The organism is Levilactobacillus koreensis JCM 16448, from assembly GCF_001435525.1.
GTDB classification, from domain to species: Bacteria; Bacillota; Bacilli; order Lactobacillales; family Lactobacillaceae; genus Levilactobacillus; species Levilactobacillus koreensis.
Genome location: NZ_AZDP01000112.1, coordinates 1 through 57,671 on the forward strand (window position 1 = coordinate 1; position 57,671 = coordinate 57,671).

Annotated in this window: 43 protein-coding genes; 34 read left to right on the forward strand and 9 right to left on the reverse strand. The window is 48.4% G+C overall.

The window, feature by feature from the left end; genetic code table 11:
• Positions 1–264: 264 nt before the first annotated feature.
• Together FC99_RS10235 and FC99_RS10240 are read left to right on the forward strand one after the other, a co-directional pair.
• A complete protein-coding gene (locus FC99_RS10235; protein ID WP_048732631.1) occupies positions 265–516 on the forward strand; it encodes a hypothetical protein in 252 nt (83 codons plus the stop codon).
• The gene (locus tag FC99_RS10240; RefSeq protein ID WP_048732630.1) at positions 513–887 is read left to right on the forward strand and encodes a type II toxin-antitoxin system PemK/MazF family toxin; all 375 of its coding nucleotides are present in this window, start codon (positions 513–515) and stop codon (positions 885–887) included. The genes FC99_RS10235 and FC99_RS10240 overlap by 4 nt, the downstream gene beginning before the upstream one ends.
• Positions 888–1,015: 128 nt before the next feature.
• Here the strand turns inward: FC99_RS10240 and yidA are convergent, their stop codons facing one another.
• From yidA to FC99_RS10255, 3 genes are read right to left on the reverse strand one after another with little or no spacing between them, the layout of a single operon-like run.
• On the reverse strand, positions 1,016–1,825 hold the full coding sequence (yidA, locus tag FC99_RS10245) for a sugar-phosphatase (protein WP_048732628.1): 810 nt from the start codon (positions 1,823–1,825) through the stop codon (positions 1,016–1,018).
• 4 nt (positions 1,826–1,829) lie between these two features.
• The gene (locus tag FC99_RS10250) at positions 1,830–3,194 is read right to left on the reverse strand and encodes an HD domain-containing protein (RefSeq protein WP_048732626.1); all 1,365 of its coding nucleotides are present in this window, start codon (positions 3,192–3,194) and stop codon (positions 1,830–1,832) included.
• A gap of 19 nt (positions 3,195–3,213) precedes the next feature.
• Positions 3,214–4,041, reverse strand: coding sequence for a lipoate--protein ligase family protein (locus tag FC99_RS10255; RefSeq protein WP_048732624.1), 828 nt, complete (start codon positions 4,039–4,041; stop codon positions 3,214–3,216).
• A 1,154-nt stretch (positions 4,042–5,195) separates the two neighbouring features.
• On the opposite strand from FC99_RS10255, the gene FC99_RS10260 reads away from it, so the two are divergent.
• The 3 genes from FC99_RS10260 to FC99_RS10270 all read left to right on the forward strand — a co-directional run bounded on the left by FC99_RS10260 (position 5,196) and on the right by FC99_RS10270 (position 8,116).
• Positions 5,196–5,636, forward strand: coding sequence for a YwiB family protein (locus FC99_RS10260; protein WP_048732622.1), 441 nt, complete (start codon positions 5,196–5,198; stop codon positions 5,634–5,636).
• Positions 5,637–5,680: 44 nt separating this feature from the next.
• On the forward strand, positions 5,681–6,340 hold the full coding sequence (gene rpoE, locus FC99_RS10265; protein ID WP_048732620.1) for a DNA-directed RNA polymerase subunit delta: 660 nt from the start codon (positions 5,681–5,683) through the stop codon (positions 6,338–6,340).
• Positions 6,341–6,508: 168 nt separating this feature from the next.
• Positions 6,509–8,116, forward strand: coding sequence for a CTP synthase (locus FC99_RS10270; protein WP_048732618.1), 1,608 nt, complete (start codon positions 6,509–6,511; stop codon positions 8,114–8,116).
• A 759-nt stretch (positions 8,117–8,875) separates the two neighbouring features.
• Here FC99_RS10270 and FC99_RS10280 read toward each other — a convergent pair.
• Complete coding sequence (locus tag FC99_RS10280) at positions 8,876–9,295, reverse strand: MarR family winged helix-turn-helix transcriptional regulator (protein ID WP_048732614.1); 420 nt, start codon at positions 9,293–9,295, stop codon at positions 8,876–8,878.
• 138 nt (positions 9,296–9,433) lie between these two features.
• Between FC99_RS10280 and alsS the strand changes: the two genes are divergently transcribed.
• The 5 genes from alsS (at position 9,434) to FC99_RS10310 (ending at position 14,219) form a co-directional block, all read left to right on the forward strand.
• On the forward strand, positions 9,434–11,110 hold the full coding sequence (gene alsS, locus FC99_RS10285; RefSeq protein ID WP_048732612.1) for an acetolactate synthase AlsS: 1,677 nt from the start codon (positions 9,434–9,436) through the stop codon (positions 11,108–11,110).
• A 13-nt stretch (positions 11,111–11,123) separates the two neighbouring features.
• Positions 11,124–11,834, forward strand: coding sequence for an acetolactate decarboxylase (gene budA, locus FC99_RS10290; protein WP_048732611.1), 711 nt, complete (start codon positions 11,124–11,126; stop codon positions 11,832–11,834).
• Positions 11,835–12,035: 201 nt separating this feature from the next.
• Positions 12,036–12,617 (forward strand): hypothetical protein, encoded by a 582-nt coding sequence (locus tag FC99_RS10295; RefSeq protein ID WP_048732609.1) that lies wholly within the window; start codon positions 12,036–12,038, stop codon positions 12,615–12,617.
• Positions 12,601–12,786 (forward strand): hypothetical protein, encoded by a 186-nt coding sequence (locus FC99_RS10300; protein WP_048732607.1) that lies wholly within the window; start codon positions 12,601–12,603, stop codon positions 12,784–12,786. Before FC99_RS10295 ends, FC99_RS10300 begins: the two co-directional genes overlap by 17 nt.
• A gap of 686 nt (positions 12,787–13,472) precedes the next feature.
• The gene (locus tag FC99_RS10310; RefSeq protein ID WP_048732603.1) at positions 13,473–14,219 is read left to right on the forward strand and encodes an HAD-IIB family hydrolase; all 747 of its coding nucleotides are present in this window, start codon (positions 13,473–13,475) and stop codon (positions 14,217–14,219) included.
• 385 nt (positions 14,220–14,604) lie between these two features.
• On the opposite strand, the gene FC99_RS10315 is transcribed toward FC99_RS10310, so the two are convergent.
• A complete protein-coding gene (locus FC99_RS10315; protein ID WP_048732602.1) occupies positions 14,605–16,941 on the reverse strand; it encodes an ABC transporter ATP-binding protein/permease in 2,337 nt (778 codons plus the stop codon).
• Between the two features lie 190 nt (positions 16,942–17,131).
• Here FC99_RS10315 and FC99_RS10320 point away from each other — a divergent pair, with 190 nt between their 5' ends.
• The 14 genes from FC99_RS10320 to FC99_RS10385 all read left to right on the forward strand — a co-directional run bounded on the left by FC99_RS10320 (position 17,132) and on the right by FC99_RS10385 (position 42,441).
• The gene (locus FC99_RS10320; RefSeq protein WP_048732599.1) at positions 17,132–17,668 is read left to right on the forward strand and encodes a TetR/AcrR family transcriptional regulator; all 537 of its coding nucleotides are present in this window, start codon (positions 17,132–17,134) and stop codon (positions 17,666–17,668) included.
• Between the two features lie 185 nt (positions 17,669–17,853).
• Positions 17,854–19,140, forward strand: a complete 1,287-nt coding sequence (locus FC99_RS10325) for a UDP-N-acetylglucosamine 1-carboxyvinyltransferase (RefSeq protein ID WP_048732597.1) — start codon at positions 17,854–17,856, stop codon at positions 19,138–19,140.
• A gap of 101 nt (positions 19,141–19,241) precedes the next feature.
• Complete coding sequence (locus tag FC99_RS10330) at positions 19,242–19,493, forward strand: type B 50S ribosomal protein L31 (protein ID WP_048732595.1); 252 nt, start codon at positions 19,242–19,244, stop codon at positions 19,491–19,493.
• Between the two features lie 273 nt (positions 19,494–19,766).
• On the forward strand, positions 19,767–21,020 hold the full coding sequence (locus FC99_RS10335) for an AAA family ATPase (protein WP_048732593.1): 1,254 nt from the start codon (positions 19,767–19,769) through the stop codon (positions 21,018–21,020).
• A complete protein-coding gene (locus FC99_RS10340) occupies positions 21,013–21,699 on the forward strand; it encodes an RloB family protein (protein WP_048732591.1) in 687 nt (228 codons plus the stop codon). Before FC99_RS10335 ends, FC99_RS10340 begins: the two co-directional genes overlap by 8 nt.
• A gap of 485 nt (positions 21,700–22,184) precedes the next feature.
• A complete protein-coding gene (locus FC99_RS10345; RefSeq protein ID WP_048732589.1) occupies positions 22,185–22,895 on the forward strand; it encodes a class A sortase in 711 nt (236 codons plus the stop codon).
• Between the two features lie 971 nt (positions 22,896–23,866).
• On the forward strand, positions 23,867–26,089 hold the full coding sequence (locus tag FC99_RS10350; RefSeq protein WP_048732587.1) for an L-type lectin family protein: 2,223 nt from the start codon (positions 23,867–23,869) through the stop codon (positions 26,087–26,089).
• Positions 26,090–26,438: 349 nt separating this feature from the next.
• Positions 26,439–27,950, forward strand: coding sequence for an L-type lectin family protein (locus tag FC99_RS10355; RefSeq protein WP_048732585.1), 1,512 nt, complete (start codon positions 26,439–26,441; stop codon positions 27,948–27,950).
• A 2-nt stretch (positions 27,951–27,952) separates the two neighbouring features.
• A complete protein-coding gene (locus FC99_RS10360) occupies positions 27,953–28,669 on the forward strand; it encodes a hypothetical protein (protein ID WP_156166885.1) in 717 nt (238 codons plus the stop codon).
• Positions 28,670–29,246: 577 nt separating this feature from the next.
• Positions 29,247–31,526, forward strand: coding sequence for an L-type lectin family protein (locus FC99_RS10365; protein WP_048732582.1), 2,280 nt, complete (start codon positions 29,247–29,249; stop codon positions 31,524–31,526).
• A gap of 582 nt (positions 31,527–32,108) precedes the next feature.
• On the forward strand, positions 32,109–34,217 hold the full coding sequence (locus tag FC99_RS10370; protein WP_048732580.1) for an L-type lectin family protein: 2,109 nt from the start codon (positions 32,109–32,111) through the stop codon (positions 34,215–34,217).
• A gap of 683 nt (positions 34,218–34,900) precedes the next feature.
• Entirely contained in the window at positions 34,901–37,228 is a 2,328-nt protein-coding gene (locus FC99_RS10375) for an L-type lectin family protein (protein WP_156166884.1), read from the forward strand.
• Positions 37,229–37,735: 507 nt separating this feature from the next.
• Entirely contained in the window at positions 37,736–39,904 is a 2,169-nt protein-coding gene (locus tag FC99_RS10380; protein WP_048732576.1) for a lectin-like domain-containing protein, read from the forward strand.
• 392 nt (positions 39,905–40,296) lie between these two features.
• Positions 40,297–42,441 carry an L-type lectin family protein gene (locus FC99_RS10385; RefSeq protein ID WP_162258582.1) on the forward strand — a complete coding sequence of 715 codons (2,145 nt, stop codon included), beginning with the start codon at positions 40,297–40,299 and terminating at the stop codon, positions 42,439–42,441.
• 105 nt (positions 42,442–42,546) lie between these two features.
• Here the strand turns inward: FC99_RS10385 and FC99_RS10390 are convergent, their stop codons facing one another.
• Complete coding sequence (locus FC99_RS10390; RefSeq protein WP_048732572.1) at positions 42,547–43,008, reverse strand: low molecular weight protein-tyrosine-phosphatase; 462 nt, start codon at positions 43,006–43,008, stop codon at positions 42,547–42,549.
• A 104-nt stretch (positions 43,009–43,112) separates the two neighbouring features.
• Between FC99_RS10390 and FC99_RS10395 the strand changes: the two genes are divergently transcribed.
• The 10 genes from FC99_RS10395 (at position 43,113) to FC99_RS10440 (ending at position 53,198) form a co-directional block, all read left to right on the forward strand.
• Positions 43,113–43,688 (forward strand): LemA family protein, encoded by a 576-nt coding sequence (locus FC99_RS10395; protein WP_048732571.1) that lies wholly within the window; start codon positions 43,113–43,115, stop codon positions 43,686–43,688.
• A gap of 8 nt (positions 43,689–43,696) precedes the next feature.
• The gene (gene htpX / locus FC99_RS10400) at positions 43,697–44,590 is read left to right on the forward strand and encodes a zinc metalloprotease HtpX (RefSeq protein WP_048732569.1); all 894 of its coding nucleotides are present in this window, start codon (positions 43,697–43,699) and stop codon (positions 44,588–44,590) included.
• A 72-nt stretch (positions 44,591–44,662) separates the two neighbouring features.
• Positions 44,663–45,448: a hypothetical protein gene (locus tag FC99_RS10405; RefSeq protein WP_048732567.1), complete on the forward strand. Its 786-nt coding sequence runs from the start codon at positions 44,663–44,665 to the stop codon at positions 45,446–45,448.
• Between the two features lie 242 nt (positions 45,449–45,690).
• The gene (locus FC99_RS10410) at positions 45,691–47,076 is read left to right on the forward strand and encodes a UDP-N-acetylmuramoyl-tripeptide--D-alanyl-D-alanine ligase (protein WP_048732566.1); all 1,386 of its coding nucleotides are present in this window, start codon (positions 45,691–45,693) and stop codon (positions 47,074–47,076) included.
• A gap of 193 nt (positions 47,077–47,269) precedes the next feature.
• Positions 47,270–48,859 carry a degradosome RNA helicase CshA gene (gene cshA, locus FC99_RS10415; protein WP_048732564.1) on the forward strand — a complete coding sequence of 530 codons (1,590 nt, stop codon included), beginning with the start codon at positions 47,270–47,272 and terminating at the stop codon, positions 48,857–48,859.
• Positions 48,860–49,630: 771 nt separating this feature from the next.
• On the forward strand, positions 49,631–50,776 hold the full coding sequence (locus FC99_RS10420) for a baeRF6 domain-containing protein (protein WP_048732562.1): 1,146 nt from the start codon (positions 49,631–49,633) through the stop codon (positions 50,774–50,776).
• A gap of 195 nt (positions 50,777–50,971) precedes the next feature.
• Entirely contained in the window at positions 50,972–51,334 is a 363-nt protein-coding gene (gene acpS / locus FC99_RS10425) for a holo-ACP synthase (RefSeq protein WP_048732560.1), read from the forward strand.
• Positions 51,334–52,458 carry an alanine racemase gene (alr, locus tag FC99_RS10430; RefSeq protein WP_048732558.1) on the forward strand — a complete coding sequence of 375 codons (1,125 nt, stop codon included), beginning with the start codon at positions 51,334–51,336 and terminating at the stop codon, positions 52,456–52,458. Before acpS ends, alr begins: the two co-directional genes overlap by 1 nt.
• Positions 52,459–52,544: 86 nt before the next feature.
• A complete protein-coding gene (locus tag FC99_RS10435) occupies positions 52,545–52,772 on the forward strand; it encodes a hypothetical protein (protein WP_048732556.1) in 228 nt (75 codons plus the stop codon).
• 39 nt (positions 52,773–52,811) lie between these two features.
• Positions 52,812–53,198 (forward strand): type II toxin-antitoxin system PemK/MazF family toxin, encoded by a 387-nt coding sequence (locus FC99_RS10440; RefSeq protein WP_048732554.1) that lies wholly within the window; start codon positions 52,812–52,814, stop codon positions 53,196–53,198.
• Positions 53,199–53,468: 270 nt separating this feature from the next.
• Here FC99_RS10440 and cbpA read toward each other — a convergent pair whose 3' ends face one another.
• The 3 genes from cbpA to FC99_RS10455 form a co-directional block, all read right to left on the reverse strand.
• Entirely contained in the window at positions 53,469–54,110 is a 642-nt protein-coding gene (cbpA, locus tag FC99_RS10445) for a cyclic di-AMP binding protein CbpA (protein WP_048732552.1), read from the reverse strand.
• 313 nt (positions 54,111–54,423) lie between these two features.
• Entirely contained in the window at positions 54,424–55,812 is a 1,389-nt protein-coding gene (locus FC99_RS10450) for a L,D-transpeptidase family protein (protein WP_048732550.1), read from the reverse strand.
• Between the two features lie 672 nt (positions 55,813–56,484).
• Entirely contained in the window at positions 56,485–57,447 is a 963-nt protein-coding gene (locus tag FC99_RS10455; RefSeq protein WP_048732548.1) for an L-lactate dehydrogenase, read from the reverse strand.
• Positions 57,448–57,671 lie beyond the last annotated feature (224 nt).

Sequence of the window (57,671 nt, forward strand, 5' to 3'; positions counted from 1 at the left end):
AATCCTTTGGTATTAGTATTTGGCTCTAGTGACTAACTTGTTCTTGCAATTTGCGAAAATACTTTGTTGAAGTGAGAGCATCTTTTTTTATTTGATTGACTAACTTAACTGAAAGATACTGTAAAACGATAATAGTAGTAAATTTTAGTTGATTTGAGCGTAAAAAGGAAGGGAAGTCTAGACCTTCTTCCATGTAATACAAATGTATTTACTTACGTATGCCCGTAGTATATACTTTGGCTAAATTGAATGGAGGAATTTCTTATGGGAAAAACAGTAACTTTAAGAAAATCTGGAAATAGTAAAGTTTTAACAGCACCTACAAATCTTGATGCAAGTCTGGGTACGAAGTATGAAGTTGAGGAGTTGCCGGATGGTGTAATAGTATATCGGCCCATTGAACGTCAGAATATTTTTTCTACGAAAGATTGGCAAGATTATGATTACCAGAAGGATTTTTGGAATGATGCCGAGTTGGGACCGGAAGACCTAGTTGGTAAGGAGCACTTAGAATGAGATTTCCTAAGCAAAGAGATGTCATCGTGTTAGATGCGGAGCCACATTCAGGCAAAGAATATGGAGGTCACGGTTCCCAAGAAGGAAATATTCGACGTCATATGGTCGTTATGAGTAGCTCTGAATATTCACGAGCCACTGGATTAGTATTAGTTATGCCCATAACAACGAGTGATATAGGTGCAGGTAATCCACGGTACCTTCCAGTTTTAATTACTGGTGGCCAGCGTGATGGCGTAAAAGGATATATTGCTTTATGGCAATTACAGAATTTTGATTTTAATTCTCGGCATGGAGTCATCGTTAACCAGGTTTCTAGTCGGACTTATAACGAATTGCTGCCATATGTAAAAGACATGTTGGGTATTTGAAATTCGCCAAAATAAAATCAGAAAATTTTCCCTTACGAAGTAATTAAGAGAAAATTTCCTGATTTTTTTTACTATTTAAAATGGTTTTTCAACTGAAATTTCGTAGCGCACTCATCATTCATAACCAGTTATTTCAGTGCATACTTCCGAATGGCCGCGGCCACACCGTCTTCGGCGTTAGTCAACGTCACGGCTTGAGCCGCTTCCTTGACCTCGTCGATGGCATTGCCCATGGCAACCCCGAGGCCGGCGTATTTGATCATGGTCAGGTCGTTTCCTTGGTCGCCCAGCGTCATGACCTCGTCGGCTGTAATGCCGAGTTGAGCCGCGAGTTCGCCGAGGGTGCCACCCTTGCTGGCATGACTGTTCATGACCTCGATGAAGTACGGCGCACTCTGAACGACGCTGAACCGTTGCTTGAAACTTTCGGGCATGTTGTCTTTGACGCGAGTAATGACTGCCGGGTCGTCGACAAACATGGCCTTGGAGATGGTCAGGTCGCGGGAAGTCTCGCCAACTTCGCGGTACCGAATCAACATCCGGACCAGGTAGCTTTCGGCAATCGTGTAGGCACTGATGTTCTTGTTGGCCGTGTAGATGTAGTCCGGCGTTTCGATTTGAAAGTGGGATTGCAGTTTCCGGGACAGGGCTTCGAGGTCGATGAAGTCGTCGTAGGTCAACGAGTGGTTGGTCAGCACCTTGCCGGCCACCGTCTGGGCGACCGAGCCGTTGAACGTAATGGCGTACTGGTCGTCACCGGCAATGTCCATGGCATCCAGGTAAGGTTGCACGCCAGTCAAGGGCCGACCGGTACATAGCACGACCTTGATGCCCTGAGCGCTGGCCGCTTTTGCGGCGGCAATCGTGGCCGGAGCGAGTTCGTTCTTTTCATTGAGTAGCGTGCCGTCGATGTCGATTGCAATCAGTTTGATCGTCATGAAATTAGTTCTCCTTTGGGTGAATGAGTTGGTTGTTTTGAATGTAACGGCCGAAGTCGTCGTAAATGGGTTGGAAGATTTCGGGGGCATCATCGCCTGGATTCAACATTTCCTTCGGGAAGAAGAAGCGTTGGTCGCCGGTGAATTTTCCGCGAATGGCATTGACCAAATCGGAGACCGTCGAAAGTTCCTGTAGGGTGCCATCCGGTTCTTGCAGTTCGATCTGCGTCAACGGGTGGGTCACCTTGGGGTCGTAAGCATCGTCGTATGGCAAGTCGTAGCTGTTGTCGGTCGCCGTGTAGTAGTCGGTGTTGAAACCCACAGAACGGATCATGTCCTGTAACCGGGGCAACAACGCGGCGGTATCTTCGGTGACCACGGCGCTCTTTAGCGGCTTGCGGTCCAAGAAACGGTGGGCCATGTCGGCTAAAATATCGTCCGGTGACTGGCGCCAGTGGATGAAGTAGGTGGTCAAGACACCATCGTCTAAATTCAGGTAGTCTTGCAGATTGAACTCGTGGTTGAAGAATGGGAGCAACAGATGAGGGATGAAACTTTCATCGCTTTGTCCCGTTTGGTAGAGCTCATTGGCCCGGCCGAGCAGGTGGTCCAAAATGACTTCCATCGAGCGGGATACCGGGTGAAAATAAACCTGCTGGTACATTTGAAACCGGCTGACGATGTAGTCTTCGACCGCGTGCATCCCGTTCATGGCAAAAGCGATGCCGTCCTTGTAGGGCCGCATCACCCGCAGAATTCGGGTCAGGTCAAACGTCCCGTACTGCGTACCGGTGTAGTAGGCGTCGCGTAACAGGTAGTCCATCCGGTCGGCGTCGATTTGACTGGAGATCATCTGAACGACTTGCGGATTCGGGTAGGTCTTTTGAATGACACTGGCCACCTCGGCAGGGAAGGTCGCGCTGACCCGCCGCAGGACCTGATTGACTTCGGTTTCCGGTGACGTCAGGATCTCGGCCGTGATGGCTTCGTGGTCGGTGTGGAAGATGTGTTCAAACGTATGCGAGTAGGGGCCATGGCCGATGTCGTGAAGCAGGGCCGCACACAGCGCCGTTAAACGTTCGTGGTCGTCCCAGCCGCCATCACCAGGGACCTTCGTCGGGTAGTTGCGCTGAAAGTTGTCGCAGATCTGCCGCGTGATTTCGTAAACACCCAGTGAGTGGGTGAACCGCGAATGTTCGGCACCGTGGAAGATCAAAGAGGCGGTTCCCAGCTGTTTGATGCGCCGGAGCCGTTGGAATTCCCGGGTGTTGATCAGGTCTAAAATAATCTGGTGTTGCACGTAAATATAGTTGTGCACGGGATCCCGAAAGACTTTCTCCCGGGGCAAACGTGCTTGGGCGTAGTTCACAGTGATTCCTCCTTGTAGGTTAGTCTAGTCGCGGTTGTCGACGGGCCATCTGAGCGGTGGCATGGTCGAGCGCCGTGGTAAATGTGGGGGCGGCCATTAAAGTCGCCAATTTTTCACGTTCGATGTTGAGCCCGGCCGTTTGACAGGCCGTGATGAAACGGTTCTGTGCATCGGTAACGGTCACGTCTTGCTGGAGCAGATTGGCCGTCGTGGTCATGACGGCGGGGTCAACGTCCGGAAAGTCCCAGTCGTTGGTGTGGTCGCCTAAGCCCGCCTGGTAGAAATCACGTACGATTTCGCCACGCGCAGTTTGGTTCCCGGTCACGCCCAGGTAGAGCATGGTCACCAGCGCGTGGGGACTCCGTCGTTGGGCGATGCCAGCGATCTTTAGGCCGTTTACGCTGAGGTCGTAGTCGCCAGGACAGTAAGAACGCGTGATTTCGTAGTGTTCCAGTGTCAGTTCCGGCCAAGCGGTGGCCACCAGCTGCATCATCTGCTCGTAGGCCGCGTCAACACTGATGGGTGGCGTGGTCAGCGGTGTAAATAGGGAGACGTTAAGCACGCCACCATCGCTGACAACGGCCAAACCGCCGGAATTACGCAGCACGGTATCGTAGCCGTGACCCTGAACGGCCCTAATTGCCGCTTTAAGGTCTGGTAGCCGTTTATCCTTCAGTCCCATGATAACGGTCGGTTGCATGGTCCAGAAGTGCAGAATGGGCTGCTGAAGGGTCACCACGAGGTCGAGCAGGGCATTGGTATACCCAAACGCCTGATTTTTTTGTGCGGCCGGAATGGGCGTGGTTACGGTTTGAATAGTTTTCGTCGGTAAAGCAAAGGGGCCCATAGTCCCACCTTCCTTTTTATGTAGGTTTGAGTCGTGAAATGGTCATATCCAGCGCCTTACGGCTGACATGGTGGTCACTGACAATCTTATTGGCAGTGGGATAGGTCCGTTCGCTGTGTGCGTAAAGTGACGTTGGATATGGTGTGTGGTGGTCGTCACAGGCTGACAGAGACTCCACCCGGTGAGGCAGACCTGGAGCCGAAGAGCGGTCTCCAGGGCGCCTTTGAGCCTAAAGAGCAAGTCTCAAAGGTCGGCCACTCCTCTAAGGCTGAGAAGGTCGCTCAACCTAAGAGAACCGACACGGGGTTACGTCCCTGTCAGCCTGTGACTACAATTACGTGGTCATCGGGTAGAACACTGATGTCACCGATGTCACGTCAATATCATGGAAAGTTTAAAATAAACAAGTTGGCTATAAGATTAAGCCGACGTTTAAGCCGCATTCCGTAGATATTCTTCAACGTTTCATTATACTAGAAAACGCTTGCCACGTCATTGTTTGGACAATGTGTGGTCCCTGTACGCCTCTATATTAAACTTTTTAGTTAAAGGGCGTTGTCATCGACTATAGCCGACGGATTATATTCTTTTTAAGCACAGAGTTGGAATAACATCTAGCAGACCATAGTACACGTTTGAAGGAGACCGTCCTTTTTGTAATTGGAGAGTCACTATGTCAGTCGAAGGCCAGCGGGTACAGAACTCCGTGTCGGTCCTCTTAGGTCGGATAGTCTTGCCGTTCTAGTTATGGTGGATATTGAGAATGAGTGATCGCGAGTTAATTTGAATTATCTTAATAGTATTTATGCCGAAACTAACGATTTGTGGGGATAAACACACTTCGTCGTAGATCAATCGTGGCCGTAGGAGGCCAGAGATGGAGCCAGCTGTGACGATGGCGTTTGTCGGGGTTCTTACCCGACTTACGCCATGGGACGTCTTGGAGACCCGTGGTTTTTGCGGGGCTTCAAGGCGAGCCCCCAGCCCGTGCTTTGGCTGGAGGCGTTCCCCATAGCAGGCGGAATCTCTGGCAGCCGGAGGCGTACCCGCTGGTCGAAGACGGTAAGTGGAAATCCAATTACACAATATGGTAGGTTTTCCGTGGGAAATGAACTATAATTAACCCAGACAATTCGCGGAAAGGAAGGGTGTAAATGGATCAATTATCTACGGGGGTGCCCGTGATGATTCACCTGGAAACGCACATCAAGCAAGACGAAGACGTTTCCGATTACCGCTTGGATGTGGATGGTCAGCTGGTCCAGATGGGCAGCAACCTCTATCTGCGGTACTTGGAACCGAATAAGGAGACGGGTGAACAGACACCGGTGACTATGAAATTTACGCCGGATGGTGAAGTCCACCTGACTCGAAATGCCGAGGCCGAATTGCGGCTCCATTTTGTCAGTGGCAAACGGGTCACGGCCCGGTATAACACGCCTTATGGCATCATGCCAATTGAAACGGTCACACCGTACTTGGAGACCAGCTTTAAGGAAAAGCCGTTTAGTGGCAACGTTAAAATTGACTACCTCCTTTATGCTAATGACGATTTAGTCGGGAACTATAAGATTAGATTGCAATTTACGGCATAAACGAGTATCATATTTCGTAGACTGTGGAAAGGACGTGCACCAGTTTGGAATTAAAAGTCTTTGAGGGCCAGAATAAAAAGGAATTATCAATGATCGAAGTTGCTCACGCCATTTTGTCTCAACACGGCGACGTGATGGGGTTTGCCGACTTAGCCAACGCCGTCCAATCGTATTTGGGCGACAGCGACGAAGAGATTCGTGACCGGCTGTCCCAATTCTATACGGATTTAAATGTCGATGGTAGTTTCATTTCTCTGGGTGATAACCTTTGGGGACTGCGAACTTGGTATCCGTTTGAATCCATCGATGAAGCGACGGTTCACGCTGAGGAAGATGAAGATCAACCTAAGCGTAAGAAGCGTAAGAAGGTTAACGCCTTCTTGGCCGACACGACCGACGACGATGACGTGATCGATTACGACGATGACGATCCAGAAGACGACGACACCAGTTATGCAACTGATGACGACGATGACGACGATGGTACTGGTTCAACGACCCCTGATTTGGGCAAGTTGCAGACCGGTTTAGGCATCGACGACGATGATGAAGAAGACGATTCGGAAGATATTCCGGACGGTATCGAAGACCAGCTTTCTCAAATGGAAACGCCGGACGACGATGCAGATGACAATCTTGACTTCTCAGCCGACGATGACGAATCTGACGATGATGATGAAGAGGACGACGAGCAACAAAAATAAATGGCGTCGTTCGCTTGACCTCCTCCTAAAAAGCAGGTATTATGTTTTTTGGGCTCCCTGCTACTTGTAGCAAGGACAACTGGACGGTAAAGCTCCCTATTCGCAATGGATAGGGAGCTTTTTTTATAATTTTTTCCGACCCTAAATAATCTTACGAGGAGTTTGCACATGACCAAATATATTTTTGTTACTGGCGGCGTGGTTTCATCACTAGGTAAGGGGATTGTGGCCGCTTCTTTAGGACGACTATTGAAGAACCGTGGTCTAAACGTAACCATTCAAAAATTTGATCCGTACATCAACGTGGATCCCGGCACGATGAATCCTTATCAACATGGGGAAGTCTTCGTCACCGACGATGGTACCGAAACGGACCTGGACTTGGGTCACTATGAACGGTTTATTGACAACAATTTGAATAAATATTCGAACGTCACGACTGGTAAGATTTACTCTGAAGTTTTGGAAAAGGAACGCCGTGGGGACTACTTGGGTGCCACGGTTCAGGTTATTCCGCACATCACCGGAATGATCAAGGAAAAGATTATGCGGGCCGGCAAGACGCTCGGCGCCGACTTTGTGATTACCGAAATTGGGGGGACCGTTGGGGACATCGAATCTCAACCTTTCCTGGAAGCTATTCGGCAAATGAAGTCGGAAGTTGGCGACGAAAACGTGGTCTACATTCACACGACGTTGGTGCCAACGCTGCACGCGGCTCACGAAATGAAGACGAAGCCCACACAACACTCTGTGCGTGAGCTCCGGAGTATTGGGATTCAACCAAACATTTTGGTTGTGCGGACGGAAAATCCAATCACCGATGAGATGCGCCAAAAGATTGCGTTGTTCTGTGACGTGAAGCCGGAAGCCGTAATTGAGTCGATGGACGTTTCCACGATTTACTCGATTCCGCTACGCTTACAAGATCAAGGTTTAGACCAAATCGTCTTGGACCACTTCAAGGTCGACGCACCGAAGTCGGACATGAAGCAGTGGGCAGCCATGGTCGATCACATGCAGAACTTAACGCGGACCATCAAGATTGCCTTGGTCGGGAAATACGTGGCGTTACACGATGCTTACATTTCCGTGGCCGAAGCCTTACAACACGCCGGTTACCCGGTTGACGCCAACATTGATCTGAATATGATCGATGCCGAAAAGATCACCAGCGACAACGTCAAGGATATCCTGGGCGACGCCGATGGGATCATCGTTCCTGGTGGGTTCGGTGACCGGGGGATCGAAGGCATGATCACCGCTATCAAGTATGCGCGGGAAGAAGACGTGCCATTCTTGGGAATCTGCTTGGGGATGCAGGTGGCCAGCATTGAATTTGCCCGCGACGTCTTGGGTTACCAGGACGCCAACTCGACGGAAATGAATTCGGGGACCACGCACAAGATCATTGACCTGATGGCTGACCAAACCGACGTCCACGAAATGGGTGGGACCCAACGGTTGGGCTTGTACCCTTGCAAGTTGAAGCCGGGTAGCAAGGCCGCCGCCGCTTACGACAACCAAGCCATGGTTGAAGAACGGCACCGTCACCGCTACGAATTCAATAACCAGTACCGTGCCGAAATGGCTGCTAAGGGGCTGGTCTTCTCCGGGACGTCACCTGACGACCACTTGGTAGAAGTGATCGAGCTACCAAAGAAGAAGTTTTTCGTGGCTGCTCAATATCATCCAGAATTCCTCTCCCGGCCAAACCGGCCAGAGGGCTTGTTCCGCGACTTTGTGGCTGCGGCTAGCAAGGAAGTTAAGGACTAAATTTGTGTTGAAAGGACTACTCGATTGGGGTGGTCCTTTTTTAGTCAACGAGTTAAAGTCAGGATTACTTAAAAACGTTGCCATCCCCTTAGTAGGAGTGACAACGTTTTTGAATAGTTATATCTAAAGATTGAAAGATGAAATACCTGTCTCGTACCAGTATTGGCAAGGATTCGCGCCGTTAAATTAGTGTAAATTTGTTGCACTACGGTTGACAGGGATTCCGCCTGCTGTGGGGACGTTTCAGACTGGAAAGCCACCAATCTTCTCGCTCGCTTTGAAGCCACGAAGACCGCGTGCCTTAAAAGTCGTCCGTGCTGTAGGCTGGCTGATGAACCGCCAGCCAACACCACATCCACGGCTGGCTGCATCCCTGTCTTCCTCCGGCTCTGATTGTGTTTTATCATGACAACGATTGGAAGATGTGGAGACCTAGTGCGTTAGTCCAATCGATAACGACTATTCCAGTCATTATCTCCGTCGTCTATGCACACCGTGTAAGCCGAGAGGTCGCCAGATATGGGCTCAGGCGCGTCGTTCTACTTAGTTGGCGGTGAGTTTCCGTCAGCTTAGCAGAAGACCAACCTTGTAGACTCGCGGTCTTCGAGGCTTCAAGTTGTGTCCGCACCGTTCCAGCCCATATCTGGCGGCCGGTAAGGCGAAGGATGGACTAGGTTGCCTAATTTTCACAGTAGTGTTGCTGTTATACCAGGCTTAAACAGTATTTATTTGACGTTGTCTCATTGGAAATTAACCAACCTAGTCATCAATAATACTAGCCACAGCGGCTTCAATGGCGGGAATCAGCGGGCTCTGGGCGTTGATACCAGTCTCGTCGAAGCGCGCCTGCCACCAACTGCGGCGGATGGTCTGGACTTGGTCGACGACGGCCTCACCAGTTTTCGTGAGCGTCAGGAGTTGGGCCTTACCACTGCCGGCGACTTTCACTAAGTAGTCGAGGCTTTGGAGCTTGTTGACCTCGCGGGTAGTCAGTCCCTTGTCGATGACGAGTGACTTGGCCACCTGATTTTGGTTGACCTGGGGGTACTCATGGACGGTCAGTAAAACACAGGCCGCCGTAGGGTTAAGCCCCAATTCTTTGAAGGATTCACGGGTGTCCTTGTAGTATTTTCGGTGAAGAATCGAGATATCTTGCGCTAAGTAACCGAGATCTTTCATTGGGAAAACTCCTTTCACAAACTTTCATGGATTTTCATGTTGACAAAACAACTTACAGCTATTATGATGAACTCATGTTGATTTGTCAACACAACTAAATCTAATTTCAAAATCAAATCTAAGAATGGGGTATTGCTAATGACAACTTCAAAAACAGGTGCACAAGCATTGATCCAAAGCATGATCAATCAGGGAATCAAGTACGTTTTTGGGATTCCTGGTGCTAAGGTTGACCAATTGTTTGAAGGCTTACAGTATAGCAAAGATCCACGCGCACCAAAACTAATTGTGACTCGCCACGAACAAAACGCGGCCTTGATGGCTTCCGGAATCGGCCGGGTTACCGGTAAGCCTGGGGTCGTTGCGACGACTTCTGGCCCTGGTGTTTCCAACATGACGACCAGCTTGATTACGGCCACCGCTGAAGGGGACCCCGTTATTGCCTTGGGTGGCCAAGTGCCTCAAGACGACCTCGGCCGGTTGACCCATCAGAGTATTCCTAGTAAGGAACTGATGGATTCCGCTACTAAGTCCAGCGTTGAAGTTCAAAACGCCAACAACTTATCCGAAGCCTTTGCCAACGCTTATCAGACGGCGCAATCCGCTAAGGCCGGTGCCACCTTTATCTCCTTACCACAGAACGTGTTGAACGGTGACGTTGACCGTCCAGAAATTGGTGCGGTCCCGACGATCAATCAAGGTGTCGCTGACGACGCAACGATCACCAGCATCGTTGATAAGATCAAGGCTGCTAAATTACCCGTCATCTTAGCCGGTATGCGGGCCTCCGCACCAGCCGAAACGGCTGCGATTCGGGCCTTACTCAAGCAGGCTGATTTACCCGTTGTCGAAACGTTCCAAGGTGCCGGGGTGGTTGCCCACGACCTAGTGCGTGACTACTTTGGCCGGGTTGGCTTGTTCCGTAACCAAATCGGGGACAGCTTACTGAAGCGTAGTGACCTCGTCATCGCCGTCGGTTACGATCCCGTGGAATACGAAGCACGGATCTGGAACACCGACCGTAACGGTGAAGTCATCAACATCGACAGCATCGTTCCCGAAATTTCGACCGATTACCAACCAGAAATGGTGGTCAAGGCCGACATCGCCAAGACGGTGACCGCCATCGCTGACAAGTTGCCAGCCGGCTGGGCATTAGCCGATGACGTACAAAAGGAATTGAGCGAACACCGCCAAGCCTTTGACGACCAGGCTCAAGTGCCTGCCGCCGATGATGCTAACGGGATTCACCCACTGGCTATCATTCAAGCGCTACAGGCAAAAGTCAACGATGACACGACCGTGGCCGTTGATGTGGGTAGTTTCTACATTTGGATGGCGCGGTACTTCCGGAGCTACCAACCACGGCACTTGCTATTCAGTAACGGGATGCAGACGTTAGGGGTCGCCTTACCTTGGGCGATTGCCGCTGCTCTCGAACGGCCAGGCCAACCAGTAGTTTCCGTAGCTGGGGATGGGGGCTTCCTGTTCTCCGGACAAGATCTGGAAACGGCTGTCCGCTTGCATTTGCCAATCGTTCAACTGATTTGGGATGATGGTTACTACGACATGGTCAAGTTCCAGGAATTGGCGAAGTACGGGCAAGATGCCGGTGTCAAATTCGGCCCAGTGGACTACGTGAAGTACGCTGAAAGCTTTGGTGCTAAGGGCTTACGGGTCGACCACGCTGCCGACTTGAGCAAGACCTTAGACGAGGCCTTCAAGTCAGACGGTCCCGTTGTGGTTCAGATCCCGGTTGACTACCGTGATAACCTTAAGTTGAAGTCACAATTATTAGAGGACGTCCTCAGCTAAAGGGAGTAATCGAATGAAAACAGACACACTTTATCAACACGGTACGTTAGCGTTACTGGTTCCTGGTCTCTTGACCGGGACGCTGACCATGAAGGAATTGCTGCAGCACGGCGATACTGGAATTGGGACCGGTGAAGGTCTGGATGGTGAGCTGATCATCTTGGATGGCAAACCCTATCAGGTCAACAGTCGCGGCGAGGTCCACGTGGTCGGCGACGACTTCACGTTACCATTTGCTAACAGTCACTTTGCAGACTACCAACCCCTGATGTCGGTCGAATCCGCCAGCAAGACGGAGTTGAACCAACAGATCTTGGAGTTGAGTGGGCTACAGAACGCATTCTTCTCGGTTAAGATTACCGGGACGTTTAGTGGCGTGAAGACCCGAGCGGTGGCCAAGTCAAGCCAACCATATAAGTCATTGGCAGAAACAGCCAAGCAGCAGAGTGTCTTCACCCGTGATGAAGTAGCCGGCACCTTGATTGGCTACTACTCACCGCAACTGTTTGATGGCATTGCCGTGGGTGGGTTCCACCACCATTTCTTGGCGGACGACCACACCTTTGGCGGCCACCTGCTGGACTTCACGGCCGTTACGGGTGATGTCAGCATCCAGCTCTTCTCGACGCTGGAACAGCACCTGCCAGTTGACAACGATGACTACCGGCAACACGATTTCGCGAAGGATAACATCAAGGAAGATGTCCACCAAGCGGAAGGTTAATTTATAATTTAAGATAGCGTTATCTGTATACCGATGATGGTCGGTGAACGGGTAACGCTATTTTTTGTACAGACATTAAACTAATATTGGTGATTGCCATCTCCGGACGAGAATTGACGTTATTTCAGGGGAAATCTGATATACTCGGACAACTAGGTGAGGTCGGGGGACTGCCTAGCGAAAGAACGGGGGAGAAGTTCGATGGCACTGCCAGAGGTGATTATACCGCTGTACCATGTTGATACAATTAGTCAAAATGAGAAATTTATAGCTGGCGCATTTTGGCCGTCAAAAGAAGATGGTAAGTGGTGTGGCCGGGGGATGTACTTTTGGGATAACCTTGCGAATGCAGAATACTGGTTGCGGCAAAAGCAACGCCGACATGCGGAGAAGTTTACGATTGTTCTCGTAGCGTTGTCATGTCAGAATCAAGATTTACTTGATATGACTGACGGAGATGTTAGCGAGAGTTTGTACTTGTTCGCACAACACTATGCACAGACTTCTCAAGCTGAACTGGACTTTGATGACAATGGAGCTGTTATTAATTTTGTTCATGATACTCTGCAGCTTATAGGCAGAGATGTATTTTCGGTTGTCAAGATGATTGGATACTATCCAAAGTACCGAAAAGGGTTGATTGCAAGTAATTTTAGACGTAGTCAATATCCCCAGGCAACCGCAAGCAGTCGTGTTATTTACGCAGTTAGAAAAACTGAGATGATTGATAGAAAAGCGTACCAATTTAAAAAAGGAGGAAGTTATCATGGGCTTTCAATTTAATTTAGACGATTTAAATAATCCGCAGCGTCAGTTGACAGAAAGTGAAATTTTGTATTTACGAAAAAAATATGATAAAAATAAGCCGAAGAAATCTTTTCCGATGGAAGATGAATTTATAGTTCCACCGCTTTTTAGCGACCGCAACAAGCAGAGAAGAAAATCTCAATAGGGTTTTAGGGAGAGTTAATTTACTAACTAAAGGTTGAAAGATGAAGTACCTGTCTCGCCCCAGCTTCGGCAAGGATTCACACCAGTAAGATAGTATAAAATTGCCGTACTCCGGCTGCCAGGGATTCCGCCTGCTGTGGGGACGCTTCAGACTGGAAAATCACCAGTCTTTTCGCTCGCTTTGAAGCCACGAAGACCACGTGTCTCCAAAGTCGCCCGTGCTGTAAGCTGGCTGATGATGAAGCGCCAGCTAACACCACCTCTACGGCTGGCTGCACCCCTGTCCTCCTCCGGCTCTGACTGTGCTTTACCACGACAACAGTCGGAAAAAGTGAAAACTTAGTACTTTCAGTTCACTCGATAACGACTGTTACAGTCATTATCTCCATCGTCTACGCACACTGTGTAAGCCGAGAGGTCGGCAGATATGGGCTCAGGCGCGTCGTTCTGCTTGGTCGGCGTTTCTTGCCGGCTTAGCAGAAAACCAACCTTGTAGACTCGGTTTTTTCGAGGCTTCAAGTTGTGTTCGCACCGATCCAGCCCATATCTGCCGGCCGGTAAGGCGAAGGGCCCACCAGGTTGCCTAGTTTTAGTCTCACTGTTGTTGCTAGAGCAGGCATGGCTGGTATTTTGGAACTTTCAACCTTTAGTTACTAAGTTGCTTGAAAATAAAGGAGATTAATACGCATGAACTACGTATTTGATGTTGATGGAACGCTTAGCTTTAATGAAACAAGTATTGAACCAGATATTATTGCAAGTATCAAAAAACTAGAAAGAATGGGTAATCAAATAATCTTCGCATCCGCACGTCCCATAAGAGATCTAATACCAATCATTCCAGAATTTCAGGATAATATATTAATTGGTGGAAACGGTGCTATAGTTTCCATGGCAGATACTGTAAAAGTGATGTCCCCTATTTCTGAAAAAGATTTTAACTACTTAAGGCGACTAATAAAGAAATATAATCTGGAACATGTCGTGGATGGAAAGTGGAATTATTCAGCACAGGTTTCTTCAGAAAATGCCATTATTAAGCAACTTGACCCAAATGGACTAGCAAAGAATGTCCCGATTGAAGAAATTTCAAATCCTATTAAAGCCATTCTTTTAGGAATAGATAATCGGCAAATGTCACAGATGACCAATATGATAGGTTCAAATACCGATTTGGAACTGATAGAACATATTGGTGAAAGAAATCTGGACATGACATCAAAAGGTATCAATAAGAGTAGTACGTTGGGCTTGCTAGGTATCAAGCAATATATTGCCTTTGGTAATGATATGAATGATATAAGAATGTTATCCGGTGCTGTAAAAAGCTTTTGGGTTAAAACTAAACCTGATTTATCAGCCCAAGCGGCAACTTTCGACTATAGTTTAGAGCCCAATCAAGTAGCATCGGCAATTCAAGACCTATGTATTTAGTAAGTTGACCTAGATGCTATCGACCATCCTGAAAACAGACTGGCAGAGGATCAAACTCATATGACAAATATAGCCGGAGCAGAACCTGGAGGCTGAGAACCTGATTTGTATTTACGGACACACAGTGGGACCGGTTTTGGACTAATCGGTGGTCAGATTATGAGAAGAAAAATTGACGCCTAACGGTAAACATCAATGTGGCCGCCTATCAGCGTAGGAATGTCGGAGACCAACGTTTGAAATGGAAAAACACAATCAGAGCAGGTGTAGTCCCTGGCAGCCGCAGTGCGACCATTTTGTACCAATATTTCAATAAGCATACATACCAAAAGCACGCCAACTCTCAAAACAAGAGCTGACGTGCTTTTCATTTATATATAGAAGCTTATTCAGAACGTAAAGCCGTTGCCGCGTCCTTCTTAGCCGCCATCCGTGCGGGGATGTGGCCACCCAACATGGTCAGGACGGTACTGATGATGATCAGCACGATACCATGAACGGGGTTGAGGTGCGCAACGTTACTGAGATCGGTGATATTTTGCAGGACGATGTTGATTGGGAACGTCAACAGCCAAGCGATTACGACACCCAGGGCACCGGAGCCGACACCGAGGATAAAGGTTTCAGCATCGAATACGCGGGTGATATCCTTCTTCCGCGCCCCCAAAGCCTTCAGAATCCCAATTTCCTTGGTTCGTTCCAGAACGGAGGTGTAGGTGATGATGGCAATCATGATCATACTTGTGACCAGTGAAATACCGGCGAAGGCCACCAGCACGTAGGTAATGGCGTCCATCAGACCACCCGTCAGACTCGAGACTGTACCGGCCATGTCGGTGTAGATGACCTTGTCCGCCTTGCTCTTACCCTTGTTGTACTTGTCCAAGTAACTCAGGACCTTGTCCTTGTTCTTAAACGTATTCGGGTAGATCAGGATGCTAGCTGGCGTGGTCGACCCACCCAAGTAGCTGACCAGCGTCTTCTTGGTCGTGTTGTCGACATTTTGGCCGGTAATCACATTACTGTCGGCTTTCTTTTGGGCCTTAACGATCTTGGAGTTTTTGTTGGCCTGAATAATGTTTTGAGTCAACTTATCGCTGTAGGCAATTCCGGAAGCCAAGACGTTCTCGGATGATTTCGACTTGACCCGCAGAATCCCAGCGATTTTAATAGTAGTATTGTCAGTCTTGTTGTACAGGGAAGTCGTTGCCTTATTCGGTACGTAATTCCCGGTCGTTAGGCTCTGGTAGTAGTCATTGTTGTTGACGGCCTTGATGGTCGTGCCGACAATTTTACCGTAGTTGAACTTCTGGTTGTCCTTGACGCTGTACCCCAGGTTCTTCAACGCGTTGATGTTGGTCGAGTTGTCGCGGTCGACGATCAGGACCACGTCGTTAGCGCCCTTAGGGTAAGCCCCGGACAGCAACTTATAGTGCTTCTTCAGGAAGGTCGTCCCGCCGTCGTTAGCACTCGGGTAGACGGAAACGCCGACCCCGGTCGAGTTGGCCATGGCTGCGGACATCGCACTAGCGGAGTTTGCGTTGCTACTGTCGGTGTTGGAGAAGGAGACGGTCTTGGCCTTACCATCGACCTCGCGCAACAGGTTCATCCCCGTTGAGTAGGTGTAGGTCACGTTCTTGCTCAGCTTACTGTCGAGCTTTTTAACGTAGTTTAAGTAACCTTTGGTAAGCTTGTTGGTATGCGTCGCCTTGTCCGCGTCACTGACCTTAGCCTTGACCTGGTTAGACTTGCTAGTCTTGACCTTATCGTTGCTGTTGGCGCCACCCGTGGTGCTCGTGGCCGTCTGGGAAATAGTCACGGGGAACTGCGCCAGCGTGTTGGCCTGCGTCTTATTGATCTGCGCTTGGAATCCGTTGGACAGCGCCAAGACGATGGCAATGCCGATGATCCCAATACTAGATGCAAAGGCGGTCAGCGTGGTCCGGCCTTTCTTGGTCCGAATGTTGTTGAAGGACAACTTCAACGCGGTCCAGAAGGTCATCTTCGTTTTCTTTAATTCAAATTGTTCGGCGTCAGCGTGTTCATCGTAGGGGTCGGAGTCGTGTTGAATCTTCCCATCGGCAAACTCGATGATCCGGTCGGCGTATTGCCGGGCCAAATCGGGGTTATGCGTGACCATGATAACCAGTCGTTCGGCAGAGAGTTCCTTGATCAGCTGCATGATCTCATCGCTGGTCTCGGTATCCAGAGCACCCGTGGGTTCGTCACACAACAGAATCTCGGGCTCGTTAGCGATGGCCCGGGCAATGGCGACCCGTTGGAGTTGCCCACCGGACAGTTGGTTAGGTTTCTTACCAATGTGATCGGTCAGACCGACGCGGTCGAGGGCTTTGAGCGCCTTTTCCTTCTTTTCTTGGTTGGAGACGCCACTCAGCGTCATCCCCATTTCAACGTTATCAAGGATGCTTAAGTGACCGATGATGTTGTAGCTTTGGAAAATGAACCCCACGGAATTGTTCCGGTAGGCGTCCCAATCGGCTTCAGAGAAGTCCTTGGTCGACTTACCTTCGATGGCGAGGTCGCCGGAATCGTAGATGTCCAGACCACCAATGCCGTTCAGCATGGTCGTTTTCCCAGAGCCACTAGGGCCAAGGATGGCCACGAACTCTTGGGAACGGAAGGCAACGGAGACGTCGTCGAGGGCCTTGGTGACCGAATCGCCGACGTAGTAGTATTTCTTGATGTGTTTGAGCTCCAGCATTTAAAATAATCCTTTCATATTTTGAGTTCGACTATCGTTCCAGCGCTTTTTCTGATAAAATAGCATTATTGCAACACTGTGTCTTATATTCTAAAAACAAACAGCACGGCTGACAATCATCAATGTTAGCAGAACTGTTGTTAACGCAACGAATTACGCAAAACTGTTGCATTTATAGGAGTGAGTCTTTATGGTTGGTGTGAAAAATAATCGCCGGGCCCAGTACACCCAGCAGGTGATTCAGGAGACCGTGCTGTCCTTATTGGAAAGTAAACCGATCAACGCGATTTCCGTCACCGAAGTCTGTGAGCAGGCCGACGTTAACCGCACCACGTTCTACCGGTACTATACCGACATTTATGATTGCGTCGAAAGTATTGAAAAGGCCTTTGTGACGTCGCTGAATCCACTGGATGGTGCGACCCCCACGCAAGCCTTAGAGCACCTGCTGACGGCCTTTTACCGCGATAAAAAGCTCAGCAACCTCGTGTTTGTTGAGGGCAAGACCCAGTTACTGGAGCGGATGCAAGAGTTAATGAAACAAACGGGTCCGGATCCCCAGCTAATTGACAACTATCAGGGTGTCTACATTGGGGCGGGGCTCCAGAGTATTTTGAAAAAGTGGGTCAAAGACGGCATGCCGGAGACACCGCAACAGCTCACCCGCATTATTATCGACACCATTCTGGCGAAAGATCTCGACGATATGCGTGACGTGGTGTTGTAGGTGATTCGGTAGGAACAGCGCCATTATTAATAAAATTATGTGAAAAAGCGCTAAATGTAAGGGGTAAATATTACATTTTGCCCGAAATGCCGGGAAACAGTTGTCTTTTTGTCTGGCATTATTTATCATGGTATCTGACTGTATGGAATTATATGGAAGAAAAATTAAGTGAGGAACACATCACAATGAAAAAAATGATTATTCATGGCGGCCAACGCCTCACAGGTGAAGTGACGATTGGCGGCGCTAAAAATAGCACAGTAGCATTAATTCCGGCAGCGATTTTGGCTGATACACCGGTTCGTTTCGATACGGTACCGGATATTCTTGATGTGCACAACCTAATGTTAATTTTGAAATCAATGAACGTGCGCTCGACGTTTGAAGATGGGGTCTTGACCATTGACCCCACGGAGATTGTGGAGGCACCACTCCCGAGTAAGGCCATTAAGAGTCTGCGGGCGTCGTATTATTTTATGGGGTCCTTGTTGGGGCGGTTCCAACGGGCCACGCTAAGTTTTCCTGGCGGCGACAATATCGGGCCACGGCCAATCGACCAGCACATTAAGGCGTTCAAGGCCTTGGGTGCTTCGGTCGAGGAGCATGATGGTACGGTACGGATTACGACCGGTCCTGAAGGCTTACACGGCGCGCGGATCTTCTTGGACATGGTTTCTGTTGGAGCAACGATCAATTCCATCTTGGCAGCGGTGAAGGCCGTGGGCACGACGGTGATTGAGAATGCGGCCAAGGAACCTGAGATCATTGATATTGCAACCTTCCTAAACAACATGGGCGCACATGTCCGTGGTGCCGGGACCGACGTGATTCGAATCGAAGGGGTAGCGACATTGCGGGCGATGAACACGCATACGATTATCCCAGACCGGATCGAAGCCGGGACTTACTTATCGATGGCGGCTGCCGTTGGGGATGGCGTGGTTTTGAAGAACGTCATCCCAGAACATTTGGAAGCCTTCACTGCGAAAATGATTGAAATGGGCGTGCCACTAGAAATCAACGAGGACAGTATTTACGTCCCCCAGGTGGAGAACTTGAAGCCCATTCAAATCAAGACGATGCCGTTCCCTGGATTTGCCACGGACCTGCAGCAGCCCATTACGCCGCTGTTGTTCAAGGCGGACGGGAGCAGCGTGGTGATCGACACCATTTACCCGAAGCGCATCAAGCACATTGCCGAGTTACGGAAGATGGGCGCCAATATTCGTTCCGAAGAGGGCACTATCATCGTTGACCCGACGCATGATCTGATGGGATCACAGGTTCAGGCCGGCGAGATTCGCGCCGGGGCATCCCTAGTGATTGCTGGCTTGATGGCCGACGGGGATACCGAGATCAGTCAAGCGGACAATATTCTGCGGGGCTACGATCGAATTGTTGATAAATTAGCGGCTTTAAACGCCGATGTCGAAATCGTTGAGGACAGTTTGGTGGAGAATGGCCAAGATTAGCCATTGCCGCTTAACTTATTTCATGTTATAATTCAACGGTTGACGATTAAAATCAATCTCTGTTCCAGTAAATGGATCAGGGCAAAGGAGCGTAATACATTATGAAGCAAGGAATTCATCCAGATTACCACGAAGTTGTGTTCCAAGACTCAAGTACTGGTTTCCAGTTCTTGTCTGGTTCAACGGCAACTTCAGCTGAAACGGTTGAATGGGAAGACGGCAACACCTACCCATTGATCCGTGTCGAAATTTCTTCAGATTCCCACCCATTCTACACTGGTAAGCAAAAGTTTACTCAGGCCGATGGTGCTGTGGATCGTTTCAACAAGAAGTACGGCTTATCCAACGACTAATTATAAAATTTATGATTTGTCTGATCCGGTACGGTTTATCCGTTACCGGATTTTTTGTACGGTCGATTGTATTTGACTGCGCTAATATCGTTATATCTGATATTGTAAATTAATTCTGTCTGAACGAACGTAACAGGCAGGTGTGGTCAATATCTTATAAGTATCTGCCATTAATCAGAGCTAGTAGCGTGAAAACTGAATTTTTGAGAAAAAGTCTCAATTTCTTGTGTTTCCCTTTAATATCGGCTATCCTACGTAAGGAGGTGATGGTTGATGCTACACCAATTTACGATTAAGAATTTTAAGTCTTTTAAGGACGAAGTCACGTTGGATTTGACGGCTTCAACGCTTAAGGAACTTCCTAGTGATGTTGTGAGCGATGTGATGCATGAGCCAGTGCTGAAGTTGGCTGCAATTTATGGGGCTAATGCTTCTGGAAAAAGTAACGTCATTAAGGCGTTTAGCACGATGGTCTATGCAGTGTTGTCCTCTCTTGTAGACGAGATGGCGCTGAGCAAGGTGACGCCCTATTGGTTTGAAGACGGTAAGGTTCCTACTGAATTTACGGTGCTGTTCTCGACGGCTACCGACATTTTTCAGTATCAGTTTAGTACACTTCAAGGGAAGGTTTATGAGGAATCATTATATCAACGTGATAAGCGTAAAGTTAGTGAGCATTTTGTGTTGATTTTTGAGCGGGATGGCGGTCAGCTTACTGGAGAGATTGCCCAGCGCGCGGATGTTCAGACGCTGGAGCACCTGATTAGTCCGGAAACCTTATTGCTATCAATGCTATCTCGTTTGGAGATTCCAGTCATTAAGTCTGTCTTTGCGTGGTTTAAGCAAGTCCAGACGTTAGACTATGGTAATCCACGTAGTGAGATTAATAAAATGTATCGCTTCAATTCGCAAAAGGGGCGAAACCCAATGATTTCTCTCCTAGAAGATCCCCATGAAAATGCAGATTTCGAAGCGTTCATTCAAGCAGTGGATGTTGGAATCTCTAAAATCGGTGTGGTTACTGATGATTTCTTGGATGATTCCGGGCAAGCACACAAGCGCGTGGTCAGTTATCATCGTGATCCGCGCAATGGTCAGCTGGTTCAAACGGCAATCAGTGATGAGTCCAGTGGGACACGTAAAATGCTGATGTTGTACGTGGATCTAAAACAAGCGCTGGCTAATGGTGGCACTATCTTGATTGATGAGTTGGATGCAAAACTTCACCCATTGCTGTTGCGGTATATTCTGATTATGTTTCATGATCCGCAGCTAAATTTACGGGGAGCTCAACTGATTTTTACCACTCAAGAGCTCTTTACCTTGGACAAGGATAATTTTCGACGAGACGAAGTGTGGTTCGTCAATAAGGATGAGAGCGGTGAATCGGATCTTTACTCACTGGATACGATTCAGCTGGCCGATGGGAAAAAGGTGCGTAACGATGCGAGTTACGGAAAGGACTATATCTTGGGGAAGTTCAAGGCGACACCGGTACTGAAACGCTTGGACCGTGCGAATGGGTAAAAAAATTGGCAAACGTCCTAAACGTAAAATGAAGTTACCACTGCCGGGAAGCTATTTGATAGCAACTGAAGGAATTCAAACGGAGGTTTTGTACTTTAAGCAGTTAGCTGCCGAGGTCAAACAGACCTATGATGGTTTTAAAAATCGAATCGAAGTGACGGTTCCTAGCCTAACGATTCGGGGAACTGGTGTTAGCAATCTCACCTTAGTTGAGCAGGTCGCTGAGATTATTCAGGTCAGTCCTAATCTCTTTGAGCACGTTTGGCTAGTATTTGATAAGGATGACATTCCCTTAGATTATTTTGACAACGCGATTCAATCTGCTCATCAGCGTGGGTGGCACGTGGCTTGGAGCAATGATTCCTTTGAGCTATGGTATCTGCTCCATTTTGAATACTTGAATGCAGCGATTGATCGGGAAGAATACAAGCGAAAGCTGACCGGCTATCTTCAACAGGCGGGGATCGCAGCGCACTACGAAAAGAATGCCACTAAAATTCTAACTTTGCTGACACGCGATAAGCGGTTGGCGGCGATTCGGCTAGCGAAAAAATTGGAAGGCCAGTATTTACCCAATACGCCGTTCCACCAACGAAATCCTGGGACTACCGTACATGTATTGGTTGAAGAACTAATGGTGCTGGAGAAAATAGCGTGCCAATTGCGCGAACAAAAGTAAAAAATAGTCGTTATTCAAGGCGGATAGCGACTATTTTTGCGTTGATTAGGCCGGATAGTGTCAGGTATCGTTGGCAGCTCTTCGATAATTGAGTTGAAATGGCCGCGAATTTTAGATAGAACTTATTCAAAAGTAAGCCAGAAGTTTGCCAACAGAGCGTTGCTTCGTTAATCATCTCTATATTAATATGTGGCTAGCCAACACGGCTTATAAAGCAACTTGTTGCTAGGATATCGGAGTTAAGAAGAAATTTGGAACGGATAAGCTGAGTTGAAGCGAAAATTTGACAAGTATTGTGGCCCACAGAGCTGTTAAGCAGAGATAATGATAACTTCACGGTAAAAGTGTATGAAGAGCCTTAGCGAGAAGATTAGCACGCTTGAAGATGTGTTAACGGGGATGGTCAGTCAGAATCGTTCCTGTTTCCTTTTTGTAAGAAATAGGGTAAACTTCACTGCGAAGTGATAAATGGGGAAGTGGAAACCATGGCAGAGAAACAACAACCGAAGAAACACCGGTGGCGGTGGTTCTGGTCGGTAATCTTTCTATTATTAATCGTGGTCTCGTTGGGCCTGATTTTTAACGAGCAGATCAAGAATTGGCTGATTTCATCCTATCAACCGCAGATCACGCGCAAGTCGGTCAAGAAGAGTGAGAAGCAGAATGCCTCGTATGACTTTAGTAAGGTCAAGTCGCTGGACTTCTCGACGGTCGCTAAGGCCCGTTGGAACACAGCGGACATTCACGTGGTCGGGGAGATCCTGATGCCGGACTCTAAGGTGCATTTGCCAATTGCCAAGGGCGTCAGCAATGAGGTCTTGGCGTTGACGGCGGGGACCATGCGACCAGACCAGAAGATGGGTCAAGGCAACTATCCATTGGCGGGCCATCACATGTCGTCACAGACGTTGCTGTTCAGCCCGCTCTACTGGAAGACACGGGTTGGGCAGAGTATCTACCTGACCAACGCCAAGACGGTCTACGTGTACAAGGTCAGTGTGCGGAAATTCATTCCGGCGACCGACGTGCAGGTGGTGGCACAGACTAAGAAGAAATTGGTCACCCTGATTACGTGTGACGCAACTGGTGCCAATCGATTAATGATTCGTGGGACGTACGTGAAGCAGATGGCGTATAAAAATGCGCCAACTTCGGTCCAAAAAGGGTTCCACGGGAGTTTTAATAACAAATATTGAAGAAAATCCTTCGAAAAATGACGTTTTTTGCCCAAAAAGCAAAAAATGTTGTTTTTTTTTAATTTTTTTGGCTTGTGAAATTTTTTAAGGCCTTTTTAAGCCTATAGGTACGGGAAACGTAGGGCTTGCAAGGGGTTTCAAAAGTTGTTTTACTCTACTAACGACTATGGCTGGTGAGCAAATACCCTATGAACGACTATAAAAAATTGCTTATCAGACGATACTTAATTAGTTGGGCACCTAAAGTTACTAACTGTATCGCAACTTTCAAGGACCAACAAACGTTGATATAATAACGTTTAAATTGTAATGACATTTATACTATAAAACGATACTTATAGGATAAAATGATTCTATGGGGCTCGTTTTTCCCCACACATGATTAATTGTGGACAGAACTCAAAATGCGTGGTACTATAACAATGTAATCAGATGAGAGGTCATCAGATGATTCAAACAAGCACCATGCAAATGGTACGTTGCAAATTGGAAAGGCTATAAGGATCAAGGATGTGAGGATGGGACAGCGATGCGATTTAGAAAAATAGGATTGCTGATACTGAGCCTGCTAATCGTCAGTTGGGGATTTCCAATGGCCGTTCGGGCTAGATAGTTAAGAAGCGTCACGATGAATGACAGGTCATAACCTGGCGTTCATCGTGGCGCTTTTTTTACGAAAATAGGTGCCAGTTGGTTTTTACAATAAACTATTTCAAATAAAGATAAACAGCTATGATTATTTCACAATATATCGTATAATTGCATTGATGATATAACTCTTTAGCAGATTAGTATACGAGAGACAAAACCGTGCTCCAATAAACTGGTTACTACTCTCAATACATGTAACGGTGATGAAAGACGCTAATTTATGGATAGCGCTAGAAAAAAGTTGTTGGCCTGAATCTTTGTATTGTCACTCAATTTGACATCAATCGTGGCAGTGTTTGACTAGAAAGGATTGGATTTAAATGAAGATGAAGCACGTGTTGACCGGTGCCGTTACGATTGCTGCTGCTAGTCTTTTGGGTGGGTCACCAATTACGGGACGCGCTGACGATGACTATAACCATGCAGTAGCAACGATGCCACATGGCTTGCCGGTAGCCGGCTATTTTAACATACCAACATTTGCGAACAGTCCGGTGCCGAACTCGGCGAAAACGGCGGACAGTCCGACCGACGAGACGCAGGCGGTCCAGATCACGAATGATGCGAACCAGGTTGGGTCAATCTGGGCGGCGCGGGATAAATACTATTTTGATTTCACGCGTGATCAGCAGGCCGCCATGTGGATGTACTTTGGGAATAAGGGGACAACGTTAGCTGGCGACGGCATGGCGTTTGTCATTCAAAATGATTCGCGCGGTGAGCAGGCCATTGCCACGCAGGGGTCTTCAAGCACGCCAGCCGTTGGGCAGACCTTGGGTGTGTGGGGCTATGCCTCCCTGGCAGCTAATGAGAATGGCCAAAACGTTGCTAAGCGCGCCATTCAGAATAGTTGGGCGCTGGAATTCGATACGTTTGCAAATAAGCAGCGGCCGACCTCGCCTAATGATATTCCGGGGAGTTTTGACTTTCAGCTCACCGGGCCGCATTTGACGGCTAATTATCCCGCTCAACCGGGAACTTATACGACGATGAGCTTTGATACGAAATACTCCTATACGCAAATGAATCATGGGATTGATTCCGTGCTGTATGGCGGTCCGTTGATTAAAACGCCGCTCTCGGATGGGCAATGGCACCATGTGACCATCGATTATAAAGCACCAACAAACGGAACCACCAAGGGAACGATGACGTATACCATCAACGATAAGCAACCGGCGAGTGGGGCGGTTCAGCCCAAGCTGTCAACGACGACAACGTTTGATTACAGTCTGCTCAAAGATCCCGACACGAGCGGTACGCACCAAGCCAACACGGGGCGGTGGGGCTTTACGGGATCGACCGGAGCCACCTGGGAGAACAATCTGGTCGTCTTTGAACAAATGCCCGGGTTGGTCAAAGCAACGGGGACCGCTAAGATCTACAACCGCAGTGACAAAGATTCAGCCGGGAACCCCACGGAAGTCACGACTGGCAAACGCGTGACGGGTGGCGACCGATTACAACTAGACTATCAGCTGGGTTATGACTCGGGGCGTGTTGACTGGGACAATATTTCCGCTGCAGTTCGCTTGCCCGATAATGTAAGCGTTGATTCCGGGACGGTTACCTATGCTAACGGCAAGACTGAAAGTGTTGATTTGACGGGGCTGAGTGGCCAAAATCTATCCTTCAAACTGGGACAGACACTGAATGCGGATAACCGGAACGCAACGGTTTCCCTGTATGGTAAGGCGGCTAATCCAGCTAACGATACGTCTGTGGTCAGTCAAACGAGCAAGTTTTCTGGGCCCAATGCAATTGTCACGGCCGATACGCCAGCGTTTACGCTCGCACATTCAAATGTCGATTTTAAGCTGAAGGTCACTAGTGACTCGACCGTCTCGGTGGCGTCGACTACGGCAACACCAACAATTACTGGGAATGCCACGTTGACCGGATCAACGAAAGCCAGTACAGGATTCACGCTGCATCCCAATTTGAATGGGAAAGACCTCAAAACTATTCCGATCACCGTCACTAAGGACACGGCGGGGGGCTACACCGGGGACTTTTCCTATCAATTGCCAAAAGACGCCGGCCTAGTTAAGGGCGACAACACATTGACGTTAACGGCGACCGATGATGTCGGCGGGTACACGTCAACGGTTGGCACGGTCACACTGAATGTGGGTAAGCTAGACTGGGGTGTCGTTAATGGGGCAAGTAGTTTTGAAGATGTCACGTTGACTGGGACCAGCCAGACCGTTACCAGAAGAGGCGATTGGCGCGTGGAAGTCGACAATCAAGTGGGGACTAACTGGAAAATGATGGCGGCACTGACGACACCATTTACTGAGGTCAACACTGGTGGTAAGCTTGCCGGAAATCTCTTATACAAGCAGGCTGCTACGGCGGACCCCGTCACGATGTCGCCCGAATCCGTCATTGTGGCCGATCAATCAGCACACCCTGCCAGCGGGACAACGGATGTCTCTCAGGATTGGAAGACGGACACGGGGATGTTATTAGAAGTGGGTGGTGGTGCGACAGCCGGCGCTTATCAAGGACAGATTACGTGGACGCTAGTTAATGCGGAATAGAGTGGATGGTGCGGTGAGAGTGAGCCGCACCATTTTTGCATTGACGGCTAAATTTGACTTATGTCAATCCTTGACTAGTTTTCATGATAAACTGTTATAAATATACGGTAAACACCTATGATTATTCTACGTTCGGTTGTATACTTAGGCCGATGGTCCGGGACTGGTCTGTACCAAATTGACTTGGATCAAAGATGTGGTGATGAGGTGCCGATAGGGATAGGCATAACAATCATTCGTACGCGTCTAATCCGGCTATATAGGAGAAAAAGTTGAGGGGCTAAATGACTAGGCCGATGGGAGCAACGGGTAGGCCAATAGTATTTTGGTAGAAGGGAATTGGATTTCGATGAAGATGAAGCACGTTTTGACTGGAATAGTGGTGGCCGTGGCTGCCGGTGTACTGGGCGGATCGGTTGTGGGGCATGCGGATGCGGACTATGATCATGCGGTACAGACTATGCCGCGGGGGTTGCCAATTGAAGGAAATTTTCACATTCCGTATTTTATGAACAGTGTTATTCCTAATTCAGCTGAGACGGTAACTAGCCCAAGCGATAGTAGCAGGCAAGCTGTTCAAATTACTAACGATAGCAATCAAGTTGGCTCGGTGTGGGCCGACCGGAACAAATATTATTTTGACTTCACTAAGAATCAGCGCGCTGCAATGTGGATGTACTTTGGTAATATGGGAGATTACTGGAAAGCGGGTGACGGGATGGCGTTCGTCGTTCAAAACGACTATCGTGGGGAACAAGCCATCGCCACAACTAATTTTTCGACCGCACCAGCTGTGGGGCAGACGTTAGGTGTCTGGGGATATGCATCTAGCTTACCTAATGAAAATGAGACTAATGTAGCTAGAAGGGCGATTCAAAATAGCTGGGCTCTCGAGTTCGATACTTTTACTAACATGAAAAGTCCAGAGTCAGCTAATGCTATTCCAGGAAGCTTTGATTTTCAGGTTGGCTCGCAGAACGGGGTTGACAAGCCTCAGCCACATATTGCATCAAATTATCCAGGTGTATCAGGCAAAAGAGCTACCTATGAGACAATGAATTTTGAAAAGGATTCCTATACGATGATGACACACAACGGTCTTATCAAAACACCGCTATCCGATGGGTCCTGGCACCATGTCACTATCGACTACAAAGCACCGACTGATGGAACCACTGTAGGAAGTATGACCTATACCATTAATGACAAGCGGCTTCCGGGCAGTGGAGTACAGGAAAAACAATCGTCAACCGTTGACTTTAACTACAGTTTGCTCAAGGATCCAGATACAACGGGTACGCATATACCCAATACGGGACTCTGGGGGTTCACTGGAACGACCGGCAATATTAACTGGGAAAATAACCTCGTCGTCTTCGAACAGATGCCGGGCTTAGTCGATGCCAATGGTTCTGCCAAAATCTATAACCGTAGCCACCTCGACGCTTCCGGCAAGCCAACCGAAATATCCGCTGGTCAGAATGTAACCGGTGGGGACCGGCTACGCCTCGATTACCAGTTGCAGTACAATACCGGTCGCGTCGACTGGGATAACATTGCCGCAGAAATTCATTTACCAGACCACGTGATGGTCAACGCCGGAACGATTACCTACGCCAACGGCAAGACTGAGACGGTCGATCTGAGCAATCTCAGTGGTCAAGACCTATCCTTTAAGCTAGGTCAGTTGCTAAACGCCGAGAACCGCACAGCCACGATTTCACTAGATGGGAAAGCTGACAATCCAGCTAGCGATACGCCCGTCACCAGCCAGACCAGCAAGTTCTCCGGGCCCAACGCCATTGTCACAGCTGACACACCGGCATTTAATCTGGTTCATTCAAACGTCGACTTTAACTGAAGGTGACCAGTGCGCCCAGCGTTTCCCTAGCCTCAACGACCGCGACTCCCACAATAACCGGGAACGCAACGCTGAGTGGTACCGGTAAGGAAAGCAACAATTTTACGCTTCATCCAGTTTTGAATGGCCAGGCACTCAAGACTATGTCGTTTCCGGCCAGCAAGAACGATGACGGTGCTTACACCGGAAACTTTACTTACAAGTTACCAAATGATTCGGGATTGAAAAAGGGCGCCAATACCCTAACGCTGACCGCAACCGATGATGTCACCGGTGATGAGTCAACATCGGGCGAAGTCATTTTGAACGTGGGTGAGCTGGACTGGGGGGTAGTGAACGACAATAGTAGCTTCAAGGACACCACGCTCACTGGGATTGGCCAGCTGACGGTGCCGCGGAATGACGATTGGCACGTGGAGGTCAACAACCAGTCGGGAGCTGACTGGAAAATGATGGCCGCCTTGACCACCCCATTCGCTAACCAATCTGGAAAACTGGCTGGATATCTTGTTTACCAGCCAGCTGCGGGGGCGCCAGAGCTGATGTCTGAGCAAACGGTTACGGTGGCCGATCAGACGACCAATCCCGGTAATGGGAATACCGACATCTGTACCGCGAATTGGCGACCGGACACGGGGATGCTTCTCAAAGTTAATGGGGGCGCCACAGCTGGAAATTATCAGGGTCAAATTACGTGGACGCTGGTTAATGCGGCATAATCAAAGAGTGATTGAACTGGCACGGTGATTTTTGACCGTGCCTTTTTGAGTTAACCAAGCGACCTTACGAATATGCCTGATGGACTAAACTACGTAAAAGGATAAACTTATCGACAACAGCTGGTTTAGCGTTAAAAACAGTAAGATTAAAGTTAAATTTAGACAGTCGAATTGATTGCTCACTAATTAGTAAGTTAAACCAATTATCCAACCGTTATGTCTCTAAAGTATTTATGAGATCAATCGTGTTATTTGGATATGAACTTCTTTGATTATTTGTCCCTATACCGTATAATGGGGTTAGACAGATAGCCTATATACCAGGCCTGACATCTGATTACATGTAAACAACCTACCAACTTAAAATGCTAATATAAAACGAAGATGGCAACGGCATATTTCTCATATAGTGCTTTTAAATCAGCCTAATTATATTGTGAATTAAGACTCAATGTAGACTGTTAAAACAATTAAAGGTAGCCAATTTCAGCTAATTAATTTGCTCAATAAAATAGTAACTATATTTTCTATTATTAGGGCGGCTACGTGAGACAAGGGTAAAGGGGGAGAATCGCCCATGAAACGTGGAAGATTAATCTTGACATTGATCGGTGCGCTGGCTATTTTTGGCATGGGCCACCCGGTCGTCAGTCACGCAGCAGATACGACACCACCAACACCAGAGCAAGACCTAGCGAACGCATTGGCGTCAATGCCACAGGGACTACCAATCAACGGCTACTTTATGACGCCAACTTTTACGAGTTCTACGACCAACAATTCAGCCACTGTTACGCCAGCTAGTGCGAATGGGACGCAGGCGGTTCAGCTGACGAGTAATACCAATCAGCTGGGAACGATTTGGGCTAAAAAGGATCAGTTCTATTTCGACTTGACGAAGAAACAAAAGGCCTCAATGTGGATGTACTTTGGGAATGGGCCGCTTGGTCACATGGGGGATGGCATGGCCTTCGTGATTCAAAACGCCGGCTATCAAGCGACCGCTGTCGATAAAAATGGGGTGCCCCAAGGACAGGAAACTCTAGGTGTTTGGGGATTACCGGACAGTTTTGGGTTAAGTGAGGCCGCAGATGTGATTAAGCCAGTGGGTGCCCAGGCCATTCAGAAGAGTTGGGCACTGGAATTTGATACCTTCCCTAATGGGGCTTCCTATACCAGTGCCAGCGATGCCAAGGGATTCTCGACATTTGATGCTGGAACCAAGGTGGCGGGCGGGGGTAATGATACGGCCGTCAATCAGCATCAACATATTGCGGCCGCCTATCCAGCCAATCAGAGCCTCGGCGGAACTTACTATGCACGGCCAGCATCGGACAATTCGAGCGTTTATTACGTTAAAATGAATCATCAAGGAATCATCGTTGGTGCTGGTAATTGGTTAACGAATGGGTCTTGGCACCATTTGACCGTTCAATACACGCCACCAGCAGATAGCTCGACGACCAAAGGGAACGTGACGTACACGATCAACGACAAGGACCCTTCGACCGGGACGGAGCTGCAGAATGCACAATCTAACAACTACGAGTTGGATACGACCAAGGTCGATGACGGCTCCGGCCACGCTTACTGGGGATTCACCGGATCTACCGGGCAATATGGTGAGAATAACTTGGTCGTCTTTGAACAGATTCCAGGCTTAGTTGACGCGGATGCCTCAGTTAGTCTTGCCAATGAGACGGCTAATATGGAAGGCCCGATTGACGTGAACACGCCCGTCATGGGTGGTAATCGGCTACGGCTGGACTACAACCTGACGTATAACGCCGGCCGCAGCGACTGGACGCCTAAGGCACAGATCAACCTGCCAAGTGGATTTGTACCCAACAGTGCGGTGGTAACCTTTGCCGATGGGACAACACAGACCGTTGACTTGGGAGTCGCTCAAACCGGGCAACAGCTGAACTTTACCCTCGCACATGCCCTGAATACGACGGATTCAACGGCGGATATTACCATCCGTGGTCGGCAAGCCAACCCTACTAGTAATTCGGCGGTCATCAACACGACTACCAGTAAATTCGTGGACAATCAGGGGATCGCTACGGCAGACACCACGCCGTATACCGTCTTTCAGGCGACCACGACTTTCCGTATCGGTTGGGCAAGCGGCGAAAATTATGATTCCGTCACCACGGCCAAGGACAAGGACGTCACGGTCAACGGGAAGTTTATGCTGTCCGGATCACCGATCACGGCCAACGGGTTTACCCTACAAGGTAGTGTGAACGGGACACCGATTAAGGACCAAGTCATTCCGTCCAGTGATGTTTCAGGGAACACGACAAGTGGCTTTAACGGAACCTTCTCGTATACGGTACCTGCATCGAGTCTCAACGCGGGGATGAACACGCTGATGCTGTACGTTACCAGTTTTGACGGCTATACCACGGACAGTTTAGTCTCAGACATCGACGTGAGTGGGCCGCTACAGTTTGGCAACGTCGACGACAGCGTGTCTTATACGGCTGATCTGACCGGCTCACACATGCTGGTGCCCCGCGATGGGCCGTGGACGATCGACGTGAATGACCAGCGTGGGACCGGATCAAGCTGGGCATTAATGGCGAAAATGGCTCAGCCGTTGCAGGCCACTAATGTACCGGCAACGACGATGAACTTAGTTTACAAGTCTTCATCTGACGCGACACCAGTCATTCTGGGGAGTGATGCGGCACGGATAGCCGCCCGGACCACGACCAGTAACGACGATACCTTCAATGCGACCCAGCAGTGGGACAATGACACGGGGCTCTTGCTCGATGTGAGTGGGGGTGCCACTGCCGGAACGTATACGGGGCAGATCGAGTGGAGCTTGGAGAACGCCCCAAGCTAAGGGCGAGCGAAAAATCAAAAAAGCTGCGGGACCTGCCGTTTGGGGCGGTGCCGCAACTTTTTTTGATTGGGGGCGGTTACGCTTAAGAAAAACTAATTGATAACGTGGTGACAACTTAACTGATATGGGGTGAAAACGGCTCGACTAACTATAGTTACAGCTTTCAAAAAGTGGTTAAAGAGATTTGAAAATGGAATTCATTATTTCAAATTATTAATCGGTTGATTACTAAGCTGACTTTACATACAAAGCCCGCCGTAACAACAGTACATTCAAATAGTCTAGTAGAAACAAATTATAATAAAATCAATTATAATGCTTTCATTTTTTAGTTTCGATGCTATACTATATTTAGTGATGATGTTTAACTTTTAGTGAAGGATATGGTTAACCACAATCAAGTAAATAGGGTTAGGGGATTGGCGATGCTAAATGGTCGTTGTGGGATTATCCCTGATAGGTTAGCCACCAAAATAATTAGAGTCAAAAAAGTTGAGTGAGAATATAAAAGCGCACGAGTAGACTAGGGCGTGCGTCACGTGGTTTTGCCCGATGAGGGTCGGGTGAAGGGAGCCGGTTTCAATGAAATTTCGAAATAAATTGTTAGCGATTACAGGAATTGTCGCTGCCAGTATGGGTTGGGGCCTCTGGCAAGGAACATTGGTTGGAAAGGCTTTTGATGCTAGTCCTCAAGGCGTTTTAAACTCAGCACCACAAGGCCTTAAAGTCGATGGAAACGATTATTTTAAACGGTCAGCCACTATCGGCAACAGCTCAGACAGTCAAATTACAAATGCAGCGCAGGTTATGACCGGGGCGAATGGCGACGGTGTCGTGCTTTCCCAGTATGGTAGTAGTAGTCAGTATCAGAATACTGGTGGGGCAATTTGGTCTAATGGTAAGTCTTTTAATATGTATGAAGATCAACGGGCTTCAATGTGGATCTTTATGGGGACAGATGATTGGATTAATCATAAGGCAGGAGACGGGATGGCCTTTGTCTTGCAAAATAGCAGTAATTCGGCCTTCTCTAGTACTGGGGAGTCGCTAGGAGTGTGGGGAGTAGATCCTAATACAAAGGATAGTACGTCACAGACCGTTGCAAATTCTGCGATTCCTAATAGCTGGGCAATCGAGTTTGATACACACGAGAACCAAAAGATACCTGATGCAGGTCAAAAGATTGGTACAGTGTCTCCAGATGCATTCGATATTGGAAAATATGATCCTGAAAAAACAGGCGGCGCACAATATTCCGGCCTCGGATATGATTCCAATACAGATACTGATGATGTCCCAGAAACTATTCCAGCTCAGGGGAATCATATTGCTGCGAATTACCCAGGAGACAGCGGCGCTTATTTACCCTATCAGCAGAACGGTCAATATATATCAAAATATGTGCTTGGTATCCCAGTTTATGTTAATGGATTATACAATTATTATGGTTTAGCACATCGGGGCTTGATTCGTAACTCAGATAGTAGTTCTACCGTCCCACTGATTGCGGATAACACCTGGCATCATATTACGGTAAATTACAAGGCACCAACGGGCGACAGCAATACGGGGACCATGACGTACTCCTTTGGCGATCAAGATTTGAAGACTGGGGCACCGATAACAGGAACTAACCAGTATGCCAAAGAAAGTATTGATTTGTCTAAACTAAACGTCACTAAGACTAATCCAGGTGTTTACTGGGGCTTTACGGGGACAACTGGGACCAACACTGAAACTAGTATGGTCGTGTTCGAACAAGTTCCCGGTCAAGCCAATGTCAATGCGTCAGCTAAACTAGATGATGAAACGACCAGTAGTCCGATTTCCTCTGGAGATACAATTAAGGGTAATGACGCGGTTAAGGCGACCTATACCTTGAACTATGAAAGTGGGGATAAGCCTTGGTCTAATATCAAGAGCTCCCTGAATTTACCTGCTAATATTAACTGGTCAAAAGCGCAGATTACGTATCCGAATTCTAATATAGCTTCTAGCGCACTTTCAACGGCCAATATTAGTAATAATAAATTAGATGTTAAGGTAGAGGACCTGAGCAGTTCTGCTAATCAAGCAGTAATCACGTTGGAAGGAAATGCCATAAATAAAAACGCCGATTCAACAGCGACCGTAACCTCATTTGTTGGGGACAATGCCATTGCGAATACGCAACTCGGTAAGTTTAGCATTAAGGCTTTACCATTTAGCGTGAACTTTAACCCCAAGACGGTGACTGCAAATGCTAATACATCGGCGACCTTAACCGGGAGTGTTTCATCGACTAATGCCAAGGTTACGGGGAGTAATACCACATTATCAGCTGGTATCATCGGTGCCGATGGGAATAGTTCAACGGATATTCCCGCCTCAGACATCAACTTATCTCAAAAGGTTAATTCAAATGGAGGTTACGACTTTACCATTAAACTGGAAAGTGTCCCGGCTGGAGCTTCCACGGTTCAAGTCAATGCGTCGTCCACAGCGGCTATCGGTAGTTTTGCCACTGACACGGCGACTGTAACCGGTGGAACCGTCGACTTCGGCGATACCAGCGGGAACATGGTGTTTGAGACAACGACCCTGACTGGGAGCGGGACGCAGACGGTTGCCCGGGATGAATCCAATGGCCCTTGGCAGCTAAATGTCGATAGCTCGCTAACGGCTGGACCAAGGATACTGGAATTCTACTGAACGTCAACGGTGGGGCGGTCCACGGCTACTATAGTGGAACGATTGACTGGACGCTAGCGATTGCACCGTAAAGGAATAGTAAACTTAGACCGAGTGCCAGGTTTGATTTAAAATTGAATTTGCCACATAGAATAGTGGTGACACCGATGAAAGCTGACGGTGTCACCACTATTTTTAGGCTCTAAAAAATACAGAGATGTTTTCTTTAATCCGGACGATATTGCTGTATTAGTTATGGATTCATAAGAATATATAGTTACAGTGGTGAAGGTGTGGCTAAAATGAATTGTTCCGGTTTGGGAGAAAGACAACTGAGTAATCAGCCGATTATCGGACAACAATCGGTTGCAATCGTTGATTTGACAGCAACTGCTATTATAATGGAGTTAATAGTTAACCATAATTTTAATTATTTTAGCGTTTTAACTTTTTGGTTTCGATGGTATACTATATTTAGTGGTGATGTTTAACTTTTAGTGCCCAATATGGTTAATGGCAGTCAAACAGTTAATTGGTTTGTCGTAGCATAGAAATCAGGGCGCTACGGCGTTTTTGCCAATGAGTCATCCGATTAGTTAATTAATATAACAAATATTGAGAGAAATAAATAAAGCGTACGGGAAGACTAGGGCGTACGCAACTTGGTTTTGTCTGCAACGGAGTGGGCGAAGGGAGTTTTTTCAATGAAATTAAGAAATAGGATTTTAGAGATGACGGGGGTCGCACTAGCCAGTCTGGGCTGGGGCATCTGGCACGGTGCGGCCATGGGGAAAGCAGCGGTTGATGTGAATCCCCAGAGTGTTTTGGATGGTGGACCAACAGGGCTAAGTGTTAAGGCAACGACCTACTTTAATATGCCTAGCACGTTTGGAACGGGGCAAACGAACTCGGCGAAGTACGTCTCTGGAAGTAATGGGGACGGTGTGGCCTTAACTCAGGATGGTAAGATCAATCAGGGTGGTGCTATTTGGACCGATAAGCCGGTTTTCAATGCGTACAAAGATCAACGGGCCTCAATGTGGGTTTACCTGGGAACTAATGGAACGCTCCCTGGGGACGGTGTGGCCTTTGTTTTACAGAACAGTAGCAACAAAGCTTTTTCTGGTGGTGGTGAGTCGCTGGGCGTTTGGGGGGTCGACCCGCGGAAGTCTGGTAGTACCACCAGTGATTTAGCGGACTCTGCAATTCCTAATAGCTGGGCATTGGAGTTTGACACCGGAGTTGATCAGACACTTCCAGCTACTAATTGGATTGTCAATCAGACAGATCCAAACTCTTTTGACATTGGAGACCATGAAAATAACGCGTTCAATGGGACCGGGTATAATCCCACCACAGATAACGATGATGTTGGTGAGACGATTAAGGGAGAACATATTGCGTCAGGTTACCCTGGACTTTCAAGTTCTTACTATGCCTATCAGCAAACAGGCCGATTCTATACTGGGACTTCAGGTATCTTTATTCAGACTCCTAACTACACGTACGGTAAGTATAATTACTTCGGCCTCGCTCACCATGGGCTGATTCGGGATCAGTTTGGGGATCGCTTTATGTCCACAGCACATTGGTATCATTTAACGCTGAACTATGAGGCGCCTACAGATGGTGGCTCGACAGCGACCATCACGTACTCCTTTGATGATAAGGATCCAGCCACCGGTGCGCCAAAGAAAATAACTAACAGCACCTATGCTAAGGAAAAAATCGATTTGAGTAATTTAAAGGTGACACCAAGTTCACCTAAGCTCTACTGGGGACTCACGGGTACCACAGGGGCTACGAATACTGAGTTGAGTATGTTTAAATTCGAACAGGTTCCGGGTCAACCAATGGTCAGCTCCTCTGCGGATATGACGGATGTGACGAAAGGATCAACGATTCCAGCGAGCCCCAAGGCAACTATTAGTGGTAATGACAAGATCAAGTTGAACTACACCCTGAAGTACTTAGATGGTGATCAAAATTGGTCAGATATTGAGGCAGAACTGAACCTACCTAGTTATGTCGATTGGACCGGTGGCAGGGTGTCCTATGCAAATGGCGAAACGGCAAGCTTGGATATGACAAAACAGTCAGATCAGAAACTAAATGTGCCTATAAAGGATTTGGGTGCAGACAGTAGCCAGACTGTTATCACGCTTGAGGGAACTGCACAGAATGTCAGCAAGACGGCAGCAGCTGCAGTGGCGGAATTTAAGGGAGCTAACGCGATTACAAGCGCAGCAACGCCAACTTTTGATATTAAACCGTCACCATTTAGCATTAACGTCAATCCAGCGCAGATTTCTGCCAACGCTGGGAGTACAACGACGACCGTTACCGGGACAGTTTCTTCGACTGACAGTACCGTTAATGGTGATAATACAACGCTGACGGCCGTTCTAGCGGATTCAAAGGGAAATGTTGCCACGTTGCCAGCGAGCGCCATCAGCTTAGACAAAAAGTTGAATGGGAACGGGGGCTACGACTTCTCGATTACAATTCCTGAGGTGCCAGCGGGAACGTCTCTGTTACAGGTATCCGGGACCACTACGGCTTCCAGTGATTACAAGGCTAGCGGTACGGCGACCATCACGGGGGGAACCATTGATTTCGGCTCGACCAGTGGGAATATTGTCTTTAAGCCGACGACCTTAACTGGGAGCGGCACGCAGACAATTGAGCGTGATGATTCGAATGGTCCATGGAGCCTCTACGTGGACAGTTCACTGATGAAGGGGAGCACTTGGAAGGTGACTGCCAAGACGGATGGCATGTATAGCGATGATGTCCCAGCGAGCCAGTTAGACGGTTCATTGATCTTCAAGAAGGGGACATCGACGACCGTACTGAATAATAGTGAGTCTACACTGATTGCCAGCGATGATAAGACAGATGGTACTGAACAGACGACTAACATTGCCAGCGACTGGACCAATGATACGGGAATCCTGCTAAACGTCAATGGTGGCGCGGTCAATGGTTCTTATTCAGGAGATATTGATTGGACACTGGAGAGTGCACCTTAAAAAAAATGAGGAGCTTGGGACAGAAGGCGGTTAGTCAATGAACATTAACGTCGATAGACGAATAATCCCGGTTTTGGATTGTTTGTCTATCGGGGTTAAGCAGAGTTGACTGCCTTTTGTCGCACGTTTCGACTATATATGTTTGGAGCACAAAACGAGTCTGGGACTTTTGTCCCAGACTCGTTTTTTTATGGCCTTAATCTGTAGAAGCAGTAAGGGTTCGGTATAACGAGACTTGTTTTAAAGGTTAAAGCGGTTGACGTTATAGGGCTAAACAGAATATAATTAAACTTGTTTACCGCTATATCCTTTCAGGGGAGTTATCAATTAACTTTTATTGGAATAGTTCCTGATATAAAAGGGACCATAGCAGCTTAATCACTTGATAACTAGTAAACAATTAAAAATCAAATTAAGGACACTATCTAGTAAATGGATAACTAATTTATCGGGTTACAGATGGGTGCGAGTTGGATGACGCTTGATCAAGTCGGGGAGGTGTTGCAGATGGGATGGAAAAAACTGTTTTTAGCCGCCGCTGTGGCAATCGCTGGTATTGGCATCGGCCAGCAGGTAGCGTATGGGCAAACTTGGAGTGCAATGCAAGCGGTAAAAAATGCACCACAGGGGTTGTTGATGGGCGATTATTTTGATACGGATTTTGGGCTCGGAAATTCGGCACAGGTGTTAGATCCTTCGAAAACCACAGCACCTAATACGCAGGTGGTGCAATTGACTAGTAATGGTGGTCAGATTGGCTGGGTTTGGACGAATGACGCAACTAAGATCAATTTAAAACAGAATGCGACTGCGGCCATGTGGATGTACTTTGACGGACAGTCGAGTAGTTCTGGTGACGGGATGGCTTTCGTAGTACAGAACGATTCGCGCGGGACGGCTGCGCATGCAACGGGATTGGCCGGAGCAAATGTTGGGGGCGAAACCCTAGGGACTTGGGGGACCGACCAAAACTACACGTCACCCTCTGCCGATAGCATTGTCAATACGGCTGTTCAGAATAGTTGGGCTATTGAATTTGATACCTATGTTAACAAAAAAATCGATAAGGGAACGGTGGCGTCGTCTGCTGGTGCGAACGCCTTTGACGCCGATATGAATAACTATCCCCATATCGCGTCGAACTATCCGGCACAGGCTAGCACCTACCAGATGCGGAATGCGGGAACGACTAGCGATCCGGCTTATTACGCGGTGTTGGACCATAAGGGGGCAATAACATCGAATGATTATAAACTGATGACGGATGGCAATTGGCATCATTTAACGGTTAAGTGGAATGCGACTAAACAGACTATGACTTATGACTACAACGACAAGGATCCTAAGACTGGCGCACCTTTGACTGGAAAAACACAGACAGTTTCAGTCGATCCGAATATCATTGACCCGCAGCACACTGGTTTTGCGCGGTGGGGATTCACCGGGTCAACGGGGACGGCTGTTGAAACCAACGCGGTCGACTTTGAGCAGATTCCGGGGATCGTGTCTAGTACCGCGAAGGCCACGCTGACCGATGAGACGCAGGGCCAAGACGTGACTAGCGGGTCCACCATCTATTCCGGTGACCATGTGAAGCTGAATTATGAGTTGAACTATGAAAGCGGCTCGCAGAATTGGAAAGATATTTCGGCACGCATTAAGTTGCCAACTAATTTGACGTTTGGGGCCGATGAAGCCAATAATATTGGGAGGATTACCTACGCTAACGGGGATACCCAAGCGATTCCGGCAGGTGATCTGAGTGGTCAGAGCCTGACGACCTTACTCGAGGATGAGTTGTCGGCCGAGAATGATTCGGCTAAAATCACTTTGAATGGGACGGTCGACCATAGCGGGAGCGCCGGCACGGTTGCGGCGGCGAGCACCGTTAGCAATTTTGTCGGAAGCAACGCCATTGCGACGTCTAACTTGGATGGCTTCAACGTGACCTCAGTGAACTCCAGCATGACGCTGGCACTCACGGGGGCAAGTAACGCGGACAAGGATGCAGCAACGCCCGCTGAGGCGACGGTTACGGCTAAAGCGACAATTTTAGGCGGCACCGCGACCGATGCGACGATTCATCCGGTCGTGAACGGTAAGACGGCCGCTGACGTTAAGATTACGGCTAGCCAGGCCACTAACGGCTTTACGTACACGGTGCCAGTTGAAAACCTGCAGCCAGGAGTCAATAAGGTGGTGTTGTACCTGACCGATTCGTTGCACGACGTTTCGAATTCGGTGACGGCCAATATTAACTATGTGGCCGGGTCGCTGGACTTCGGGGATGTTTCAACGGATGTCACGTACGCCGGGAACTTGACGGGTGGTCAGCAGCAGTTGGCCCCGGCTAAGCCATGGTCGGTGAACGTCGCGGACACTCGCGGGAAGGATAGTTCCTGGAAATTAACGGCCTCGGCAACGCCGCTGGTCGATGGAACCCACACTTTGGCAGGTTCGTTAGTTTATCAAACAAACACTGCGACAGCGGCGCAACTACTGGGGTCGACAAGCGTGCTGATTGCTGACCATACCAACTCGGATGGGTCGCTGACACCATTTAATGTGGCTAGTGACTGGACCGGTAAAACCGGAATCTTCCTCAATGTAAATGGGGGAGCGACCGCTGGTGATTACGAAGGAACTGTTAACTGGACGTTGGTTAACGGTGAATAGAGAACTTAGCAAGAAGCGACTGCGGTTGAAGACTGTGGTCGCTCCTTTTGTACGTCGTAAAATAGCTTATACTGCTAAACGATGGTTTATGAATATGCTTATATTTAGCTTATAAATATTGTTATATCAATAATTTTCCGTACTATTTTTGGTTTATGTGCTATACTAATCAAAAATAGTACGGGGTGTTACTATTATACGTGATTTAATATAATGCAAATTATAAAAGCGTTATCAGTAATAGTTAACGGTCACACCCCCACCAGGAGAGGAGTAAGAGGATGCTTAAATATTTGGTTTGTGGGCTAATCGGCCTGGAGATGGGGATTGCTATGGGAGGGCCAGTGAAACCGGCGATGGCGACTGACAAGCCAGATGACCTCACAACAGCGTTGGAGAAGACACCACAGGGGATCTTAGTAAAAGATTACTTTGATGTGGGAACGTCAGATTTGAGCAGGTCAAAAATTGTGCCATCAAACAATAAATTGTCACCAAATACAGGAGTTGCTCAAATTACGAATGGTACCTATCAAGTGGGAGCGGTGTGGTCTAAACCTAATCGCAAATTTAATCTTAACCATGATCAGACGTTGTCTATGTGGCTGTACTTTGGTGACGGACATGAAAATGCTGCTGATGGGATGGCCTTTGTTTTGCAGAATGATTCGCGGGGGAAAGATGCACTGACGAAGTTTCCTAGTGACCAAAAAAATAAGATTCAAGGAGAAACGCTGGGAGTTTGGGGTGTTGATGATGATAAAACAATAAGCAATTCAGAAACACTTAAAAGTCATGTTGCACAGACTGCAATTCAGAATAGTTGGGCGTTAGAGTTTGACACCCATTTAAATATGAATAATGCGTTTGACCAAATTGGAGAAGCTAATTCGTTTGATTTGAATACAAATAACACACCACTAGCAGGCCCACATATTGCTTCAAATTATCCGGGGAAAGAAGAGACCTATTCCCCTCACACGGCTTTTTCTGAAAGCTTGTTTGGTTGGATTAAGAACTATGTCTACTATACGTCCATCAATCATCAAGGGATTCTTCCAAATGTGAATGGGGCAGTCAACGGCGACAATCAGCCTAACTACAATTTTTTAGCAAATGGTCAATGGCATCATGTGACGTTGTCCTATGAGACAGCTTCTAAGGATGCACTTACTGGGAAGATGACATACAGCTTTGACGACCGACAGCTTAATACGAACGCTGAGAGTCGTAGTGGGATGAGCGCAACGGTCGAACTGGTTAAAAAGAATATTGATCCAGATCATACTGGCTCGGCACTGTGGGGATTTACAGGGGCCACCGGTGCTTGGGGTGAGAATAATTTAGTCGTTTTTGATCAGATTCCAGACTTAGTCGATAGTGATGTGAAGGCGACACTATCGACTAATGGTAAGCCGGTGGCAGATGGTGGTGTTGTTCCCCATGGTGCTCCCATCCAATTGGATTACAAGCTGCGCTATTTGAATGGGAGCACACCTTGGCAAAATATTGTGGCAAAGATTAATTTACCCGAGAAGGTTACGTTTCGGTCGGCAACGATTACTAATGCTGATGGGGGGCAAGATGAGTTACCAATGGGGAATACTGATTTTAGTACCAGACAGGTCGCTTATCAGTTAGCCCATACATTATCTGAGAAAAACCCATGGGTTACACTGTCGTTTAAAGGAGAGACCCAGACACAAGGTGGTCATGTCCCAGCGGCCGTCAGTGCCTTTAATGGAACAGAAGCCGCCACTCAGGCAACTACGCCAGAATTTACGGTTGACCAGCCAGAGATATCGCTGAAGCTACAGACGGATACGACGGTTCCTTTGGATAATACGAAACCCCTTGTATTGACTGGCCGTGTCGATTTGGGTAAGTTACAATACCGTAATTCGGAGCTACGCATGACTAGTAAGCTCAATGGTATCGTACAAGCTGAGCAGCCAATGAGTGATAGTGAGCAGCCGGGAACGTTTAGATATGTGTTGCCGGCGAATATACTTCACACTGGAGATAACGATCTAGTGCTGACACTCGTGACTGCCGATGGCTTGATATCTCAGCCGCTGAAAATCAGCTTAGAGCCATTGGAAAGTGATACGAGTGTCGGTCAAGGACGGGTCCAATTTACCAATACGACTGGTCAGTTGGACTTTATTGAGCAATTGACCGGTCGAGCGCAGGATGTTTTTGCCCAACCAGGGTTTTCACTGGCCGTATCAGACACACGGCGCAATGGCAGTTGGACATTACAGGCCCAGACAGAGCCGTTAGTTGAGACGCAATCTAAGCAGAAACTGGCCGGTGAACTTATTTATAAAACAGGTGGGGGAGCTATCCCCTTGACCAATGTTGCCCGACCAATTCTGCAGCATACGAACGCAGGGACAGATTCGGTGACAAATGTGACAGATGACTGGCAGAATTCAGCGGAGAAGCAACGCGGATTATTTCTACATTTATCTGGTGGAGCCGTTGCCGGAAACTATCAAGGTGAGATCCTCTGGTCGTTATTGGATGCAATCTGACAGCTGGGGATAGAACAAAAAAGCACCAAACTATTTCTCAAGTTGAACTAGTTCGGTACTTTAAATTAAGTGTAGAGAGGCAGTTGATGCTGTAAGTTGAATGGGTTACTGGTTCAGAGCATCCAACCAAGCCGGTAGGGCAGCAGCCAATTCCTGATAGGTGAGCTCGAACTTGTGTGTGTACCAGGGGTCGTCAATGGCGTCACCTTCGCGTCCGGGGAGAATATCTAGGCAGAGCTTGACCTTGTCACGGTCGGCCGCAGAAGGGGCCATACGCTGTAAATTAGCGACGTTGCTGTGATCCATGGTGATGATGGTGTCGGCCCACTCAAAGTCAGCGGCTGTGATTGGCCGGGAGCGGTGCTGGCTGGCATCTAGGCCGTGGGCACGCATCGTCTTTAGGGCACCGGGATGGGGATGATTGCCCTCTTCCTCGGGGCTAGTCGCAACGGAAATGGCAGTGAACTTGTCGGTCAACTGGCGCTTTTCGACCAAGTCATTGAAGATGGCTTCGGCCATTGGGGAACGGCAAATATTGCCGAGACAAACAAAGAGAACGTGTTGCATGGGGGTAACCTCCTAATTAATGGTTAAGCTAGGCGTTGTTACTGGAGTCTAGCTGGACCTTTTGCTATGATGAGTTTACCAGAAAAAATAGGAGGAGAGCGCATATGGTAGCAATTATTTTAATCGTTATCGTGGCCTTATTGGTCGTTTGGTATATTAGTTCTTATAACGGCTTGATTCGGACGCGGACCCACGTACAAGAATCATGGAGTCAAATTGATGTGCAATTGAAGCGGCGGAATGATTTAATTCCCAACCTGGTGTCGACCACGAAGGGTTACGCCAACTATGAACAATCAACGTTAAAAAAGGTGGTTGAACTGCGGAATCAATTAACGGCGATTCCAGCCGGTGACCATCAACAGACCATGGAAGTTTCTAACCAGTTGTCCACGACACTGCGGTCATTGTTTGCTCTGTCTGAAAACTATCCAGATTTAAAGGCCAACACACAGTTTACGCAATTAATGGAAGAATTAACTAATACAGAAAACAAGATTGCTTACTCGCGGCAACTGTACAACAGCTCCGTGGCCAACTTGACCATGAAGATTCAGTCGTTCCCAAGTAACATCGTTGCTAAGATTCACCATTTCCAAGAAAGCGACTACCTGCAGGTTCCTGAAGAGGAAAAGGTGGCGCCTAAAGTCAATTTTGACGATTTCAACCAAGATAAGTAGGCGATAACATGTTGTATGACCAAATAGCCATGAATAAACGGCGGACCGGCTACGTGATGTTCGGCTTCGGCGTCCTGGTCTTGGCCATCGGTGCGGCGCTGGGCTACCTATTCTGGAACAGTTGGGTGTCTGGCACGGTGATTGCGGCCGTGGTGACGGCGGTATACATGGTCATCATGATCAGTCAGTCGACCAATGTTGTGATGAGTATGAACCATGCCCGCGAGATCAAGGATGTCCAGCAGGCGCCTCAGCTCTGGCATCTGATCGAAGATATGGCCTTAGTGGCGCAGGTTCCTATGCCACGGGTCTTTATCATTGAGGATGCCAGTCCCAATGCCTTTGCGACGGGGAATGACCCCAAGCACGCGGCTGTAGCTGTGACCACTGGCATCTTGGACCGGCTCGACCGAGAAGAACTCGAAGGCGTTATCGGCCACGAAATGTCTCACGTCAGAAACTACGATATTCGCTTACAGACGATTGCCTTGGCGTTGTCTGCGGCAATCGGGTTACTGGTCAACTTTGCCAGCAACTGGTTCTGGTGGGGCGGTGGCCGCAGTCGAGATGATGATCGAGACTCCGGTGGGAACATCATCGGCATCGTTATCTCCATTCTGCTCATCATCTTAGCGCCACTGGCCGCTAGTATTGCTCAGATGGCATTGTCACGTAACCGGGAGTACCTGGCCGATGCGTCAAGTGTCGAGCTGACCCGTAACCCGCAAGGCCTGATCAACGCATTGAAGAAGATCGACGACAGTCAGCCAATGAAAGCCGCCGACCCGAACAGTTCTGCTTTGTATATTAGTGATCCCTTCAAGAAGCGCCAAAAGTTTGCCGATCTATTTGCCACCCATCCGCCGATTGCCGATCGGATTGCGCGGCTCGAAAAAATGTAAAAAAATAGTGAGTGACTTACCGACGTTTCGTAGTACAATTAACTTTGAGACTAGGGGAAAGAGTGTAAGAGTATGCGCGGAAATTTTGTCTATTTAAGTTTAGAGCCCGTGACGAATATGATTTATTCGTTGGGCATTTCACCCGCTGATTTTTTGAACGGTATTCCGGCGATACCCAATCAGCTTCTTTTGTTGAACGATGAGTCCGGTAACGATGTGGAAATCAATCCGCACACGCGCCTGCAGACCATCACGGGCCAAGCGCAGATTCGCCGCTATCTGCTAGGCAAACACGACCGTGCCGTTAAATGGCTAGATTACGCTCACGGTGATGATCTCGACTTTTTATTGCCGGGTGAGATTGCGGAGCTCTTGTATTTGGCGCACATGGAAACGCACATTCGGACACCATTTTATGCGAAACTGCAAAATGAGTATGCTTATTTGACGCTTCGCGATGGGTTTTACAAGACGTATTACCGGCACTTGGGGGATTTTGACCACGTGTTGGAAGTTAGTATCAAGCGGCATCTACGCGCGATTCACAACAATCGGTGGGTCTTTGCCCGGCCGTTAGCCATCAGTGACATTCCCCATGAGATTCTTTTGCAGTTAACGCAGGGACTTCTTGATGGGATGATCATTGCTTTTGACCAATTAGTCGAGCGACACCGCATCTACGTGATTCCGGTACGGGCGGTCACTCATCCTGAGCGGCAAGCCACCTGGTACACCCAAGAAGAGGTTTACGCCGATTCACGGGAAGTTGCGAGCTTACGCTATGATCTGACAACGCGTGAATGGGCCTTGAGCATTCATGATAATCAAGTATTTAGTGATGTAGCAGATTTAATTTAATATAAGTCACCGAGCTGTGGGCGTTTCTACTACTGGTAGGGATGACCATGGCTTTTTTAGTGGTTGCGAGTGGTCACGCGACGCAGTTTTTCCGGTGGATTTAAGAATGACATCGGCAATCCATGGTATAATAAAAAACAGAATTTATTTGGCAGTCATCATTCGGTCGACTAATCGGGTGGTGGCCCAACTTGAAACCGGGCGTTACCATGAGGGTCGCCCGTAAATTAGGAGCAGAAAACATGAAGATGCAGCTTGCTGAAATTGCTCATGCAGTGGGAGCAATCAATGATTTTGAACAATGGAGCGATGTCAGCGTGACTAGTGTTGCGTTTGACAGTCGGCACCTCCAGCCGGGGGGGCTCTTTATTCCGTTGACTGGCGAACAAGATGGTCACCAGTTTATTCAATCGGCGATCGACCACGGCGCCGCGGCCACGTTGTGGGCCCGCGACTTAGCGACGGCACCGGCAGATTTTCCGGTGATTCAGGTCGCTGATTCGTTAAAGGCGCTGCAAGCCTTAGCGCAGTACTATTTAACTAAAATTAATCCGCGGGTCGTTGCCATTACGGGGAGCAATGGGAAGACCACCACGAAAGATATGATTGCCGCCGTTTTAGCCACCCAGTTTAACGTGACGAAGACCCATGCCAACTTCAACAATGAAATTGGTGTGCCAATGACGGTCTTGTCCATGGAACCGAACACAGAGATGTTGGTCGTTGAAATGGGGATGGATCGGCCTGGTCAACTAGACTTCTTGAGTAAGCTGGTGCGACCAGACCTTGCTGTCGTGACCATGATTGGGGAAGCCCACATTGAATTCTTCGGGACGCGGGATAAGATTGCGGACGCTAAGTTTGAGATCACCCATGGCCTGAGTGACGACGGAATCTTCGTTTACAACGGAGATGAACCGTTACTTCGCGAACGGGCCACGGCATTGAGCCAACAACGGCTCACGTTCGGTCAACATGACGATAACGATTTGTTTGCGACCAACGTAGCCGGTACGGCGACCGAGACGAGCTTTAGTACCAATGAGTGGCCAGAGATTACCTTTACGATTCCGATGATTGGGACCTATAACGTCAACAATGCCTTGGCAGCGCTGACGGTGGCTAATGCTTATCGAATCAGACCCGAAAGTGCCAAACGAGCCTTGGCGACTGTGCCCCTGACCGAGAACCGCGCGGAATGGGTCAAGAGTAATACCGGTGCTGCCATTTTAAGTGATGTCTATAATTCCAACCCGACGGCCGTCAAGGAGGTTCTGGCGGCCTTCTCTAAGACGCCAGTGACTGGTAAGCGCTACGTGGTGTTAGGAGATATGTTGGAATTGGGCGATCAAGCCGATGCCATGCACGCCGGATTAGCCAGTGCAATCGACCCGATGAAGATCAGTCACGTCTATCTGGTCGGTCCGCACATGCTGGCCTTGCAAGCCGCCTTGGCCAAGCAGGCACCGGACTTGCCCGTGTCTCATTTTGCCACGGATGACCTGGTAACGCTTACGGCAGATTTACAGGGTCAACTTTCTGCAGGTGACCAAATTTTATTAAAGGGGTCCCACGGGATTCATTTAGAGCAAGTTTTAGCGGCATTACAGGATTCTTCTGAAAATTAAGATGAAAACAAAGCAATTTCCACGAGTCGTGGGAGTTGCTTATTTTGTTTTCACGTTGTATGATGGCTTAGTTGTATTTTAAGAACGAAATTTACCCCGCCCTAGCCAATCGTAAGTCGTGTCAAGGAAAACGGATTTTTTCCGAGTCTCACGAGGCACTAGGGCGACGTACTCATTTAGGAGGAAATTATTTTTGAAGTTTAAAGAACTGGGTCTTTCCGATGACCTACTGAAAGCAGTTACGACAGCAGGTTACGAGGAAGCGACCCCAATTCAAGCCGAGACAATCCCCATGGTTTTGGCTGGTCAAGATGTGATTGGACAAGCCCAAACCGGGACTGGGAAGACTGCGGCCTTCGCCTTACCTATCTTGGAAAAGATTGATAAGAGTAACGAAAATGTTCAGGCGTTGGTGGTTTCTCCAACACGGGAACTCGCTATCCAAACCCAAGAAGAAATTTATAAATTAGGCCGGAACGAACGGGCTAACGTCCAAGTCGTTTACGGTGGGGCTGACATTCGTCGCCAAATCAAATCCTTAAAGAACCACCCGCAAGTGGTTGTTGGGACCCCGGGTCGTTTATTGGATCACATTCGTCGTCACACGTTGAAGCTCGACCACGTCCAAATGTTAGTCTTGGACGAAGCCGACGAAATGTTAAACATGGGTTTCTTGGATGATATTGAAGACATCATCAAACAATTGCCAGTAGAACGTCAAACGATGCTCTTCTCCGCAACGATGCCTCCCGAAATTAAGCGGGTGGGTGTTCAATTCATGCAAGATCCTAAGCACGTGAAGATTAAGGCTAAAGAATTAACGACCGACTTGATCGATCAATTCTACGTCCGTTCCCGTGACTTTGAAAAGTTTGATGTGATGACGCGTTTCTTCGACGTCCAATCACCAGACTTGACCATTGTCTTCACACGGACGAAGCGCCGGGTCGACGAAATTTCCAGTGGGTTACAAGCCCGCGGTTATAACGCTGCCGGTATTCATGGTGATTTGACGCAAAAGCGCCGGACACAAATCATGAACGAATTCCGTCACGGTCAATTGGATATCCTGGTCGCAACCGATGTGGCTGCCCGTGGGATTGACATTAACGACGTGACCCACGTTTACAACTACGATATTCCTCAAGATCCAGATAGTTACGTTCACCGTGTCGGCCGTACTGGTCGTGCCGGGAAGCATGGGGTCTCCATGACTTTTGTGACGCCTAACGAAATGGACTACTTGCGTGAAATCGAAAAGCTGACGAAGGTGCGCATGCTGCCTTTGAAGCCACCTTCGGATGAAGAAGCTTTGGTGAGCCAATTAGGCGCAGCCAAGGACAAGGTTACCGAACTGGTCAACAAGACGGATACCGAAAAGTTTGCGAAGACGGCTGAAGGCCTGTTGAGCGAATTCGATGCCGAAGACTTAGTTGCCGCTCTTTTGAACGACTTAACTAAGGATGACAGCAACCAGGTTCCCGTTAAGATCACGCCAGAACGACCACTGCCTAAGCGCGGTGGCAAACGTCATGGCGGTGGCGGTTACCATCATGGTGGCGGCAACCGGCGTGGTGGCAATGGTGGCGGCGGTTACCGCGGTCATCGGAGCAACGACTCACGCGGCGGCCGTGGTGGCTCACGTTCCCACGATTCGCGCAATCATGATTCACATGACTCACGTAGTCATGGCGATAACCGAAATCGTCGTAGTAACGGCAGCAACGGTGGTCGGCGTAACGAAGGTGGAAGCCGCGGCTTCACCATTCGGAAGAAAGACTAGTTTTAACTAAAATTGATTAGAAGGGTCCTCACTCATGGCATTGGGTGAGGGCTTTTTGTGTATAAGAGAGTGGAGCGAGGCGCTTAGGTTCTGAGCATTAACGGGAAAAGAGCTTCTGTTCGGCAGAGTCGAGCAGGAGCTCTTTTCGTGTTAAGCGCAGGAACCTGCCTCGCGGAACTCGTTTCGGAAGCTGCCAGGACCGGGATATAGTGGCGAGAGACGGTTTAACCGTAATTGTTTTAGCAAACGGAATATATAAAAACCAGTCCGGTACTTATTGGGGCTAAGCGGAGGGAGTTGCCCTGTGGTGCACGTTTCAGAAGCCGCCAGGACCAGGAGATAGTGGCGAGAGACATTTTAACTGTAATTGTTTTAGCAAGTATAAAAAAGAAGAACATCCGAGCAGAAGCTCTTTTCGTGTTAAGCGCAGGAACCTGTCTCGCGGAACTCGTTTCGGAAGCCGCCAGGACCAGGATATAGTGGCGAGAGATATTTTAACTGTAATTGTTTTAGCAAATGGAATATATATAAACCGGTCCGGCACTTACTGGAGTTAAAGCAAGGTCAGCAGTATCTCATAGCATGCGTAAAAAAATAAAAATCTTTTCAAGCCACTAAATCCCCACCAAATAGGCATTTCTCAATCAAGTTCACACTATAAACACATTTTGGACAAAAATATTTAGTTGCATTCTCCACACCATCATGATATTATTCTCTTATCGAATTGATACGAATAAACTTATGACAACCAAAATGGAGGAATTACTCATGGCCAACAACTTCGACTTACACGCTGCACTGACGCTTGCCACTAAGCCTGGTCCATTTGTCACCATGACTCTGCCCATTACTGGGATTCCGGCGACTGATCGGACTCAATTCAAAAGTTTACTACAGGCCGGCCGTAACCGGTTAGCCGAGGTTGCCCCCAACAGAGCGTGGGGCGCCTACGCCGAAGCCTTCGAACCGTTTAACCACGGTCCGTTAACTAACGGGAGTGCTGCTGGCCTGTTGATTATGGCTGGACCAACCGCCAGTTACCACTACTGGTTGCACACGCCAGTTTCAGCGACGATTACGGTCACTTACCAGCCGAATGTCCTACCGATTTTACAGGCGCGAGACCAGACTAGCGATTACGACCTGCTATTACTGGGGCGTGATGCGTTCGAACTGGCACAGGTCCGCAATGGTCGTGCAGAGCTAGTCAATTTACCATTAGACGCGCCAGAAACATTAGAACAGGCGTTGGGTGACGAGTTACGTGATCGTGGTCGTTGGCAACGATCCGCCGGCGAACACACTCATTACAGCGGGACTGGCTCCTTGGATTCAGCCCGGGCCGCCGATCAGCGGAATTACTTTATGATGGTCGATGCCTACGTGACGCAACACTTTTCCAATGTGGACCAGGTGCCACTCATCCTAGTTGCCAGCGCCAGTGAGCAAGGGAACTTCCGGAAATTGTCGCAAAATGCTTACTTGGACGCTACCGTGAGAGTCGTTCAGGGCCCTAATTTAGCAGCAGCCAACCAAACCCTGGCGGCGTTAACGGTCAACGTGAGTGATCAACGTCATCTGCAAGCGACACACATCAGAAAAGACGCGTACGCCAAGGCCCGGCAAGGTGAGCGGGTCGTGCAAGACCTCGGTCCGTTAGCCACCGCCGCAGTTCAAGGTCAACTGGAGAAATTATGGTTGCGTGATGATGCCTTTCAACCGGGACACCTGGCTGAGAAGGGTGAAATCATGACGGCGACGGCGCTCAGTCGGCAGAACAACCTGTACAACGATCTGGCACTGCTTGTCAGCAAGCTGGGTGGTCAGGTGCAGGTCTTGCCAGCTGATGCAATGCCAACCAGTAGCCCGGTAGCAGCCCAGCTGCGGCTACGGGCAGCGGTGACGCACCACTAAACGTGACATAAATGGGAGAGACGAGACGGTGAGCTCGCCTCTCTTTTCTGTTGGTTGGGCGATGTGTCGTCAGAATTTCCGTCAATTGATTGTTTTAGTTTAGGTTATGTTTTGCCGTAACCGGTAAGTTCGTCAACTGTAATGACGTTTGCTGTGCTAAAATATTAGCTAGACATTATAGGAGAGGTGAACACCATGATCTATGGAACCGGCATTGATATTACGGATCTCGCACGTGTGGCTGCGGTAGTCGAGCGGCAACCCCAGTTTCTGGCGAAAGTTTTGACGTCAGGGGAGTTGGCAGATTACCAGCATTTGAGTGGTCAACGCGCGGTCGAATTCATTGCTGGCCGGTGGTCGGCGAAGGAGTCTTACGGGAAAGCCATGGGGACCGGGATTGGCAAGACGGTCGGCTTTCAAGACGTTGAAATTCGCGATAACGCCGCCGGTAAACCAATGGTGCTCCGCCAGCCGTTTGGGGGAATTGCCCACGTGTCCATTTCACATACGGCCACGCTGGTCATGACGCAGGTCATCCTAGAAAGAGGGAAATCGTAATGGTAGTTGGGGTACACCGGCCAACGCAATTGGTGATCGATCGCCAGGCGTTACGGGAAAATATTTGTGCAGAGGTCAACCGGTTAGAGGGTGACTGTGAATTGTTTATGGTGGTTAAGGCCAATGGTTATGGCCATGGCGCTATTCAAGTGGCGCAGGCAGCTAAGGATGCCGGGGCCAGTGGCTTTTGTGTTGCCATTTTAGACGAAGCACTGGAGTTACGAGCAGCGGGCTTCAATGAGCCCATCTTGATTCTAGGTGTTACGGAGCCGGCAGATGCCCCGTTGATGGCCCGGGAGAAGATTTCGGCCACTGTTGCGGCGACCGACTGGCTGATTGACGCTGATCGATACTTGGCACTGGCAAAGGAAGACCAACCACTGCGGGTTCATCTGGGGTTGGATACTGGGATGGGCCGCATCGGGTTCCGGACGCCAGCCACTTTGAAGACTGGAATCGACTTTATGGGGTCGAATGCTGACCACATTTTATTTGAAGGAATCTTCACACACTTCTCGACGGCGGATGATCCCGATGACGCTTATTTCAAAAAACAAGTGGCTAATTGGCAAAAATTGGTGGGGTCACTGAAAAAACGGCCACGTTATGTCCACGTGTCAAATTCCGCAACGAGTCTTTGGCATGCGGCCTGCAACGACAATCTGGTGCGTTTTGGGGTCGCCGGTTACGGCTTGAATCCTTCTGGAACGGCCATTGCGGAACCTTATCCCTTACAACCAGCCATGAGTTTGACGAGTCAACTGGTTCATTGTAAAGAGTTACAGCCTGGCGATTCCGTGAGCTACGGAGCGACCTATACCGCTCAACAGGCCGAATGGGTGGGAACGGTTCCTATTGGTTATGCGGATGGTTACGAACGCCGTTTACAGGGGTTCCATGTCCTAGTAGATGGCCAAGCTTGTGAAATTATCGGCCGCGTATGTATGGACCAATTGATGGTTCGGTTGCCCAAAGAGTATCACCGGGGAACTAAGGTCACACTGGTCGGTCGAGATGGTGCGGCAGCGATTAGTTTGCAAGATATTGCGGATTATTGTGGAACGATTCATTACGAGATTGCTTGTGGATTCACAAGTCGTCTACCTCGTTACTATCTCAATTAATTTACACCAGTTAATGTGTTCGGAATGCGCGTTTCGTGGTAAACTGTATATTAGTCGAGAGTAATTAATATTTTAGGAGGGTTATCATGATCCGTTCTCAACAATTAGAACGACCACATTTACGGTTACACATCCCTCGCAGGGACCGGCTTCAAGCATTGGTTCCCCTGCGGTCGGCAGCAGCCCGCAAACTAGATTTAATTGTCGGGTACCAGGCGATGGCCCTCATTAATCAAGATATTGCCCGGGCGTTTACACCGTGTGAAGAAGAAGCAGAACGGTGCTTAACGCAGTATCGGCGCGCAGAACATTAAATTTAAACTCAAATATTTGTAGATAGGGGATGGCGGCCCATGGCCCGTGTTGAAGTCAAACGCGGTGACGTTTTCTTTGCCGACCTCTCACCAGTCGTTGGTTCGGAGCAGGGTGGCATGCGCCCCGTTTTAATTATCCAGAACAACGTGGGAAATCACTATAGTCCAACCGTAATTGTGGCGGCAATCACCGCCCGGATCGAGAAGCCGAAGATGCCAACTCATGTTGGCATCTCGGCAGCTCGAACCGGAATTGAGCGGGATTCCGTCATTTTGCTTGAACAGATCCGTACGATCGACAAGCAACGGTTAAAGGACCAAGTGACCCATTTGGACGTTAAGACCATGGCGGCGGTTGACGCCGCACTCGCAACTAGCATCGGGTTGGTGGAAAAGTCAAAGAAGAAAAAGGCACCACGTACATAGCAGCAGCCTTGAAATGACCGGTATAAAGTGGCGGTTGTTTTGACGAGTAATTTAAATCATAACTAAGCGGTCTGGCGGATTTGTCAGAGAGTGTCGCGAGATGCTTAGGACGAAGAAAAGGAGCTCTGTTCGGTAAAGTCGAACAGAGCTCCTTTTGTGGGACGTCTAGGAATCTCGTTGTGTTAATGCTCGCCGGTTAAGCACTTTTGGGCACGCATTTTAAGCAAGCAAAAGAGTCTGAGAAAAGTCCCAGACTCCTTTGTTTGCTAACTAGTTTTCGTGGCGTAAGTCTTCGATTTCAGGAACGTGGAATTCCTTGCGTTCGAGGGCCTTTACGATGCGGTCTAATTTTTCTTCGTCGACTTCAGCGGGCAGAGTGAACATGGTCCGATGAACCAGTTCGCCTTCCTGCGCGTCCAGGCTGATGACACTGGCAATCGACGTGTACTTGGTGATGATCTTGGCCATGCCAGCTAGATCACCACGTTCACCGGCGGAGACCACCGTGATCACGTAACTTCCAATGTTGACGTTCCAAGATTGAGAAAGCATATCCATCAAGCGTGTATGCGTCAAGATACCGTAGAAGGCATTCTTGTCGTCTAACACGGCAATGTAAGGCAAATCCTTGATGGAGAAGAAAACGTTGAAGAAGGCCGCGTTAACGGAAATAAACTTCGTGGCGTTCTTCAGCAATGACGTCACCGGGAGCTGCATATCGCCGCCCCGGGACTTATGGCGATAAATGTGCATTTTATAGATGTTCCCCCGGAAAATCTGGCCGGTTTCATCTAGGATCGGCACACACCGATAACCAGAATCTTCCAAGACCTTTAAGGCTTGTTCCAAGGTAACGTCCTCGCGAACCGTAACTAAACGTTCTTTCGGTTTCACTAGGGATTTTAGCAGCATAGCTGACGACCTCCTAAAATTAGAAACTTCTAATAATCTTTCCTAATAATACCATATTTCCGGGTCCGCTGGTAGTCATTTTCCAGTAAAAGCGTGTTAAAATGAGAGAAAGATTTAGGCAAGGAGGGTGGTCACGTGAAGACGCCGCATGACCCGCAGGATAAGCCGATTATTACGAAAAAGTGGCTGTATTGGACGGTTGCCGCATTCGTGGCGATCATTGTGTTGTTGGCAATTGGACTAGCCTTAAAGTAAATTAACGCAAAAGTTGCGGCACCCGGTAAGCGGGAACCGCAACTTTTTTAGATTTCTATTAGAAGACGATAACTGGTGTGCCGACGCTAACGTTTTCGTAGACCGACTTGATCTTCGAAGGTGGCGTGTTGACACAACCATGTGAGCCATGCTTCTTGTACCACGTTCCACCGTACTCTGGTTGCCATGGCGAATCATGAATCCCAACGCCGGTATCATCGATCGGCATCCAGTACTTCACTTTGGAAGCATAGCTGGATCCGTTATCATTTTTACCGCGCAGTGTCGTATTTCGTTGTTTACTCCAGATGACCCAGACACCAGTTGGCGTGTGGTGGGCGTTAGTTGGTAATCCAGTCACAATGTCGGTAGAAACGACGACTTTTCCGTTCTTGTAAACCCACATGTGTTGGTTCTGTTTATCAACTTCGACGTACGAGTTGCCGATATCGGTTCCGCTATTGTGGTAACCGCTACCTTGGATCGTTGGCGTCCGGTCCATGCCTTTGCCGGCAAGAACCAATTTACTGAGAATCGGCGTTTCAGACTTGACTTTAATGCTCCAACCGTAAAGCCCAGCCTTAACTTTGACCGTGCCGCGCTTAGTCGACTTGAAGGTCCGCGTCTTGTTAATGGTTCCATATTTGCTGCTGAGTTTAGTCAAGTAGTCCTTGACCAGATCCGTCTTGGTCGTTAGTTTACCGTTTTTAAACGTCAACCAACTGGCCAGAGTTGCGGCTGGAATGGTAATCTTGTGACCACTCAACTTGTAGGTGTAAGTCTGCTTGGTGATGTTCTCAGCCTTTTTCTCGGCAGTCTTGAACGCCGCAGATTTAGTGGTGACATCGGGCTTCAAGTAGTCCTTAGAAACGTCGACGGTGGTGTTGCCTTTTTCAATGGCCAGCGTGATCGACTTGGCAACCTTAGCGGCGTCGAGTTGATTACCGGTATGCGCTCTGGTCGTCACGTACTCACCGTCATGGTAAGTAAACGTGGCATCCGTGGGAGCGGTTCTGGTCTTGTTGGCTTTCGTCGAAATTTCCTTGGCAAGCGCTTGAACACTTTGTTGATTTTCGTTGCTAGCGTTGAGTTCGATGCTGTCCGCGGTCGCCGTGGTGACGTGAACGGGCCAGCTCCAAATGTTTTGCTTGGCAATTAATTGCTTCAGAGCAGCTTGTGAGGTAACTTTTAAGTTAACTCGCTGCGTCTTGAAAGTAGAGACGGTCTCGCTGCCATCGTTGAGTGTCAGCTGCTGGTTTTTCAACGCTGATTTCAACTTTGTGGCGGCTTGACTGGCGGTACTTCCGCCAACGTTAACTCCGGCGATTTCGGTATCCTTAAAGAAGACCTGCGCCGAAGAGTAGTGTAAAGCTTGTCCAACGTAAATGGCTCCGACCGCGACGATGGCGGTGGCAAGACCAATCACGAAGGCTTTTCGTTTCTTCATCATGAGACCTCCTAAAAATAGCCTGTGGAGGAAAAGTCGTCATTCTTAACTATCACTTCATAGCATAACTCAAGCTTACTTCAAACAACCTTAAATGACAATCTGGATGCACCAGTGTTAACGATTACATTACTTATTTGGTCAGGTCTCAAAGAAATTTTAGCCTTTTGCTGGTTTAGCCGTTATGGTGGTATCTGTGGCGGGTGAGCTGGCTATTGAAATGATGATATTCAGCGTGAGAAAGCGAGTCAAATAAAAAAATATTATTTTTAAAAAGTGACTAATTTCAGACAAGGCAGGGGATTGGGTCTGGTGGATAATAGTGGCAATTAATTTGTTTTTGGATAATTGTAACGGTGAGTTTATTTTAGATTGAGATAGTTGACGACGTGTGCTGAAGGTTCACTTAGGCTGTGGAAAATGAAAATCGGAAAACAAACGGAGTCAATTAGCCCGTAGGACAGGCATTTTATCGGTGAACGTCAATCTTAGCCGTAGGAGGCCAGGGATGTAGCTAGTCGAGCGAGAAGACTGGTGGTTTTCCAGCCTGAAGCGTCCCCACAGCAGGCTACATCCCTGGCAGCCGGAGGCGACTATGCTAAGTGTGGTTTAACAAAAAAATCGCCGTCACCCATAGGCAACGACGATTCGTTTTAGAACTGAGTTAACTGATTAAAGGGCTGCTAAACCGTCCTTCGTAACCTTCTTCAAGGTTTCAGCTGACTTAGCCATTAATTCTTTTTCTTTGTCGGAGAGAGGAACTTCGACAACGCTGGCTAAACCACTACCGTTGATAACGGCTGGCGTACCAATGAAGATGTCGTCCAAGCCGTATTCACCGTTCAATGCAGCACCAACTGGTAAGATGGCGTTTTCGTCACGCAAGATAGCCTTGGTGATGCGCATCAAGCAGGTAGCAACACCGTAGAAGGTTGCGCCCTTACGGTTGATGATTTCGTAAGCCTTGTTCCGCGTGTCGTCTTCGATCTTAGCTAAGTCGTCATCGGTCAAGCCGTGTTCCTTAGCAACGTCCTTCAATGGACGAGAACCGATAGTGGCTTCATCGTAAGCAGCGAATTCGGAGTCACCGTGTTCACCCATGATGTAAGCTTCAACGTTACGAGGGTCGATGCCACCAAGCTTCTTAGCCAAAGCAACCCGCAGACGAGAAGTGTCCAAAGAAGTACCGGAACCAATAACGCGTTCCTTTGGGAAACCAGAGAACTTCCAAGTTGCGTAAGTCAAGATGTCAACTGGGTTAGCAGCAACAACGAAGATACCGTCGAAACCAGAATCAACGACTGGCTTAACAATAGAAGACAAGATCTTCAAGTTCTTGTTAACCAAGTCTAAACGAGTTTCGCCGGGCTTTTGTGGAGCACCCGCAGTGATTACAACAACGTCTGCATCCTTGCAGTCAGAGTAGTCACCGGAGTAAATCTTCTTAGGAGCAGTGAAGGCTTGGGCGTCTTCAAGGTCCAAGGCGTCTCCTTCAGTACGTTCCTTAATAACATCCACAATTACGAATTCTTCGGCTAAACCTTGGTTCACCATTGAGTAAGCATATGATGAGCCGACGGCACCGTCACCGACTAAAACAACTTTTTGATGATTCTTAGTAGTCAAATTCTTCATCTCCTATAAAATTTTGACGTCAGGGTCGCAATAATACCCGTGACCTAGTATACCATGTAACCTGACGGGCGACCACGACTCCGAATCAAAACTTCTTTAATGGAAACGCTATCTTTGCAATCTATTTCACTTAGAGGCCTCATTCGTGAAGTTACAGGGGGACTATGCTATACTCAGAAGTGATGAATTTGAAATTGAGAAGATAACCTGAGCCGGCTGAACGG

What these genes read in the sequence shown, in the direction of transcription:
- FC99_RS10410 (WP_048732566.1), top strand. Translation starts at nt 45,691, where the DNA reads ATGAAGATGCAGCTTGCTGAAATTGCTCATGCAGTGGGAGCAATCAAT.
- FC99_RS10260 (WP_048732622.1), top strand. Translation starts at nt 5,196, where the DNA reads ATGGATCAATTATCTACGGGGGTGCCCGTGATGATTCACCTGGAAACG.
- FC99_RS10255 (WP_048732624.1), bottom strand. Translation starts at nt 4,041, where the DNA reads ATGGGCCCCTTTGCTTTACCGACGAAAACTATTCAAACCGTAACCACG.
- FC99_RS10295 (WP_048732609.1), top strand. Translation starts at nt 12,036, where the DNA reads ATGGCACTGCCAGAGGTGATTATACCGCTGTACCATGTTGATACAATT.
- acpS (WP_048732560.1), top strand. Translation starts at nt 50,972, where the DNA reads ATGATCTATGGAACCGGCATTGATATTACGGATCTCGCACGTGTGGCT.
- FC99_RS10420 (WP_048732562.1), top strand. Translation starts at nt 49,631, where the DNA reads ATGGCCAACAACTTCGACTTACACGCTGCACTGACGCTTGCCACTAAG.
- FC99_RS10355 (WP_048732585.1), top strand. Translation starts at nt 26,439, where the DNA reads ATGAAGATGAAGCACGTTTTGACTGGAATAGTGGTGGCCGTGGCTGCC.
- budA (WP_048732611.1), top strand. Translation starts at nt 11,124, where the DNA reads ATGAAAACAGACACACTTTATCAACACGGTACGTTAGCGTTACTGGTT.
- FC99_RS10315 (WP_048732602.1), bottom strand. Translation starts at nt 16,941, where the DNA reads ATGCTGGAGCTCAAACACATCAAGAAATACTACTACGTCGGCGATTCG.
- FC99_RS10330 (WP_048732595.1), top strand. Translation starts at nt 19,242, where the DNA reads ATGAAGCAAGGAATTCATCCAGATTACCACGAAGTTGTGTTCCAAGAC.
- htpX (WP_048732569.1), top strand. Translation starts at nt 43,697, where the DNA reads ATGTTGTATGACCAAATAGCCATGAATAAACGGCGGACCGGCTACGTG.
- FC99_RS10365 (WP_048732582.1), top strand. Translation starts at nt 29,247, where the DNA reads ATGAAACGTGGAAGATTAATCTTGACATTGATCGGTGCGCTGGCTATT.
- FC99_RS10335 (WP_048732593.1), top strand. Translation starts at nt 19,767, where the DNA reads ATGCTACACCAATTTACGATTAAGAATTTTAAGTCTTTTAAGGACGAA.
- FC99_RS10340 (WP_048732591.1), top strand. Translation starts at nt 21,013, where the DNA reads ATGGGTAAAAAAATTGGCAAACGTCCTAAACGTAAAATGAAGTTACCA.
- alr (WP_048732558.1), top strand. Translation starts at nt 51,334, where the DNA reads ATGGTAGTTGGGGTACACCGGCCAACGCAATTGGTGATCGATCGCCAG.
- FC99_RS10435 (WP_048732556.1), top strand. Translation starts at nt 52,545, where the DNA reads ATGATCCGTTCTCAACAATTAGAACGACCACATTTACGGTTACACATC.
- FC99_RS10350 (WP_048732587.1), top strand. Translation starts at nt 23,867, where the DNA reads ATGAAGATGAAGCACGTGTTGACCGGTGCCGTTACGATTGCTGCTGCT.
- FC99_RS10280 (WP_048732614.1), bottom strand. Translation starts at nt 9,295, where the DNA reads ATGAAAGATCTCGGTTACTTAGCGCAAGATATCTCGATTCTTCACCGA.
- FC99_RS10440 (WP_048732554.1), top strand. Translation starts at nt 52,812, where the DNA reads ATGGCCCGTGTTGAAGTCAAACGCGGTGACGTTTTCTTTGCCGACCTC.
- FC99_RS10345 (WP_048732589.1), top strand. Translation starts at nt 22,185, where the DNA reads ATGGCAGAGAAACAACAACCGAAGAAACACCGGTGGCGGTGGTTCTGG.
- FC99_RS10450 (WP_048732550.1), bottom strand. Translation starts at nt 55,812, where the DNA reads ATGAAGAAACGAAAAGCCTTCGTGATTGGTCTTGCCACCGCCATCGTC.
- FC99_RS10370 (WP_048732580.1), top strand. Translation starts at nt 32,109, where the DNA reads ATGAAATTTCGAAATAAATTGTTAGCGATTACAGGAATTGTCGCTGCC.
- FC99_RS10270 (WP_048732618.1), top strand. Translation starts at nt 6,509, where the DNA reads ATGACCAAATATATTTTTGTTACTGGCGGCGTGGTTTCATCACTAGGT.
- yidA (WP_048732628.1), bottom strand. Translation starts at nt 1,825, where the DNA reads ATGACGATCAAACTGATTGCAATCGACATCGACGGCACGCTACTCAAT.
- FC99_RS10300 (WP_048732607.1), top strand. Translation starts at nt 12,601, where the DNA reads ATGGGCTTTCAATTTAATTTAGACGATTTAAATAATCCGCAGCGTCAG.
- FC99_RS10390 (WP_048732572.1), bottom strand. Translation starts at nt 43,008, where the DNA reads ATGCAACACGTTCTCTTTGTTTGTCTCGGCAATATTTGCCGTTCCCCA.
- FC99_RS10395 (WP_048732571.1), top strand. Translation starts at nt 43,113, where the DNA reads ATGGTAGCAATTATTTTAATCGTTATCGTGGCCTTATTGGTCGTTTGG.
- cbpA (WP_048732552.1), bottom strand. Translation starts at nt 54,110, where the DNA reads ATGCTGCTAAAATCCCTAGTGAAACCGAAAGAACGTTTAGTTACGGTT.
- FC99_RS10240 (WP_048732630.1), top strand. Translation starts at nt 513, where the DNA reads ATGAGATTTCCTAAGCAAAGAGATGTCATCGTGTTAGATGCGGAGCCA.
- FC99_RS10405 (WP_048732567.1), top strand. Translation starts at nt 44,663, where the DNA reads ATGCGCGGAAATTTTGTCTATTTAAGTTTAGAGCCCGTGACGAATATG.
- FC99_RS10320 (WP_048732599.1), top strand. Translation starts at nt 17,132, where the DNA reads ATGGTTGGTGTGAAAAATAATCGCCGGGCCCAGTACACCCAGCAGGTG.
- alsS (WP_048732612.1), top strand. Translation starts at nt 9,434, where the DNA reads ATGACAACTTCAAAAACAGGTGCACAAGCATTGATCCAAAGCATGATC.
- FC99_RS10310 (WP_048732603.1), top strand. Translation starts at nt 13,473, where the DNA reads ATGAACTACGTATTTGATGTTGATGGAACGCTTAGCTTTAATGAAACA.
- FC99_RS10235 (WP_048732631.1), top strand. Translation starts at nt 265, where the DNA reads ATGGGAAAAACAGTAACTTTAAGAAAATCTGGAAATAGTAAAGTTTTA.
- FC99_RS10375 (WP_156166884.1), top strand. Translation starts at nt 34,901, where the DNA reads ATGAAATTAAGAAATAGGATTTTAGAGATGACGGGGGTCGCACTAGCC.
- FC99_RS10455 (WP_048732548.1), bottom strand. Translation starts at nt 57,447, where the DNA reads ATGAAGAATTTGACTACTAAGAATCATCAAAAAGTTGTTTTAGTCGGT.
- FC99_RS10380 (WP_048732576.1), top strand. Translation starts at nt 37,736, where the DNA reads ATGGGATGGAAAAAACTGTTTTTAGCCGCCGCTGTGGCAATCGCTGGT.
- FC99_RS10325 (WP_048732597.1), top strand. Translation starts at nt 17,854, where the DNA reads ATGAAAAAAATGATTATTCATGGCGGCCAACGCCTCACAGGTGAAGTG.